Annotated in this window: 49 protein-coding genes, 2 tRNA genes and 3 pseudogenes (2 of these 54 cut by a window edge); 21 read left to right on the forward strand and 33 right to left on the reverse strand. The window is 70.8% G+C overall.

All coding sequences use genetic code 11. The features are described 5' to 3' along the window. The 5 genes from ACF08M_RS01035 to ACF08M_RS01055 form a co-directional block, all read left to right on the forward strand. Positions 1–521, forward strand: the final stretch of a protein-coding gene (locus ACF08M_RS01035) for an FtsX-like permease family protein (protein ID WP_392183127.1). The gene continues 2,797 nt to the left of window position 1, outside the view; only the last 521 of its 3,318 coding nucleotides appear in the window; its start codon lies off the left edge, out of view; its stop codon occupies positions 519–521. Between the two features lies 1 nt (position 522). Beyond that, on the forward strand, positions 523–3,339 hold the full coding sequence (locus ACF08M_RS01040) for an FtsX-like permease family protein (protein WP_392183128.1): 2,817 nt from the start codon (positions 523–525) through the stop codon (positions 3,337–3,339). Then, positions 3,336–4,298 carry an ABC transporter ATP-binding protein gene (locus tag ACF08M_RS01045; protein ID WP_392183129.1) on the forward strand — a complete coding sequence of 321 codons (963 nt, stop codon included), beginning with the start codon at positions 3,336–3,338 and terminating at the stop codon, positions 4,296–4,298. Before ACF08M_RS01040 ends, ACF08M_RS01045 begins: the two co-directional genes overlap by 4 nt. A 113-nt stretch (positions 4,299–4,411) precedes the next feature. Beyond that, complete coding sequence (locus ACF08M_RS01050) at positions 4,412–5,980, forward strand: alpha/beta fold hydrolase (RefSeq protein WP_392183130.1); 1,569 nt, start codon at positions 4,412–4,414, stop codon at positions 5,978–5,980. Further along, positions 5,977–7,173 (forward strand): serine hydrolase domain-containing protein, encoded by a 1,197-nt coding sequence (locus ACF08M_RS01055; RefSeq protein WP_392183131.1) that lies wholly within the window; start codon positions 5,977–5,979, stop codon positions 7,171–7,173. Before ACF08M_RS01050 ends, ACF08M_RS01055 begins: the two co-directional genes overlap by 4 nt. Positions 7,174–7,192: 19 nt before the next feature. Here ACF08M_RS01055 and ACF08M_RS01060 read toward each other — a convergent pair whose 3' ends face one another. From ACF08M_RS01060 to ACF08M_RS01080, 5 genes are all read right to left on the reverse strand, one after another. Continuing rightward, positions 7,193–7,882 (reverse strand): hypothetical protein, encoded by a 690-nt coding sequence (locus ACF08M_RS01060; RefSeq protein WP_392183132.1) that lies wholly within the window; start codon positions 7,880–7,882, stop codon positions 7,193–7,195. Next, positions 7,879–8,301 carry an acyl-CoA thioesterase gene (locus ACF08M_RS01065; protein WP_392183133.1) on the reverse strand — a complete coding sequence of 141 codons (423 nt, stop codon included), beginning with the start codon at positions 8,299–8,301 and terminating at the stop codon, positions 7,879–7,881. The genes ACF08M_RS01060 and ACF08M_RS01065 overlap by 4 nt, the downstream gene beginning before the upstream one ends. A gap of 5 nt (positions 8,302–8,306) precedes the next feature. Then, a complete protein-coding gene (gene ettA / locus ACF08M_RS01070) occupies positions 8,307–9,971 on the reverse strand; it encodes an energy-dependent translational throttle protein EttA (protein ID WP_392183134.1) in 1,665 nt (554 codons plus the stop codon). 1,137 nt (positions 9,972–11,108) lie between these two features. Then, positions 11,109–11,618, reverse strand: coding sequence for a GNAT family N-acetyltransferase (locus tag ACF08M_RS01075; protein ID WP_392183135.1), 510 nt, complete (start codon positions 11,616–11,618; stop codon positions 11,109–11,111). Positions 11,619–11,632: 14 nt separating this feature from the next. After that, on the reverse strand, positions 11,633–12,406 hold the full coding sequence (locus ACF08M_RS01080; protein WP_392183136.1) for a GntR family transcriptional regulator: 774 nt from the start codon (positions 12,404–12,406) through the stop codon (positions 11,633–11,635). 162 nt (positions 12,407–12,568) lie between these two features. Here ACF08M_RS01080 and ACF08M_RS01085 point away from each other — a divergent pair, with 162 nt between their 5' ends. From ACF08M_RS01085 to ACF08M_RS01100, 4 genes are read left to right on the forward strand one after another with little or no spacing between them, the layout of a single operon-like run. After that, positions 12,569–12,958 (forward strand): hypothetical protein, encoded by a 390-nt coding sequence (locus ACF08M_RS01085; protein WP_392183137.1) that lies wholly within the window; start codon positions 12,569–12,571, stop codon positions 12,956–12,958. After that, a complete protein-coding gene (repSA, locus tag ACF08M_RS01090) occupies positions 12,955–14,388 on the forward strand; it encodes a replication initiator protein RepSA (protein WP_392183138.1) in 1,434 nt (477 codons plus the stop codon). The genes ACF08M_RS01085 and repSA overlap by 4 nt, the downstream gene beginning before the upstream one ends. Next, positions 14,385–14,582: a helix-turn-helix transcriptional regulator gene (locus ACF08M_RS01095; protein WP_392183139.1), complete on the forward strand. Its 198-nt coding sequence runs from the start codon at positions 14,385–14,387 to the stop codon at positions 14,580–14,582. The genes repSA and ACF08M_RS01095 overlap by 4 nt, the downstream gene beginning before the upstream one ends. Beyond that, entirely contained in the window at positions 14,582–15,844 is a 1,263-nt protein-coding gene (locus tag ACF08M_RS01100; RefSeq protein ID WP_392183140.1) for a tyrosine-type recombinase/integrase, read from the forward strand. Before ACF08M_RS01095 ends, ACF08M_RS01100 begins: the two co-directional genes overlap by 1 nt. A gap of 273 nt (positions 15,845–16,117) precedes the next feature. Here the strand turns inward: ACF08M_RS01100 and ACF08M_RS01105 are convergent, their stop codons facing one another. The 4 genes and pseudogenes from ACF08M_RS01105 to ACF08M_RS01120 form a co-directional block, all read right to left on the reverse strand. Then, positions 16,118–17,563, reverse strand: a complete 1,446-nt coding sequence (locus ACF08M_RS01105; protein ID WP_392183141.1) for an LAETG motif-containing sortase-dependent surface protein — start codon at positions 17,561–17,563, stop codon at positions 16,118–16,120. Positions 17,564–18,189: 626 nt separating this feature from the next. Continuing rightward, positions 18,190–18,642: pseudogene (locus tag ACF08M_RS01110) on the reverse strand (single-stranded DNA-binding protein); the annotation flags it as partial. 100 nt (positions 18,643–18,742) lie between these two features. After that, the gene (locus ACF08M_RS01115; protein WP_392183142.1) at positions 18,743–20,713 is read right to left on the reverse strand and encodes a GTP-binding protein; all 1,971 of its coding nucleotides are present in this window, start codon (positions 20,711–20,713) and stop codon (positions 18,743–18,745) included. Continuing rightward, positions 20,710–22,353: an ATP-binding protein gene (locus tag ACF08M_RS01120; RefSeq protein ID WP_392183435.1), complete on the reverse strand. Its 1,644-nt coding sequence runs from the start codon at positions 22,351–22,353 to the stop codon at positions 20,710–20,712. The genes ACF08M_RS01115 and ACF08M_RS01120 overlap by 4 nt, the downstream gene beginning before the upstream one ends. Positions 22,354–22,681: 328 nt before the next feature. Here ACF08M_RS01120 and ACF08M_RS01125 point away from each other — a divergent pair. After that, positions 22,682–22,754 (forward strand) — tRNA-Arg (locus ACF08M_RS01125). Here the strand turns inward: ACF08M_RS01125 and ACF08M_RS01130 are convergent. Beyond that, positions 22,716–22,985, reverse strand: a complete 270-nt coding sequence (locus tag ACF08M_RS01130) for a histidine kinase dimerization/phosphoacceptor domain-containing protein (protein ID WP_392183436.1) — start codon at positions 22,983–22,985, stop codon at positions 22,716–22,718. The two genes, ACF08M_RS01125 and ACF08M_RS01130, sit on opposite strands and share 39 nt — an antisense overlap. On the opposite strand from ACF08M_RS01130, the gene ACF08M_RS01135 reads away from it, so the two are divergent. After that, positions 22,866–23,129, forward strand: coding sequence for a hypothetical protein (locus tag ACF08M_RS01135; protein WP_392183143.1), 264 nt, complete (start codon positions 22,866–22,868; stop codon positions 23,127–23,129). The two genes, ACF08M_RS01130 and ACF08M_RS01135, sit on opposite strands and share 120 nt — an antisense overlap. A gap of 9 nt (positions 23,130–23,138) precedes the next feature. Here ACF08M_RS01135 and ACF08M_RS01140 read toward each other — a convergent pair. Both ACF08M_RS01140 and ACF08M_RS01145 read right to left on the reverse strand, forming a co-directional pair. After that, a pseudogene (locus ACF08M_RS01140) lies at positions 23,139–23,684 on the reverse strand (sensor domain-containing protein); the annotation flags it as partial. Positions 23,685–23,794: 110 nt separating this feature from the next. Then, the gene (locus tag ACF08M_RS01145; protein ID WP_392183144.1) at positions 23,795–25,300 is read right to left on the reverse strand and encodes an FG-GAP and VCBS repeat-containing protein; all 1,506 of its coding nucleotides are present in this window, start codon (positions 25,298–25,300) and stop codon (positions 23,795–23,797) included. A gap of 327 nt (positions 25,301–25,627) precedes the next feature. Between ACF08M_RS01145 and ACF08M_RS01150 the strand changes: the two genes are divergently transcribed. After that, the gene (locus ACF08M_RS01150; protein WP_392183145.1) at positions 25,628–26,401 is read left to right on the forward strand and encodes a nucleotidyltransferase domain-containing protein; all 774 of its coding nucleotides are present in this window, start codon (positions 25,628–25,630) and stop codon (positions 26,399–26,401) included. A 187-nt stretch (positions 26,402–26,588) separates the two neighbouring features. On the opposite strand, the gene ACF08M_RS01155 is transcribed toward ACF08M_RS01150, so the two are convergent. The 3 genes and pseudogenes from ACF08M_RS01155 to ACF08M_RS01165 form a co-directional block, all read right to left on the reverse strand. Continuing rightward, positions 26,589–27,047, reverse strand: a complete 459-nt coding sequence (locus ACF08M_RS01155) for an anthrone oxygenase family protein (RefSeq protein ID WP_392183146.1) — start codon at positions 27,045–27,047, stop codon at positions 26,589–26,591. 497 nt (positions 27,048–27,544) lie between these two features. Further along, entirely contained in the window at positions 27,545–28,420 is an 876-nt protein-coding gene (locus ACF08M_RS01160; RefSeq protein ID WP_392183147.1) for an ABC transporter permease, read from the reverse strand. Continuing rightward, positions 28,417–31,079, reverse strand: a pseudogene (locus ACF08M_RS01165) (alpha/beta fold hydrolase). The gene ACF08M_RS01160 and the pseudogene ACF08M_RS01165 overlap by 4 nt, the downstream one beginning before the upstream one ends. A gap of 190 nt (positions 31,080–31,269) precedes the next feature. Between ACF08M_RS01165 and ACF08M_RS01170 the strand changes: the two are divergent. Next, positions 31,270–31,833, forward strand: coding sequence for a hypothetical protein (locus ACF08M_RS01170; protein ID WP_392183148.1), 564 nt, complete (start codon positions 31,270–31,272; stop codon positions 31,831–31,833). A gap of 5 nt (positions 31,834–31,838) precedes the next feature. Here ACF08M_RS01170 and ACF08M_RS01175 read toward each other — a convergent pair whose 3' ends face one another. Both ACF08M_RS01175 and ACF08M_RS01180 read right to left on the reverse strand, forming a co-directional pair. Beyond that, positions 31,839–32,561, reverse strand: a complete 723-nt coding sequence (locus ACF08M_RS01175; RefSeq protein ID WP_392183149.1) for a DUF981 domain-containing protein — start codon at positions 32,559–32,561, stop codon at positions 31,839–31,841. Positions 32,562–32,624: 63 nt separating this feature from the next. Continuing rightward, positions 32,625–33,230, reverse strand: a complete 606-nt coding sequence (locus ACF08M_RS01180; RefSeq protein ID WP_392183150.1) for a DUF4291 domain-containing protein — start codon at positions 33,228–33,230, stop codon at positions 32,625–32,627. Positions 33,231–33,419: 189 nt separating this feature from the next. Between ACF08M_RS01180 and ACF08M_RS01185 the strand changes: the two genes are divergently transcribed. Continuing rightward, entirely contained in the window at positions 33,420–33,836 is a 417-nt protein-coding gene (locus tag ACF08M_RS01185) for an ArsR/SmtB family transcription factor (protein WP_392183151.1), read from the forward strand. Between the two features lie 48 nt (positions 33,837–33,884). Here ACF08M_RS01185 and ACF08M_RS01190 read toward each other — a convergent pair whose 3' ends face one another. After that, complete coding sequence (locus ACF08M_RS01190) at positions 33,885–35,270, reverse strand: nitrate/sulfonate/bicarbonate ABC transporter ATP-binding protein (protein ID WP_392183152.1); 1,386 nt, start codon at positions 35,268–35,270, stop codon at positions 33,885–33,887. Between the two features lie 38 nt (positions 35,271–35,308). After that, entirely contained in the window at positions 35,309–37,063 is a 1,755-nt protein-coding gene (locus tag ACF08M_RS01195) for an ABC transporter permease (protein WP_392183153.1), read from the reverse strand. A 533-nt stretch (positions 37,064–37,596) separates the two neighbouring features. On the opposite strand from ACF08M_RS01195, the gene ACF08M_RS01200 reads away from it, so the two are divergent. The 5 genes from ACF08M_RS01200 to ACF08M_RS01220 all read left to right on the forward strand — a co-directional run bounded on the left by ACF08M_RS01200 (position 37,597) and on the right by ACF08M_RS01220 (position 40,574). Next, a complete protein-coding gene (locus ACF08M_RS01200) occupies positions 37,597–38,505 on the forward strand; it encodes a helix-turn-helix domain-containing protein (protein ID WP_392183154.1) in 909 nt (302 codons plus the stop codon). 32 nt (positions 38,506–38,537) lie between these two features. Further along, positions 38,538–38,960 (forward strand): hypothetical protein, encoded by a 423-nt coding sequence (locus ACF08M_RS01205; protein WP_392183155.1) that lies wholly within the window; start codon positions 38,538–38,540, stop codon positions 38,958–38,960. A gap of 119 nt (positions 38,961–39,079) precedes the next feature. Beyond that, positions 39,080–39,170, forward strand: a tRNA-OTHER gene (locus tag ACF08M_RS01210). Between the two features lie 117 nt (positions 39,171–39,287). Next, on the forward strand, positions 39,288–40,289 hold the full coding sequence (locus ACF08M_RS01215) for a phosphatidylglycerol lysyltransferase domain-containing protein (RefSeq protein ID WP_392183156.1): 1,002 nt from the start codon (positions 39,288–39,290) through the stop codon (positions 40,287–40,289). A gap of 117 nt (positions 40,290–40,406) precedes the next feature. Further along, positions 40,407–40,574 carry an ABC transporter ATP-binding protein gene (locus tag ACF08M_RS01220; protein ID WP_392183157.1) on the forward strand — a complete coding sequence of 56 codons (168 nt, stop codon included), beginning with the start codon at positions 40,407–40,409 and terminating at the stop codon, positions 40,572–40,574. Between the two features lie 93 nt (positions 40,575–40,667). Here ACF08M_RS01220 and ACF08M_RS01225 read toward each other — a convergent pair whose 3' ends face one another. The 13 genes from ACF08M_RS01225 to ACF08M_RS01285 all read right to left on the reverse strand — a co-directional run bounded on the left by ACF08M_RS01225 (position 40,668) and on the right by ACF08M_RS01285 (position 53,313). After that, complete coding sequence (locus ACF08M_RS01225; RefSeq protein ID WP_392183158.1) at positions 40,668–41,789, reverse strand: FkbM family methyltransferase; 1,122 nt, start codon at positions 41,787–41,789, stop codon at positions 40,668–40,670. 74 nt (positions 41,790–41,863) lie between these two features. Then, positions 41,864–42,664: a BTAD domain-containing putative transcriptional regulator gene (locus ACF08M_RS01230; protein ID WP_392183159.1), complete on the reverse strand. Its 801-nt coding sequence runs from the start codon at positions 42,662–42,664 to the stop codon at positions 41,864–41,866. A 336-nt stretch (positions 42,665–43,000) separates the two neighbouring features. Then, the gene (locus tag ACF08M_RS01235; protein ID WP_392183160.1) at positions 43,001–44,050 is read right to left on the reverse strand and encodes a fatty acid desaturase family protein; all 1,050 of its coding nucleotides are present in this window, start codon (positions 44,048–44,050) and stop codon (positions 43,001–43,003) included. A 51-nt stretch (positions 44,051–44,101) separates the two neighbouring features. Continuing rightward, positions 44,102–45,346 carry a beta-ketoacyl-[acyl-carrier-protein] synthase family protein gene (locus ACF08M_RS01240; RefSeq protein WP_392183161.1) on the reverse strand — a complete coding sequence of 415 codons (1,245 nt, stop codon included), beginning with the start codon at positions 45,344–45,346 and terminating at the stop codon, positions 44,102–44,104. Beyond that, complete coding sequence (locus tag ACF08M_RS01245) at positions 45,343–45,582, reverse strand: phosphopantetheine-binding protein (protein ID WP_392183162.1); 240 nt, start codon at positions 45,580–45,582, stop codon at positions 45,343–45,345. Before ACF08M_RS01245 ends, ACF08M_RS01240 begins: the two co-directional genes overlap by 4 nt. Before the next feature lie 79 nt (positions 45,583–45,661). Beyond that, positions 45,662–46,693 (reverse strand): beta-ketoacyl-ACP synthase III, encoded by a 1,032-nt coding sequence (locus ACF08M_RS01250; RefSeq protein ID WP_392183163.1) that lies wholly within the window; start codon positions 46,691–46,693, stop codon positions 45,662–45,664. Then, positions 46,690–47,646, reverse strand: a complete 957-nt coding sequence (locus tag ACF08M_RS01255; RefSeq protein WP_392183164.1) for a VlmB-like protein — start codon at positions 47,644–47,646, stop codon at positions 46,690–46,692. Before ACF08M_RS01255 ends, ACF08M_RS01250 begins: the two co-directional genes overlap by 4 nt. Beyond that, a complete protein-coding gene (locus ACF08M_RS01260) occupies positions 47,643–48,179 on the reverse strand; it encodes a flavin reductase family protein (protein ID WP_392183165.1) in 537 nt (178 codons plus the stop codon). Before ACF08M_RS01260 ends, ACF08M_RS01255 begins: the two co-directional genes overlap by 4 nt. Further along, a complete protein-coding gene (locus tag ACF08M_RS01265; RefSeq protein ID WP_392183166.1) occupies positions 48,176–48,679 on the reverse strand; it encodes a hypothetical protein in 504 nt (167 codons plus the stop codon). The genes ACF08M_RS01260 and ACF08M_RS01265 overlap by 4 nt, the downstream gene beginning before the upstream one ends. Next, entirely contained in the window at positions 48,679–49,191 is a 513-nt protein-coding gene (locus ACF08M_RS01270) for a type II toxin-antitoxin system RatA family toxin (RefSeq protein ID WP_392183167.1), read from the reverse strand. Before ACF08M_RS01270 ends, ACF08M_RS01265 begins: the two co-directional genes overlap by 1 nt. Positions 49,192–49,295: 104 nt before the next feature. After that, complete coding sequence (locus ACF08M_RS01275; protein ID WP_392183168.1) at positions 49,296–50,564, reverse strand: aspartate aminotransferase family protein; 1,269 nt, start codon at positions 50,562–50,564, stop codon at positions 49,296–49,298. A gap of 17 nt (positions 50,565–50,581) precedes the next feature. Beyond that, entirely contained in the window at positions 50,582–51,721 is a 1,140-nt protein-coding gene (locus ACF08M_RS01280) for an acyl-CoA dehydrogenase (protein WP_392183169.1), read from the reverse strand. Next, entirely contained in the window at positions 51,721–53,313 is a 1,593-nt protein-coding gene (locus ACF08M_RS01285) for an aldehyde dehydrogenase family protein (RefSeq protein WP_392183170.1), read from the reverse strand. The genes ACF08M_RS01280 and ACF08M_RS01285 overlap by 1 nt, the downstream gene beginning before the upstream one ends. A 672-nt stretch (positions 53,314–53,985) precedes the next feature. Between ACF08M_RS01285 and ACF08M_RS01290 the strand changes: the two genes are divergently transcribed. Continuing rightward, entirely contained in the window at positions 53,986–54,819 is an 834-nt protein-coding gene (locus tag ACF08M_RS01290) for a helix-turn-helix domain-containing protein (protein WP_392183171.1), read from the forward strand. Positions 54,820–55,070: 251 nt separating this feature from the next. Beyond that, the gene (locus tag ACF08M_RS01295) at positions 55,071–55,853 is read left to right on the forward strand and encodes a thioesterase II family protein (RefSeq protein ID WP_392183172.1); all 783 of its coding nucleotides are present in this window, start codon (positions 55,071–55,073) and stop codon (positions 55,851–55,853) included. 82 nt (positions 55,854–55,935) lie between these two features. On the opposite strand, the gene ACF08M_RS01300 is transcribed toward ACF08M_RS01295, so the two are convergent. Next, a protein-coding gene (locus ACF08M_RS01300) for a long-chain-fatty-acid--CoA ligase (protein ID WP_392183173.1) crosses the window boundary here: on the reverse strand, positions 55,936–56,248 show its 3' end. The gene runs 1,256 nt beyond the window's last position; only the last 313 of its 1,569 coding nucleotides appear in the window; its start codon lies off the right edge, out of view; the stop codon is at positions 55,936–55,938.

The following is a 56,248-nucleotide window of genomic DNA, read 5'->3' on the forward strand; positions in this document are numbered from 1 at the left end:
CCGCCGCCGCGCTGCGGGCACAGCCCGACACCGATCCGACCCAGGTCCGGGTGCGCGACGAGATCGCGCAGGAGCTGGTCAGCGATCCGCTGGGCGCCGGGCCGCAGGCCGCGCTGCCCGCGGTGGCGCTTGTCGCCGCGGCCCTGGCCGCGGTCGGCTTCGCGGTGAGCGCCGTCGGGACGCAGCGGGAACGGAACGCCGAGTTCGCCGTCCTGCGGGCGCTGGGGACGCCGCGCCGACGGCTGACCCGGATGATCGCCGTCGAGCAGGGCCTGCTGATCGCGATCGCCCTGCTGGTCGGGGCGGCGCTCGGGGCCGTACTGAACCGCGCCGTCGTGCCGCTCATCGTGCTGACCGGGCAGGCCACCGCGCCGGTGCCCACGGTGCTGGTGCAGCTGCCGGCCGGGCAGATCGCGGCGCTGCTGGCCGGCGTCGCCGCGCTGCCGCTGGTGATCGTCGCCTGCCTCGCCCTGCGCGGCACCGACCCCGCGACCTCGCTGCGCCACCAAGGGGACAACTGACATGAGCCCGCGTTCGCGTTCCGACCGGGGCCGTCGCGCCCCCGCCTCCTGCGCGCCCTGGGTCCGTACCCGGCTGCGTACCGCTCCCGGCGCGGCCTGGGCGCTCGGGCTGCTGGTCCTGCTGACGGCGTTCCTCGCCGCCGCGTTCCCGCGCGCCGTCGACCGTTACGAGGCCGAGGGGCTGCGGCACGACATCTCCGCCGCGGACCCCCGGCTCAGCGTTCTGGAACTGAGCGCGCCGCAGCCGGAACTGCAGCTGTCCCGGACGGCGCGTGAGGCGGCGGTGCGCGATGCGCCGCTGGCGGCCGTCCACCGCAAGGTGCTGTCCGGGCTGCCCGACGTGGTGCGGCCCGACACCGCCCAGTCCGCGTACGGCTTCCGCACCGGGGAACCGATCGTCGCGACGGAGTCCTGGCTGCCCCGGCCGTACGGCATCGCCGCCACGCTGGCCTACTCGACCCTGCCCGCCCTCCCGGACCACGCCACCCTGCGCGCGGGGACATGGCCCGCCGTCCACGGCGAGGTCACGACGGACGAGCCGGAGATCGAGGGCGCGGTCACCGAGGAGACCGCGAAGACCCTGAAAATCAAGGCCGGTTCGGTCATCTCCGTACCGACCCAGGTCGGGACTCCGCTGACCGTGCGCATCACCGGCATCGTCGCCCCGAAGCGTCCCGAGGCCGCCTACTGGTCGGCCCAGCCGCTGCTCCGGACCCCGTCCCTGGTGCCCGTGCCGCGGGACAGAACGCGTTATTACTGGACCGCCGGCATCCTGCTGCCCCCGGACGCCGCGCCCGCGCTGCTCGCCACCGCCGGTCAGCCGGAAATATTCTGGCGGATCGCACCGGACGCCTCCCGCCTCGCCGCCACCGACCTGCCGGAACTGCGCTCGTCGGTCGCCTCGCTGGAGGGCGGGCCCGGACTGGTGAAACTGCGCGCGGTGGCCGGCAGCAACGCGGCGCTCAGGACCGACCTGGACGAGATCCTCACCGGGTACGACACCCTGCGTACCGCGATCGGCCCGGTCGTCACGGTCGCCGCCGTGGGCATCGGGGCCGTCGCCGCGGTCGTCCTGCTGATGACCATCGGGCTGCTGGCCGGGCGGCGCCGCAGCGAACTGGCCCTGCTGCGCTCGCGCGGCGCATCGCTGCACGGCATCGCCGGCCGGCTGCTCGCGGAGACGGTGGTGACCGCGGTGCCCGCGGCGGCACTGGGTCTGCTGATCGCCGTGCTGACCGTCGGGGAGGCCCGGCTGTGGCCCGCGGTCGCCGCGGCGGCCGCCGTCGCCGTCGCGGTCTGCGTCGTCCTGCCGCTGCGTACGGCGCTGCCGCACCGCAGGCCGCAGTTGCACGAAGCCCGCGACGACCTGATGCACGCCCGCCCGTCACGGCGGCGCACGGTCGCCGAACTCACCCTGCTGGTGCTGGCCGTCGGGGCGGTCGTCGCCCTGCGCCGGCGCGGCACGGGCGGCGAGGGCGGCAGCGATCTGCTGGTCAGCGCGGCCCCCGTACTCGTCGGACTGATCGCCGCCCTGGTCCTCGTGCGGCTCCTGCCGCTGCCGCTGCGTCTCGCCTCGCGCTCCGTCGCCCGGCGGCGCGGGGCGGTCGGCTTCCTGTCGCTGGCCCGCGCCGGGCGCACCTCGGCGGGCGGCATGCTGCCGCTGCTCGCGCTGCTGATCGCGCTCACCACGGCGGCGTTCGGCGGCTCGGTGCTCACCGGGATCGGGGACGCGCGGGACGACGCGGCGGTGCGCGCGACCGGTGCGGATGCCAGGATCGGCGGTCCGGGCAGCTCCGTGGCCCTGTCGGACCGTCTGATCCGGGAGGTGGAGGGAGCGGGCGGCGTGCGGGAAGTGGCACGCGTGCAGATCGAGTACGGCGTTCCGCTGCCGACCGACGGGGCCGCGAACACGCGCACGAAGGGCGCCACCCTGGTGGGCGTCGACCCGGCGACGTATGCGCGGCTGGCTCGCGCGACGGGCCTCGGGCCGTTCCCCGCCGACCGGTTGAGGACCTCCGCGCCGAAGGGGGCGGAGGCGTCGAAGGACCGGGTGCTGCCCGCCATCGCCTCGCGTTCCGTCGCCGAGCGGCTGGGCGACCGGCCGCGCGACCTCTCCACGGCGGCCGGGAACTTCACGGTCCGGGTGGCGGGTACCGTCACGCGCACTCCCGCCGTGTCCGACAGCGACTTCCTGATCGTCGACGCCGCGTCGTTCACCCGTCGCCAGACCACCTCGCTGCTGGTCACCGGTGACTCCCTGGACACGAAGGCGCTCCGCACGGCGGCGCACCACGCGGGCAAGGACGTCTCCGTACAGCTGCGTTCCGAGGCACGCGGGGCATTCGTCGACACCCCCATGCAGCGGGGCGCCGAGGGGATCTACACGGCGGCGCTCGTGGCGGGCGCGGGCTACGCCCTGCTGGCCGTCCTGCTGTCGCTGCTGCAGAGCGCCCCGGAACGCACCGCCCTGCTGGCCCGGCTGCGGACCATGGGCCTCACCTCCCGGCAGGGACGGCGGCTCCTCGGCCTCGAAGCGATGCCTCAGGCGCTGCTGGCCGCCGTCGGCGGGCTGTTCGTCGGATGGGCGACGACCGCCCTGCTGGCGCCGGGCGTCGACCTGCTGAACCTCGCCCTCTCCACCGGGCCCGGCTCTGGGTCCGGCACACTCGACACCGTTCCGCTGCGGGCCGACCCGTGGTCGCTGACGCTCCCGGCGCTCGGCGTGGTCGTCCTCACCGCCGCGGTGGCCGCCGTTCAGGCCTGGTGGGCCGGCCGCCGCGGACCGATCACCGAACTCAGGTCAGGAGACCCCCGATGACGTCGCCGTCGACCGACACCACGCTGGCCGAACTCGAACAGCGGGCCACCGCACACCGCGACCGGCCCTCGTACGGGCACGACGCACTGATCGCCTGCGACCGTGTGGTGCGCATCTTCTCGGCGGACGGGGTGGAGGTGCAGGCCCTCCAGGGCCTCGATCTGCTGGTCACCGAGGGCGAGTTGATGGCCCTGGTCGGGGCTTCCGGCAGCGGCAAGTCGACCCTGATGAACATCCTGGCGGGGCTCGACGTGCCCACGGCCGGGTCGGCGAAGGTCGCGGGGTCCGATCTGCTGGCGATGGGACCGAAGGAACGGCTCCGCTACCGCCGGGACGTCGTCGGGTTCGTCTGGCAGCAGACCGCCCGTAATCTGCTCCCGTACCTCACCGCCGTCCAGAACATCACCCTGCCCATGCAGCTGCGCGGCCGGGGCCTGGGCCGTGAACGCGCCGCGCGCGCCGAGTCGTTGCTCGGCATGCTGGGGCTGGAGGAATGCCGCGACCGGCGCCCGGAGCAGCTCTCCGGCGGCCAGCAGCAGCGGGTGGCGATCGCCGTCGCGCTCGCGAACAACCCGTCGGTGCTGCTCGCCGACGAACCGACCGGCGAACTCGACTCGGCCACCGGCGAGCAGGTCTTCGCCGCGTTCCGCCGCGCCAACGAGGAGCTCGGCACCACGATCGTGATCGTCACGCACGACCAGGCCGTGGCGAGCGAGGTCCGCCGCACCGTCGCCATCCGCGACGGCCGTACGTCCTCCGAGGTGCTGCGCCGCACCGAGGTCGACGCGGCGACCGGCCTGGAGTCCCAGGTGGCCCGCGAGTACGCGATGCTCGACCGCGCGGGCCGGCTGCAACTGCCCGCCGACTACACGGAGGCGCTCGGCATGGAGCACCGTGTGATGCTGGAGCTGGAGCAGGACCACATCGGGGTCTGGCCGGACGATCAGCCGCGCCCCTGACGGGAGCGGGTGGGGCCAGCCCCAGGACGCTTCGACCGGGTGGCCCGATGTTCCCGCGCCACGCACGCCTCTAGCGTCGTGCGGGAATCATCCACCTGATCCCGAGGAGCACGATGCGCGTCGCCTCACTGGCCACCGCCGGTCTGAGCCTGACCTGTTTACTCGCGGGCACGGTGCCCGCGTCGGCCGCCCCCGCAGCCCCCGCAACACCCGCGGCTCCTTCCGCCCCGGCGGGCCGGGGGCTCGTCTGGGGCCCCTGCTCACCGCAGCAGAAGGAGCTGAACGAGGCGGGGGCGCAGTGCACGAAGGTGACCGTCCCCCTCGACTACTCCGATCCCGGCGGGCCGAAGATCCGGATCGCCGTCTCCCGCGTCGAGGCCGGCGCCGGGCACGGGAAGCGGCGGGGCATCCTGCTGTCGAATCCGGGCGGACCGGGCGGCACCGGACTCGACAGCACCCTGCGTCTGCGGCCCGCTTTGAAGGATGTGGCCGACCGCTACGACCTGATCGGCTTCGATCCCCGTTTCCTCGGCGAGTCCACCCCCGTCGTCTGCGACCCCGCCGCCCCGGCACCCGCCCCCGGCCCGACCACCACCCGCCGCGAGGACTTCGAACGGTCCGTGCGGTCCGCCCGCGACACCGCACGCCGCTGCCAGGTGCACGGGGACAACGCACGGCTCCTCCCCCACGCCACGTCCCGGAACGTCGCCCGTGACATGGACGCGATCCGCGCGGCCCTGGGCGAGCGCAGGCTGTCGTACTACGGCGTCTCCTACGGCGCCGATCTGGGCGCCGTCTACACCCAGATGTTCCCGCGCCGCGCCGACCGCATCGTCATCGACTCCTCGACCGACCCGTCGGCCACCCAGTACGAACTCTTCCAGCGGGCGGGCAGGCCGCTCGAAGAGGCGCTGGACGCCTGGGCCGGATGGGCCGCCCGGCACGACGACACCTACCGGCTCGGCAGCACACCCGCCGACGTGAGGTCGCGCGTGGAGCGGTTGCTCGACGGGGCCGAGCGGCGCCCGGTCACCGTCTCCGGCGTCCGGCTCGACGCGCCGCTGCTGCGGCTGGTGCTGAGGCAGCTCATCCAGCACGAGGAGTACGACCCGGCGCTCGCCGGTACGGTGCGGGACCTGGCCGACGCCGCCGCGGGCAAACCGGTCGAGCCAGGCCCGGAGCTCGCCGCCATGCTGGAGCTGCTCGCCTCGCCCGAGCTGGCGGACAGCATGCTGGGCGGGGCCCTCTTCATGTGCGGCGACAACGGCTGGCCGGCCGGTGGCTGGCCGGGGAACCCGGAGACGTACTGGAAGAACATGGAGGCCAGCCGGAACACCCAGCCCGTCTTCGGCCCGCTCGTCAACGGCATGATGGCCCCGTGCGCGTTCTGGACGAGCACGTCCCGCGAACCCGCCACGGTGATCGGCAACGACGTACCCGTCCTGATGCTCCAGGCCCGGCGCGACAACAACGTCCCGTACGAAGGAGCACTGGCACTGCACCACCGCCTGACCGGTTCACGGCTGGTGACGGCGGACATCCGCTCGCACGGGGTGTACGGGCGCGGACTCGACGGCCTCACCCCCGTCCCCTGCGCCGACGGAGCCGTCAACGACTATCTGCGTGACGGCACACTCCCCGCCGACGACCTGACCTGCGCCCACACCGAGGAGGCACGGTGATCAGCAGACGTACGGGCCTGGCGGCCACGGCGGCGGCCCTGCTCGCCGGAGCGGCCGGCCCCGCGGCGGCGGCCGCCGCACCCCACCACGAATCCGGGCTCCGCAACCGCCTCCAGAGCGATGTGGACGCGGTCCTGGCCACCGGGGCCACCGGCGTACTGGCCGAGGTGCAGAGCGCCCGCGGCCGGACGACCGCCCGCGCCGGCTCCGCCGGCCTGCGGGCCCCGCACCACCCGGTTCCGTATGACGCCTACTACCGGATCGGCAGCGACACCAAGACCTTCACGGCCACGCTCGCCCTCCAGCTGGCGGGCGAGGGGCGGCTCGCGCTCACGGACACCGTCGAGCGGTGGCTGCCCGGTGCCGTACGGGGCCACGGCAACGACGGCCGCAGGATCACGGTCGCCGATCTGCTGCGCCAGACCAGCGGGCTGAACGACTATCTCGCCGTCTCACCCGACGCGGCCGATGCGTTCACCCCGGCCGGCTACCGCCGGTCGCGGTTTCGCACCACGGCCCCCGAGGACCAGCTGAAGGCGGCCATGACCCGGCCGCCCCTGTGGGTACCGGACGCCGGACAGCCCACCCGGGAACGGCGCTGGGGCTACTCCAACACCAACTACGTGGCGGCGGGCCTGATCATCGAGCAGGTGACCGGCAACTCCTGGGCGCAGGAGATCCACGACCGGATCATCGAACCCCTGGGCCTGCGCCACACGTTCACGCCGGGGACCTCGCCGTACGTTCCACGCCCCACGGCCACCGCGCACACCTGGTTCCCCGGCTGCGCCCGGCCCGTCGACACGACGCTGGCGTCCGGCGGCGGGGCGGACGGCTCCCTCATCAGCACCACCCGGGACCACGGCGCCTTCCTGCGCGCCCTGATGAGCGGCCGGCTGCTGCGCCCGGCCCAGCTGGCCGCGATGAAGGAGACGGTCGCGGCCGAGGGCTGGAGTGCGGCGCCGGGGGTCCGTTACGGACTGGGCATCGCCTGGCGGCCGGTGACGGGGAGCAGAGGCGGGATCTGGTTCCACGGCGGAACCCATCTGGGGATCGTCTCCGAGAGCGGGGTGACGCCGGACGGCGCGCTGGCCGCAACCAGCGCCACGTTCACCCTGCGGATGGGCGACCCGGCCCAGGACGCCCAGGACGCGGCCACGCTGCGGCTGGTGAACAGGGCCCTGACCGGCTAGACCGTGCTCCGACAGGCTCTCAGCCCGCGCCCACCGACACGGCGAGCGTGCCGAGCCCGCTGCCCGGTCCGCGCAGGGCGATCGAGCCGAACGGGGTACGCAGCCGCAGCCAGGACCCGGCCGCCAGCAGGGCGACCGGGAAGTCGGGCGCCGGACGGAGGAAGCCGAGGGACTGGGCGGCGTGGACGGCCCGCAGCGGAAGTCCGGTGGAATCGACCGTCCGGGACCAGATCTCCCGGCCGATCAGGTCGCGCTCCGCCCGGGTCCGGCGCTCCTCGGGCAGCGCCTCGTCGCGGGCGCGGAACTCCGCCACCGCGGCGGTGACCGCCGTGCGCAGGGAGACCGGACCGGGCAGGCCCGGCAGTTCGCGCCAGCCGCCGCGGGGCGGGAGGACACCCGTCCACGGCGGTCCGGTGACCGGTGCGGGCAGGGAGCCCGAACCGGCTGCCGCGCCCTCGGTGCCGAGGGATTCGAGGAGTTCACCGGCGGACACCGTGACGTCGAAGTCGTGCGATCCGGCCAGCCGCGCCGCCCGGATCGCCAGGACCTCGAACGACGGCGGCCTGCCGAACACGGCCAGCGCGCCGCCGCCCGCCTGCATCCGCACCGCGGCGGCCCGGTCGTAGTGGAGCAGCCGGCCGAGGAAGGCCGCGAGATCCGCGGCCTCCCTCGCGTCGGTGAACTCCAGCGACCGTACGGGCACCGTCATGCTGCGGCGGGCTCCTCGGCCAGGTACTGCTGGAGGAAGAGCTTCTCCTCGGAGGAGATCCGCCGGGGCCGCTCCTCGGCCAGGTCATACGGCACGACCACGGTCGAGGCCCGTACGTACACCTGGTCCGGGTCCTTGATCTCGTACGCGATCGTCAGCGAAGCCGCGCCGATCTTCGTGACCCACGACTCGACGGTCACCGGCTCGTGCCGGTGGACCAGCGGGCGCACGTAGTCGATCTCGTGCCGGGCCACGACGGACCCGCCCGAGAAGGACGGCGAACCGTCCCCCGGCGCCAGCCGGAACATGAAGTCGATGCGCGCCTCCTCCAGATAGCGGAGGAAGACCACGTTGTTCACGTGGCCGAAGGCATCCATGTCCGACCAGCGCAGGGGGCAGTTGTAGATGTGGCGTGCCAAGACGATCAGCCTCGCGTGAGCTTCTTGTACGTGGCACGGTGCGGGCGTGCCGCGTCCGCGCCGAGGCGGTCGACCTTGTTCTTCTCGTACGACTCGAAGTTGCCCTCGAACCAGTACCACTTGGAGTCGCCCTCGTACGCCAGGATGTGCGTGGCGACGCGGTCCAGGAACCAGCGGTCGTGGGAGATGACCACAGCGGCGCCCGGGAACTCCAGCAGGGCGTTCTCCAGCGAGGACAGGGTCTCGACGTCGAGGTCGTTGGTGGGCTCGTCGAGGAGCAGCAGGTTGCCGCCCTCCTTGAGCGTCAGCGCCAGGTTGAGGCGGTTGCGCTCACCACCGGAGAGGACGCCGGCCGGCTTCTGCTGGTCCGGGCCCTTGAAGCCGAACGCGGAGACGTACGCCCGCGAGGGCATCTCGACCTGGCCGACGTTGATGTAGTCCAGCTCGTCCGAGACGACGGCCCAGAGGGTCTTCTTCGGGTCGATGTTGGCGCGGGACTGGTCGACGTAGGAGATCTTGACCGTGTCGCCGACCTTGATGGAGCCGGTGTCCGGGGTCTCCAGGCCCTGGATCATCTTGAACAGCGTGGTCTTGCCCGCGCCGTTCGGACCGATGACGCCGACGATGCCGTTGCGCGGCAGCGTGAACGACAGGTCGTCGATGAGGACCTTGTCGCCGAAGGCCTTCGAGAGGTTCTCGACCTCGACGACGATGGAACCGAGCCGCGGGCCCGGCGGGATCTGGATCTCCTCGAAGTCCAGCTTCCGCATCTTGTCCGCCTCGGCCGCCATCTCCTCGTAACGGGCGAGACGCGCCTTGGACTTGGTCTGCCGGCCCTTGGCGTTGGAGCGGACCCACTCCAGCTCTTCCTTGAGCCGCTTGGCGCGCTTCTCGTCCTTGCGGCCCTCGACCTTGAGCCGGGCGGCCTTCTTGTCGAGGTACGTGGAGTAGTTGCCCTCGTACGGCAGGGCGCGGCCGCGGTCGAGTTCGAGGATCCACTCGGCGACGTTGTTCAGGAAGTAGCGGTCGTGGGTGACGGCGACCACGGCGCCCGCGTACTTCGAGAGGTGCTGCTCCAGCCAGTTCACCGACTCGGCGTCGAGGTGGTTGGTGGGCTCGTCGAGGAGCAGCAGGTCGGGCGCCTCGATCAGCAGCTTGCAGAGCGCGACGCGGCGCTTCTCACCGCCGGAGAGGTTGACGACCGGCCAGTCGCCGGGCGGGCAGCCCAGGGCGTCCATGGCCTGCTCCAGCTGGGCGTCCAGGTCCCACGCGCCCGCGTGGTCCAGGTCCTCCTGGAGCTTGCCCATCTCCTCCATCAGCGCGTCGGAGTAGTCGGTCGCCATGAGCTCGGCGACCTCGTTGAAGCGCTTGAGCTTGCCCATGATCTCGGCGGCGCCGTCCTGGACGTTCTCCAGGACCGTCTTCGCCTCGTCGAGGTGCGGCTCCTGCATGAGGATGCCGACGCTGAAACCGGGCGACAGGAACGCGTCACCGTTGGAGGGCTGCTCCAGGCCCGCCATGATCTTCAGCACCGTGGACTTACCGGCACCGTTGGGCCCCACGACACCGATCTTCGCGCCGGGCAGGAAGTTCAGGTTGACGTCATCGAGGATCACCTTGTCGCCGTGCGCTTTGCGCGTCTTGCGCATGGTGTAGATGTACTCAGCCAAGAGAAACCGTCCGGCTATCGATGTGTGGGCAGATACACCCCATCTTGCCTGACGGCCCCCCTCAGACGAAAACCGCACGCTCACGCCTCGGACACGGCGCCCTGACCTGCATGAACCCGAAATCAGGGGCGTCGCTATCTGTCAACGTTGGTCACCCGCGTTCAGCCTCGCACGGCCCACAGACGGCCCAGGCCAACCTTCACCACCCACCCCAACCCACCACTCACCCCAGCTCCCATCCCGTCCGCCTTCGACCCACACACCGTGGAGCGGGCGTGGTTCAGGGCGTCAAGGTGGAGCGCGCCACTGTACGAACGACCTTGACGCCCTGGGCCGCGACTGCTCGGCTCTGCCTGGGTCGAAGGTGGTCGGGATGGGAGCCCACGACGCTCGCCACGCTCCGGGCGGCACTCGCGAACGGCGCCCCGTCCATCCCGGAGTCTGAGCGCCCCCGCCGGAGGCATGTCTCTGACCGTTCCCTGCTCTCCCACCTCATCCCCCGCCCTTTCCGTCTGCTCGTTTTCCGGGTTCCGGGCTGGGCGGCGGTGTCGGGTTCGTCCTGGGTGGTGTGGCGGTGCCTCTGCTGTCCGTGAGGGGTGCGGTGTTCCGGTGGGGCCGTGGCGCTGGGGGTGGTTTCGGTGGCGGGGTGGTCGTCCTCGGTCCGGCGAGACGGAGGGTGGTGCAAAGCGTGTAGCGGGTAACCCCGTGGCAACTTACTGGTGGCGCGGGGCCGGGGGCCGGGCGGAGCGGGCCGCAGGCAGGAGCGTCGCCCGAGTCCCCGAGCCCGCGCCGGCCCGCGTGGCGGGCCGGTGGGGTGTTATCCGTAGCGGCGGCTGAATGCCGATTGCCCCGCCCGCGCCCGGTGTCCGAAAGGGCAAGAGCTACCAAGCCTGAGGAAGGGGCCCCGGAGCCCTCGGAGGCCGGGCCGGTGCGCACAGGGTTCCCCGCGGGGCGGTGCTGCTGGCTGTCGCGAACTCCCACTGACAGGGGCTCGTGTCTTTCGCCGTGGGTGCCCTCAAGCCCGATGGTTCCGGATGCAGCGGTCTGCCGCACAGCAAGGAGGAACCTCTCCCCCCTTCCCCGCCCGAAGGGTGGGGCTTGATGAGGTAGAGAAACCTGTAACGGCCCCAGGGCGTCTCAGTGCGGGGCTACGTAGCAGGCGGCATTGATCGTCTGGCCATTGCCGTATCGGTGAATCGCTTCGCCGATCTTGACCCAGCCAAGTCGTTCGTAGAGCCGGATTGCAGCCGTGTCCTTGGCCATCACTTCGAGCACAAGACGAAGATCTTGGCTCCGTGCGTAGTCCATGGCGGCCTTCATCAGCTTCTCCCCAACGGCGTTCTTCCTGACTTCTCTGACTACGAAAAGCCGGGCCAGCACGGCAACCTGCTCTTCGCTGTCGCCACTCTGGTCGATCCAAAGGGAAACAGCGTCCTCGCCGTGGGGACGCATCAAGGCGACATGGCCAACGATCTTGCCGCTCGTCGCCGCCACCCATGCAGCAAGCACGTCCGTTGAGCGCAACCAACGATCTGGCTGGTCAACCCCTTCAACGGGGTATCCGTCGGTGGCATGGACTTCGACTAGCGCAGCCCCTGCGCCATGAAGGTCCGTTTCCTCGAAGGGGCGGACGATGGTGCTTGCCACCTAGGACTCCTCTTTCACTCGACAGGCAGTTCGTACAGCAAACCCGTTTGGTCTGCCCGGTGGACGTACCGCGAGACTTCGAACGGGATGTTGTCCTGATCCAAGCTGGTGTGGAGAACCTCAAGAACCGGAACACCAGGCAGGAGGTCAAGAATGGAAGCTTCTTCAGGCGTCGGCATCCGGGCGCTGATCTCGTCCCGAACGCGGGTCATGACATGGCCTAGCTCTTCAAGGCGGCCGTAGATTCCGTCCTTGCCGGTTTTGGGCTGCATGAGCAAGGTGCCTTGAGCCTCGTCCCACCGCAGGTAGGTCGACACGATCTGAACGGGCTCGTCATCAGCGAAGTAGTGGTTCTCTCGATGGATCACGCTTGCTTCGCCAGCAGGGACATTCAAGCGTTCGGCAACATCTCGGGGAGGGACTTCGCGGGCGATGCTCGGAACCTCGATGCGTGCCGTCTTGCCCTGTCGCTGGGCTTCGAGCCGGAAAGGCGTAAGGCCTGTCTCACGGTTCTTGAGCGAGTAGCGGTCACTACCAAACCGGAAGAGTCGTTGAGGCTCCCGTACGAACACTCCGCGTCCATGTCGCGCTGTCACCAAGCCTTGTTCAGCAAGAAGCCTGATCGCTTCACGGGCGGTGTTCCGGGCGGCGCTGTACTGCTCGGCCAGTGCACGCTCCGACGGCAGTTTGTCGCCCGGCGAAAGTTGCCCTGTCTCGATGGACGTACGCAGATCCTCCGCAATACGCCTGCTTGCTGGCTGCTGTGAGGAAGCTCCGGACGCTGTCATACGCACAGCATAGCAACTGGCTTAAGCCAGCGGCTTGACGCGCGACCCCCTTCATGTTCAACTGGCTTAAGCCAGTAACTGGCTCAAGCCAGTTGGATGCGCCGGAGCGGTGCCCACCGCCAAGCAGTCACCACCCCGGCTCCCTCGAAGGGACTCCCCATCATGCCTGCAACGCTCGTCGCCTCGCAGCCCGTGAACGCCTCCGTCGTCCTCTCCGTCCCCGAGCCGGTCCAGCCCGCCCCCGCGCGGGTGGTCAACGTCCGCTCCTGCCCGGCGTGCTGCGAGACGCGGTGCCCGGACCCCGCCGAGTGCCTGCACTTCCTGACCGCGAACCCCTGGGGTGACTGCGACTCGTGCGCCGGTAGGGGCTGGGCCGGAGAAGAGTCCCGCGCCGTCTACTGCGAGGACTGCGGCGGCTCCGGCCTCATGGAGTACACGGCCGCCTCGATCGGCAGCGACGGCGCGAGCGGCCGAGCCAAGGTCCGGCACGCCGCACACGTCGAGCGCCTGACCTCGCTGGTCAGCAACCTCGCGGGCGGGGTCGCTGCATGACCGTCTTCCCCGTGGAGCCTGCGGCCGTGGCGAACACCGCTGCGGTCGTGGGCACCGACCCTCTGACCCTGGCCGACCTCTTACGCGTCGCCAACACCCCCGGCTTCGACCGGTGGCAGGAACAGGTACGCCGTACCGGCGGCTGCTCCGACCCCATCCACCTCGAAGGCATGACCACCACCCGCGACACCCAAACCGGCCAGGTGCTCTACTCCTACAGCACCCAGGGCGAACCCGGCGGACGGTTGCGGGTGGCCTGCGGGAACCGCCGTGCCTCCCGCTGCCCCTCCTGCGCCTGGACCTATGCCGGAGACACCTTCCACCTGATCCGCGCCGGACTGACCGGCGACGAAGCCAAGGGCACCCCTCTCACGGTGCGCACACACCCCAAGGTATTCGCGACCCTGACCGCCCCCTCGTTCGGCCCGGTCCACAACCGCCCCACCAAGGGTGTCTGCCGGTGCGGCACCGACCACCCCGAAACCTCCCCGCTCCTGGGCTCGGCCCTGAACCCGGCCACGTACGACTACGCGGGGGCGGTGCTGTGGAACAACCACGCCGGGGACCTGTGGCGCCGCTTCACGATCTACCTGCGCCGTGAGATCGCCGCCCGCGCCGGCCTTTCCCAGAAAGCGGCGGCCGAGGTGTGCCGGGTCTCGTTCGGGAAGGTCGCGGAGTTCCAGAAGAGGGGCGCGGTCCACTTCCACGCGATCGTGCGTCTCGACGGCCCTGACGGGCCGGACACCGCCCCACCGGCCTGGGCCAGTACTGCCCTGCTGGGGGATGCGATCCAGGCGGCTGCCGCCCGCGTCCGTGTGCCCGTCCCGGCCTCGGGGGACCATGCGGCACGGGAACTGCGCTGGGGTGCCCAGGTGGATGTTCGCCCGATCGGCGCGGACAGCGCGAACGACGACCTGACCGAACAGGCCGTGGCCTCCTACGTCGCCAAGTACGCCACCAAGGCCGCCGAGACCACCGGCACCGTCGACCGGCGCATTGGCGAACTCGCCGAACTCGACAAGCTCACCGACCTGCCCGCTCAGGCCCGGCGCCTGATTGAGGCGTGCTTCGACCTGGACGAGGCGTACCCGGACCGCAAGCTCTGGCAGTGGGCCCACATGCTCGGCTTCCGCGGCCACTTCTCCACCAAATCCCGCGCCTACTCCACCACCCTCGGCGCCCTCCGCCAGATCCGCGCCGACTACCGCGCCCGGCAGGAACGCCATGAACGCGGCCTGCCCGACCCCGACGACGCTCCGGAGGGCTCCACGCTGACCCTCGCCCACTGGACCTACGCCGGACACGGCCACACACCCGGCGAATCCTGGCTCGCCGCCACCATCGCCCGCGACATCCACACCAACCGCGAAACCGCACGCGACGCACGCGCCGAACTCGAAGCCCTCGACGGAACGGAAGCATGGGCATGAAGCGGCCTCTTCCTGAGCGCTACCTGACGCCGATCGACCTGGCCGACCTCCTCGGCGTCCCGATCGAGACGGTTTACCAGTGGCGCCGCAAGGACACCGGCCCCCGAGGCTTCCGCGTCGGCCGACACCTCCGTTTCGACCCCGAAGACGTACGCACCTGGGTCGCCTCCCTCATGGACAAGGAAGCCGCCTGATGGCCGGACACATCCAAGACCGCTGGTACAAGACCGAACCTGGGCCGAACGGCAAGCCGCTCAAGGTCAAGACCGACCGCCACGGTATGGGCCTGCGCTACCGGGCCCGGTACGTCGGCCCTGATGGCACCGAAAAGAGCAAGAGCTTCCCGGACAAGCAGAAGCGGCTGGCTGACCTCTGGCTGACCAACATTGAGGCCGACATGGCGCGCGGCCAGTACATCGACCCCAGGGCCAGTCGGACGACCTTTCGGGAATACGCCGAGCGCTGGATCGCCGCACTCACCACAGACTTGAGCAGCCGCGCGGCTATGGAGGGGCGCCTTCGGCTTCACGCGCTGCCATACCTCGGTGGTCGTCCGATTGGCTCGTTTCAAGCCGAGCACATCCGGGACTGGAGTCGACAGCTAGAAGAGACCGTGGCGTCCGGCTCGTATCGACGGCTGATCTTCGATGCGGTGTCGTCAGTGCTGAACGCTGCCGTGGACGATCGGCTACTCGCCTCCAACCCGTGCCGAGCCCGCTCAGTGAAGGCCCCGCGACCAGCGCCAACTCGGGTACACCCTTGGTCCACCTCGCAGGTCTTCGGGGTGCGTGCGGGGCTGCCTGAGCGGTTCCAGGCCATGGCGGACGTTGGTGCCGGATGCGGTCTCCGCCAGGGGGAGATCTTCGGTCTTGCGGTCGACAACGTCGGGGATCTTGGCTGGCTCTACGTGCGCCAGCAGGTCAAGAAGGTACGCGGCGGCCTCGTCTTCGCTCCTCCCAAACGCGGAAAGCTCCGGGACGTGCCGCTTGATCCTGAGGTTTCGGCGGCCCTTCGGGAGCACATGAGGCGCTTCCCGCCGGTCGAGGTCACCTTGCCTTGGCTGACACCGAGCGGGCCGAAGGTGACGCACCGGCTCATCTTCACTGCTGCTGCTGGCACAGCGCTCTGGAGTAACGCCTTCAACGACCAGACATGGAAGCCTGCGCTCGCGTCCGCTGGGGTCATCCCCGTACCCGAGAAGGGGCACCGCTACACCGCCGCCCGTGAGCACGGGATGCACGCGCTGCGGCACTTCTACGCCTCCGTCCTCCTGGACGCTGGCGAGAACATCAAGGCGCTGAGTCTCTACCTCGGGCATAGCGATCCGGGCTTCACGCTCCGGGTGTACACACACCTGATGCCGAGCAGCGAGACGCGAACCCGGAAGGCCATCAGTGCAATGTACCGGGCCGCCGGTCACGCTCACGACGGCCCAGAGACGGCCCAGGCTGCCTGAGACGGCCCCTCATCGGCGGGAAACCTGCTGGTGAGGGGCTGTTTTGTGCCCTCGGTCGGAGAGAAACACCCCATCTTGCCTGACGTCCGTGCCGGGATGGAAACCAGTCCGGTCCGCGGTACGCCACGTCCCGTCCTCCGGCACCCGCCGGCCTCCGTCCCCGGGCACACGTCGGCCCCGGTACGCGTGCGCGTACCGGGGCCGTCGTCAGGCAGGCGTGACGCTCTGCCCGCCGTTCGTCACTCCGCGGTCAATGGCGTGATCTTGCCGCGCCTACTGGCCGGAGGTCTGCGTCTGACGCTTGCGGAGGAGGAAGACCGCGCCGCCGCCGACGACGACGAGGGCGATCGCGACGCCCGCGATGACCGGGGTGGCGCTGGAGCCACCGGTCTCGGCGAGGTCACCGGAGCCACCGGTCGAGCTGCCGCCGACCGTGGCCGGGGCAGGCTTGCCCCCGCCGGTCTGGGTCTCGGTGCCACCGGCGCCGCTGCCGCTGGTCTTGCAGTCCAGGACGCCCTTGAACGTCTTCGTGAAGCCACCGGGGCCGGTGACCGTGAAGTCGTACGCCTGGTCCTCGGCGACCGGGACGGTCACCGTCTCGGACTTGCCCGCCTCGACGGTGTGCTTCGCCCCGGCCAGCTCGAAGGTGAACGCCTCGTCGCCCGTGTTGCTCGCGGTGACGTCCACGCCGCCCTTGGCGCAGTTCTTCTTCGCCGAGACGGCCGGGATCGCGCCCTGCTTGGCCCAGGTGCCGGTGGCGGTCGCGGAGACCGTGGACTCGCTGGAGCCGGCCAGGATCATGGTCTGGCTCTTGGTCACACCGGCGAAGGCCCGGCCGACCGGCACCGACGTGGTGGCCTGGACGGTCAGCGAGGCGGAACCGTCGGTGGCGCCCGCCGGGACGGCGAAGTAGAGCTCGGCGCCGTTGGCCGCGGCCGTCACGGGCTTGCCGCTCTTGTCGGTGACCTTGACACCGCTGGCGGCGTCGGCGGGCGGGGTCACGGAGACCTGGCCCGCGTTGGTGTGGACGGTGATCGGGCCGAGCCGCTCACCGGACTTGCCGGAGACCGCGGCCGGGTCCAGGGAGAGGGACGCCTTGGGCTCGGCCTGGTCGGTGGCGTTGCGCTCCAGCCAGTCGGCGAGCTTCTCCGCCGGTCCGTCGGCCGCGTCGATATCGACGTTGTCCGAGTAGCGCCAGATGGCGACCTGGGTGCCGGCCGCCGCGGTCTTCTCGGTGAGCGGCCCGGTGCCGGCCTGCTTGGCGAGCTCCGCGAGGTCGTCGACCTGCGGGTAGGAGTGCTCCAGGATCCAGCGGATCTTGCCCGCGTTCTTGTTGCTGCCGAGCGAGGTCTGGTTCCAGGGGGTCTCCAGGTACTTCGCCTGGTCCTGGGTGGGGTTGTGGATGTCGATGCAGTACGTCTTGAGCTTGCCGCCGCCGTCGACGGTCATCTCGAAGAGTCCGGCGGGCAGCTCCTGGTTCCTGCCGCCCGTGTGGAGCACTGCGCGGTCGTAGGTCTTCAACCCGTCCAGGACCGCGGCCGCACCACCTTGATGCTGCGGGGCCTCATCGGCGACCGCGCTGCCCGCGCCGACGAGGGCGCCTGCCATGACAAGACCGGATGCCATCACCGACGCGGTGAGCCGGGCCATGCCCCGCCGCCGTGGAGAATCGGTCGCCCTCGTGGACGACGAAACGGTCGCTGAAGAAGCAGAAAACACAGAATTCCCCTCCGGGCGGGACCTTCCGCGCCTGATGCGCGTGTGGGGACTGCCCCGCCAGTCGACTCAAGTGCCCCGTGAGTACTGGGAATCCTAAGGACGAAGCGATGAATAGTCCCCCGTCATACCGTCGTACAACCATTCCGACTCGGAATCGTTATCGCCGACATCGCATGCCCATGCCTCAGGACGCCTCGGCCCACCTCATCGACCCCATCCGGCCCTATCCCGTCCGGCCCGTTCCTCTCCGGTCACGGCACCGACGCGAGTTCCTGGCCGTCTTTCTGACGCTCCGCCATACGTTTACCCCGCTGTCGCCCGACCCGCTCGCTCCGTTCACCGCGTTCGCTGTGTTCGTTGTGTTCGTTGTGTTTGCCGTGTTCGTTGTGTTTGCCGCGTTCGCTGCGTTCGCCACGATCGCCGTGTTCAATACATTCGCCACCTTCGCCACCTTCGCCTTGTTCGCCACGGTCGCTGCGTTTGCCGTGTTTGCCCTGTTCACCGCGATCGCGCCGCTCGCCCCCTTCCCCCCGTTCACCCCGCGCGGCCTGTTCGGTCCGCTCATCCAGCCCGGCCGGCCACCCCGGCCCACTCGACCGCACCGAACCGCCCGAACCGCCGGACCAGTCCGGCTCATCCGCTCGTGCCGACGCACCGCCCGCATCGCCGGCACCGCCCGCGTCGTCCACGCTCCCCGCACGCGCCACCGCCCCCGGATCGCCCTTCATCACGCGCCGGAACGCGGCCGTCCCCCGTGTCAGATCGTGTCCCACCGCGACCGCCTCGATGTCCACGAACGTCCGCCACCGGCCCTCCCGTTCCTCCTCGCGCACCTTCAACCTGCCGTGCACGACGAGCGGTTCTCCGACGGAAATGGAGCCGGACAGATTCGACGCCAGGGCCCGCCAGGCCCACACGGTGTAGAAACTGGTGTGTCCGTCCGCCCAGGACTGTTTCCCGCGGTCCCAACGGCGCGGCGTCACGGCGAACCGGAAGCGCGCCATTCCACCGGTCGCGGTCTCTCTGAACTCCACGCCCGTCGCCGCGTTGCCCACCAGTGTCACCAAGGTGTCGTTCATGACTCCGCCTCCCCTTCGGCCTTCGGTTCCGGCGACCGCACCCGCGCGGTCACCGAACCCAGGCTGAAGGAGAGGCGGAATTCCCGCTGACGCCTGTGGACTACCCGACAGTTGTGGAAAACTCCGTCACCGCCCCGTACCGCTCACGCACTTCGCGGTACCGCACGAGTTCCGCGGCCACCGGGTCGAGCACCCGCGCCCGCCCACAGGCCGCCGCCGCCTCCCGCAACTGCCGCTCGGCCTCCTGCCCGTACCGTCGCGCCGGTCCCCGCGCCGCGGCCGCGCACGACCACTCCACCAGCGGTCCGCCGATCACCCCGGCCAGCATCACCAGGGCGGGCGTGAGGAATCCCGGTTCGAGTACACCGACGATCTGGCCGACCAGCCAGAGACCGCCGAAGATCTGCAGCAGCGTCATCAACACCTGTACCAGCACGGCGGCCGGCCACCACCGGGGCCGCGGCGGCCTTCCGCCCACCCGACCGCTGTGCGCCACACCGGAGGCCCCGGCCACTCCTGTCGCCATGACCGTCGAACCACCCGGACCGGCCTCCCCCTGTGCCGCGCCGCCACCCGTACCGCCCGGGGAACAGCTCACCATCCACCCGCGCCCGTCCTCGGCGCCGGTCTTCTCCACCAGTTCGTCGAGCGCCTCCGGCAGTCCCTCCGCACCCTTCACCGCGGCCTCCCGGACCGCCTGGGCCCAGGGGCCGGGCAGCCCGCCGGCGGCCTCGCCCGCGACCGTCCGCACCGCCTGTTCGACGCGCTGCCGGGCAGTGAGCTCCTCCTCGGGGGGCGCGGGCCGCGCGGGGCACTCCAGGCTTCCGGGCCGCCGGGTGGACTCGTACCAGCGCCACAGCCGCAGCCATGGCGTGCCGCACGCCCGTCCCGCGTTCCTGCGCCACTCGCGCTCGGCGGCCTGGCCCGCCGCGGCCGCTCCGACGGCTTCCGCGAGCCGGTCGGCGAACTCCTCGCGGGCCCGTTCGCCGAGTCCGGGCCGCCCTTCGGCGACGTAGGCCGGACGGAGCCTGGCGGCGGCGGCGTCCACATCCGCGGAGAGCCGGCGCGCGGCCGCCGTGCGCCCCTGGACGAAACGGCCGAGCACCTCGCGCAGTTCGCCGACGCCTTCGCCGGTGAGCGCGGACAGGGACATGACGGTGGCTCCCGGTTCGCCGTGCTCGCCGAGTGCCATGCCGTCCTCGTCGAGCAGCCGGCGCAGGTCGTCGAGGACCTGTTCGGCGGCGTCACCGGGCAACCGGTCGATCTGGTTGAGGACGACGAAGGTGATCTCGGCGTGCCCGGCGAGCGGCCGCAGGTAGCGCTCGTGCAGAGCCGCGTCCGCGTACTTCTCCGGGTCGACGACCCAGATCACCGCGTCGACCAGCGCGAGCACCCGGTCGACCTGCTCACGGTGTCCGGTCGCCGCGGAGTCGTGGTCCGGCAGGTCGACGAGGACGAGGCCCTGGAGCGCCTCGTCGGCGTCCGTACCGCACTGCTGCGGCCTGCGCCTGAGCCGTCCGGGGATGGCGAGCCGGTCCAGGAGTCCGGCGGCCCCGTCGGTCCAGGAGCAGGCGAGGGGGGCGGCGGTGGTCGGCCTGCGCAGCCCGGTGTCGGAGATCTGCACGCCCGCGAGGGAGTTGAAGAGCGTCGATTTGCCGCTGCCGGTCGCCCCGGCGATGGCGACCACGGTGTGCCGGGAGGAGAGCCGCTGCCGGGCCGCCGCTTCGTCGAGCACGCGTCCCGCTTCGGCGAGGGTGGCCCCGTCGAGCCTGGCCCTGGACAGCCCGACGAGTTCACGCAGCGCGTCGAGCCGCGGCCGGAGCGGACCGCCGGACGGTACGTACGCCTCGACCTGGGGCGGTCGTACGTCGTCGTCCGGGGCGGCTCCCGGTTCGGGGTCCGCCTCCTTGGCGGCCGCGCGCCGGGCGATGAGCCCGTCGTTCCAGCCGCCGCCCGCCTCCGGCACACCGGGGCGCCCGCCGAGCGCCCTGCCCCGGCCCGGGTGAAGACGGTCCTCGTGCGGTGCGGGACTCTCACCCCGGCCGGTCCCCTCGTCGATGACGGCAGTCATCGCTGCCTCCTCTCCTTCTGCAGTACGGACAGCGCGGCAATGAGTTCGGCCTGCGGCTCCGGGGCGACGTCGAGTGCGTCGAGCGGTGCGAGCCGCCGGTCGCGCTCGCCGTCCAGTACCCGGTCGAGGCAGTTGGTGAGCAGCGCGCCGCCCTTGTCGCGCAGCCGCAGCGCGCCCTGGGCGCCGATCCCTTCGGCGAGCTGCTCCCCGGCGCCGCGGGTGCGTCGGCCGCCGAGCAGTGCGGCGGCCAGGAGCGCCGCCACGGTCCCGGCGTCGGGTGCGGCGCCGCGTTCGAGCCGGCGCACCTCTTCCTCCGCCAGCTCCTCCAGCACCCGCCACCAGCGCCGTACGGCCATGGCGATGCGGCCGCGGATGTCCTCGGCCGGTCCCCATCCACCGGCCTCCCGGCCGACGTCCTCGAAGCCGAACGCCCCGGCCCCGGGATCGCGCTGCCAGGTCGTGCGGATCTCTTCGTCAGCGGCGGCCACGGCGCACTGCAGCAGTGCGGCGAGGCTCCCCACCAGCGCTTCGAGGAGTTCCTCGGAGCTGCTGTACAGCGGGTATCCGCGCCACCGGGTGCGGGCATCCCCGGCGAGCACCCCGCCGTTCCGCAGCCGCCGCCGTACCCGGGCGCCTTCCGCCCGGTACGCGTCCTCGACCACACCGGTCAGCCGCACGGCCGCCGCGTACTGTGCCGCGACGGCCCCGGCCAGCGCGGGCATCCGTACGTCCAGCGAGCCGATGACCCCGGCCGCCGTACGCCGGACCGCCTGCTGACGGGCGGCCGGGTCCTGGGCGCGGTGGCTGAGCCAGGCCCGCAACGGGGCGACCGCGGTGGTGGGCAGCAGCCCGCTGCCGCCGCCGGCCGATTCGGGCAGCTCGGGAATGGTGAAGCGCGGCACCTCACCGAGGCCCGCCTTGGTGAGCAGCGCTCCGTACTGCCGCGACACCTCGGCGATCACCTGGTGCGGCACCCGGTCGAGGACGGTGACGAGCGAGGCGTCGTACTCCTTGGCCGTGCGCAGCAGGTGCCACGGCACCGCGTCCGCGTACCGGGAGGCCGTCGTCACCATCACCCACACATCCGCGGCGCAGATCAGCTCGGCGGCCAGGACCCGGTTCCGTACCACGAGCGAGTCGATGTCGGGCGCGTCGAGCAGCGCGAGCCCGCGCGGCAGCCCGGTGGCCGTCTCGACGCGCAGCACGGTGCCGTCCTCGTCCCCGGTCCCGTCGAGGTCGTCGCACCGGCCGGGGTCCCCGGACTCCTCGGGCGGCAGCCAGACCCTGGTCAACTGCGGCAGCACGCGCACACCCGCGAACCAGTGGTGATCGTCCGGGTGGCAGACGAGTACGGGCGTCCGCGTGGTCGGCCGCAGCACCCCGGCCTCGCTGACCAGCCGCCCCACCAGCGAATTGACGAGCGTCGACTTCCCGGCTCCGGTGGATCCGCCGATCACCGCGAGCAGGGGCGCTTCAGGATCCCTGAGCCGGGGAAGCAGATAGTCGTCGAGCTGGGCGAGCAGCTCGCTCTGGGTCCGACGGGCACGCGGGGCCCCCGGCAGCGGAAGTGGGAGACGCACGGCAGCGACACGGTCGCGCAGGGCGGAAAGTGCGTCGATGAGCTGAGGCCGTACGTCCAAGGTCACCACATGCGAAGAATGCCCAATTTTGGAGCCTTTTTGAAGCGTATGGCTACCTCTGCGCGCCGGTTCTCCCCTCAGGACGGAGTCGGGACAGAGGGGACGAGTAGGGCGCAGGCATAACGAGTGCACAACACCCGGGGCGTGAGGCGTCAAAAGCGATGCACAAATCCCACCCACCTGCGATTATCGGTTCGCTTCACCGAACCTCCACATCGTGCCACGCAGGTGAAGCAACCGGGTCGAGGCGATCGGAGCCCTATCCTTGTCCCGGCAGGTCACCGACCGGCCAGGCCCCAGGGCTCCAGGCCGCCGAGGCCACCACCCGGCCCCCGTAGCTCAGTGGATAGAGCAGGCGCCTTCTAAGCGCTTGGCCGCAGGTTCGAGTCCTGCCGGGGGCGCATTGCCCGTACCACCCCAGGCCCTCCCTCCGGGAGGGCCCTTTTGCCGGCCGGGGCAGATCGGCGAACGCGGCGTTCGGGCAGCTCGGAAAGGGCCTTGCCGGCCTCTTCGTGGGCCCTGGCCAGCTGGTTGGCGAGAGGACCGGGCGGGGCGTCCAGGCGGGCCAGGCCGAGCATCATCGTGAGGGCGACGATGCGCTGCTGGGCCCCGTCGTGCAGATCGCGTTCGATGCGGCGGCGTTCCGCCTCGAAGGCGTCGACCAGACGGACGCGGGAGCGGGTGAGTTCCCTCAGGCGGGCGTCCAGGTCTCCCGCTTGGCGAGTGAGCAGGAGGCGGGTCAGTTCCGCCCTCGCTCCGGCCAGCAGGCCCAGTAAGTAGCAGCCGAACGCCAGGAGTACGAGTCCGCCCGCCGCGGTCGCGAAGGCCTCGGGCCACGTCGTGACCGTCCACAGCTTCACCACCCGGGCCTCCTCGCCGTCCCCGTACACCTGCATCACCACGGGGGTGCTCAGCACTCCCAGCGGGACGCCCGTGCAGGCGCCCACCGCGAGGGCGTCGAGCGGCCACAGGACCACGGCGAACAGGAGCGCGTACCCGAGCTCCCGCCAGGTCGCCCGCTCCCCGAGCCGGCACGTCGCCCAGCTCCACAGGCCGGGTTCGGCGGGCCGGCGGTGCGGGTCGGGGACCGGGGTGCGGTCCATCAGGCGGAGTCTGCGCCGCTCCAGGGCCGCGACCGGAATTCCGGCGAGGGCGAGGACGGCGAGCAGCGGCAGTCCGATCAGTACGAGGGAGAGCGCACCGCCCACCACCACACCGGTCACGATCACCACCAGGACGATCGCGCCGGCCACAGCACCGCTGACCAGGTAACCGGCCGACCGCCAGGGCCAGGAGGTCAGCAGATAGCGGGGGCCGGCAGGGCCTGCCACACGGTGCGAGGGCGCATGGCCTCACCGTAGGAGACGGTCCCGGGGCCGTACATCCGTGCTGCCCGAGTCCCGGGGGTGGGGCCGGCCCCACCCCCGGGACCGGGAACCGGTCAGCGGTTGAACGACGAACCCAGCTCCGCGTTCTTTCCCACCGTGCCCAGCGTTCCGTGGCCGAACGTGAACGACCCCTTGGCCGTCAGGCCGGAGGCCGTGGTCGGGAAGACCCACAGGGAGCCCTCGTGCGCGTTCTCGCCGGGGGCGCCGACGATCAGTTCGGTGCGGCCGTCGTGGTCGGCGTCGACCAGCTTGGTGGCGGCGCCGAACGCGTCGTCCGCCTCGGCCGCCCCGGGGACGTCCGCCGTGTCCTGGTTGAAGCCGACCGTGCCCGTGCCGGTGGGGCCGGACGCGGTGCCGGGGAGGACCAGGATCGAGCCCGCGTTCTTCGTCGTGCCGAGGTCCTCGTGGGGGACGCCGACGGCGATGTCGCCGTAGCCGTCGCCGTTCATGTCGCCGATCGACACCGACGCGCCGAATCCGTCGGACTTTTCGGCGGCGCCCGGGACACCGGCGCTGTCCTGGTTGAAGACCTTCGCCCGGTCACCCCGCGGGCCGGTGGCGCTGCCCGGAACGTAGGTGATCATGCCGCCCTTGGCGAGCGGCAGGTCCAGGTCGCTGTCGTAGCCGTCGACCGGGCGGCCCACGGCGAGGTCGGCGTACTTGTCACCGTTCACCTGACCCGCCGTGATGGTCTCGCCGCCCTCCAGGCGGAGGCCGTCGGCCTTTTCGACCACGGTGTAGTTCTCACCGAGGCCGGTGTCGCCGCCGGCGCGGATGAGGATGCGCCGGGCGTCGTACTCGTCGCCGTCGTGGACGACGCCTGCCAGATCGTCACGGCCGTCGCCGTCGAAGTCGCCCGCGGTGATGTCCAGGTAGCGCACATCGTCCATGTCGCGGATCTCCCTGACGGGAGCGGCCGGGCTGCCGTCGCGCTTGAACGGGCCGGACAGGATGTGGATGTCGTTCCTCCCGAGGGTGACGACGTCCGTGGCGCCGTCGCCGTCGAAGTCGCCCACGGCGGTCTTCCCGCCGATCTCCTCATACGGTTCGTCGCCCGTCAGGAGGGTCGCGCCACCTGACAGTCCGTTCGCCCCGCCCCAGATCACGGTGAGCGAACCGGTGGATTCGGACGAGCCCGCCTTCTCCTTCGCCGCGCCCACCACGAGGTCGCTGTACCCGTCCTTGTCCAGGTCGGCGGAGACCACCGAGCTGCCGAACGCGTCACCGGCCTCGGCCGTGTCCGGAATTCCGGGCGAGTCCTGGGTGAAGATCTGCTTGGTGGAGGTCTGCAAACCGTTCCGGGAGCCGTACACCACACCGACGTACCCGGCCCCGGCTTTGCCGCCGACGATGGCGCCGGGAGCGGTGAACGCCACGTCCGGGTAGCCGTCCCCGTTGAAGTCGTCGCGCCCCGGGGCCGGGGCGGGCGCGGTCCCGGTGGAGGGCGCGGAGACGGCCGTGGGGGCGGGCGTCGATGCCTGGGCGGCGGGGCCGGTGAGCGCGGCGGTCGCCACGGTGATGGCGAGCACGACGGTGGTTCCGAGGGCACGGGATGCCACGTGGGCTCCTTCGTTCGGGGAATGGGGGGTTGTGGGGTGGTGCTTTTCCGGGTGTGTGCGGGCCGGCGGCACCGCACCGGTGCTGTGCAGACTCAGACCGGCTGTCGCGCGCGGGGGTTGCGTTCCCGGCCCGGACCGTTACAGCTCCTCCACGCGGATGGACGGCAAGTCCCTTGTTCCCCGGGCCCGTTTATTCCGCGCGCCCGTTTGCTCCCCGGGCCCGTTTGCTCCCCGGGCCCGTTCGCACGCTCAAGCGCCGCGAGGTTCCGGCGGCGGTCTGAGCCGATTGCCCGAACGCGCACGACGGGGCGTGCCATAGTCGGTTCCATGAATGCCGACGAGGCACAGCCCACCCGACTCCTCCTGGACCGCTTCATCGCCGATGCCGGTCGCGCCGTACCGCTGGAGGCAGTCTGGGCGCACGGCTCCCTGGCGCTGGGGGACTACCGTCCCGGGCGCAGCGACCTCGACCTCGTGACCCTCGTGGAGACGCCCGTCAGCGACCACCAGAAGAGGCAACTGTCGCTCGTGCACCGCGCGTTGATCAGGGATGTGCCGATGGCCGCGAAGCTGCACTGCTCGTACGTGGTGCGGTCGCAGCTCCCGGACGCGGGCCGTGATCATGTGACCTGGGCCCATGGCCGGTTGTTCGAGCGGCCGGTCACTCCGGTCAGCAGGCGGGAGTTGAGCACGGGCGGGCTGTCGCTGTTCGGTCCGGAGCCCGCCGGGCTCGTCGCGGAAGTGTCCGACCGGGAGCTGGCGGAGTTCATCCGCGGCGATCTCAGGAGCTACTGGTATCCGGCGAGCGCCAAGCCCGTCCGCTGGCTCCGTGACATCTGGGTGGACCTCGGACTGCTGACTCTCGCACGGGCGTCGGTCACCCTGCGCGACGGGCGTCTCATCACCAAGGGGCAGGCGCTGGAGGTACTGGCAGCCGAGCTGGGTGCGCCCGCCGAGGTCGTCGGCGACATACGCCACCGCCGGTACGGGGCCGACCCGCGCCCGGCCTCCCTGCCGTGGCGCATCAGACGGGGACGCCTCGCGCGCGTCTTCGTCCGGGCGGGCATCGAGCGGACGCTGTCGCAGCAGCCGGGGACCTGACCGGCGGGCCGGATCTCCTCGGCGACGGGCCCGGGTCCCCCGGTCGGCGGACCGGATGCCCTTGCCGGCACCTCGGTTCGTACGCCGCTGCCGCGCCCCCGCACGGGCGGGAACCGGCCGTTGATCGCGGCGGCGATGTTCTCGATCCCGTCCGCGCCCCCGCACGGCCGGGAACCGGCCCGTCCGTCTACCCGGCGGCGACGGCCAGCAGTGCGAACGCGGCGAGGGACAGAGCCGTCCGGATCCGGTGAAGGCTGTTCCAGCGGGCCTCGAACGCCTCGCGGGCGGCTCCGTCGTCGCCCCCCTCGGACTCCGCGAGCGCCTTGTTCAGCGGGATGTTCCCGGCGATCGTGACCAGGTGGCTGCCGATCGCGCAGGCCAGCGCGGCCGCGGCGAGCGCCCGCCCCGCGCCGTCGGCACCGGCGACGGCCGCGGCGGCCGGGAAGGCGATCACGCCGAGAAAGAGCACCAGGAAGGCCGGGCCGGGCACCTTCTCGTTGAACCGCCGCATCGCGGCCGTGAACCGCTCGTCCGGCAGTTCCGCGAGGCCGGGCATGACCGCGATCAGGAACGTCAGCAGGAATCCCGCGTAGAGGCCGGTCGTGAGCACGCCGAGCGCCAGGAGCAGGGTGGGGAGTGAGGACATGGTGCACATCATGGCGTCGGCGGGCGGGCCGCGCAGCCGGCTTCCGCAGGACCGCGCGGCCCGCCGTTGCCTTCCCGGTCAGTCCGTCTCGCCCTCCGGCGCTCCCCCGGGCCCGTTGTCGTCACCGCCCTTGAGCCGGCCCGCCCGAGTCGGCGGCACCGCCCGGCACGGCGGGAGCGGGGGCGGGCGCGGCCCGGCGGTCGGCGGTGGCGGGCTACCTGTCCGGCCGACGTGCCCGAGCACCCGGTGACCAGCACCCCGCCCGCCAGCAGCACTCCGAGTGCCCCGCGCCGTGTCCGAGCGTGCTTCGCCCGGGACCCCGCCCGGTACTCCCCCTGTGCATCCCTGTCCTGCGTGCCATGCCCTTCCCCCCGATGTCGCGCGCGTGTCAGCACGTGTGAATGCGACGTGCGGGACGGCGCCGTGGAGCGGACGAAGACATTGCGGACAGGTCTCGATGCGGCAACGGAAACCTCGGAACCCGCGGGAGGCCGGACTCAGGACACGATGTCCTTACGGCTGAACCCCCGGAAGGCGAAGGCGAACAGGATCAGGGCATACGTCACCGAGACCGCCGCGCCCTTCGCCATGCCGCCCCATTCCAGTTCGGGCTGGAGCGCGTCCGCCCAGGCGAACTGCCAGTGGGCGGGCAGGAATTCCCGCCAGGAGCCGAGGGCGGTGACGGCGTCCAGCACATTGCCGACGATGGTCAGTCCGACCGCCCCGCCGACCGCGCCCAGCGGGGCGTCGGTCTTCGTCGACAGCCAGAACGCCAGCCCGGCGGTGACCAGTTGGGAGACGAAGACGAACGCGACGACGAGCGCCAGCCGGGGCACGGTGTCCGAGGTCGCGAGCGCGCCGCCGGTGGGGAGTTCGAGCGGCCCCCAGCCGTACGCGGCGGCTCCCGCGGCCAGCGCGACGAGCGGCAGCAGCACCATCGCGGCCAGGCTGAAGCCGAGCGCCACGACGAGCTTGCTCCACAGCAGCCTGGCCCGGGGCACCGGCGCCGCCAGCAGATAGCGCAGCGAGGACCAGCTGGCCTCGGAGGCGACGGTGTCCCCGCAGAACAGCGCCACCGGGACGACGAGCAGGAACCCGGCGGACACGAACAGGCACGTCGCGGCGAAGTTCGCCGCGGACGCGGTCGCCGTGTCCATCAGGGTCAGCCGGTTGCCGCCGCCCCGCGAGGACGGCGTGCCGCCGATCGCGAACGCGGCGATCAGGATGAACGGCAGCGCGGCCAGCACCCCGCCCATGAGCAGGGTGCGCCGTCTGCGCAGCTGGCGTACCGCCTCGACGCGCAGCGGCAGGGTGCGTCCGGCCCGGTAGCCGGGGGCCCCGGCCGCGTGCGTGACATCGGCTTCGGCACTCATGCGGAGCCTCCGGAGATCAGGGTGAGGAACGCGTCCTCCAGGCGGTGGTGCGGTCCGACGCCGGTCAACGGCACGTCCAGCCGCACCAGTTCGGTGATCAGCTGCGGCGGGGTGGCGCCGTCGAGCCGTACCAGCAGCCCGCGGCCGTCGTCCGTGCGGACCGCCGAGCCGATCCCCGGCAGCGCGGCGATCTTCTCCACGAGGGGTTCGGCGACATCGCGTGCGCTGGTGACGAGCAGCATGTCGCCGGAGCCGGTGATCTCGGCGACCGGGCCCGCCTGGACGAGCCGGCCGCGGTCCATGACCACAAGGTGGGTGCAGGACTGTTCGACCTCGGAGAGGAGGTGGCTGGAGACGATGACGGTCCGGCCGCCGGCCGCGTACCGGATCATCACGTCGCGCATCTCGCGGATCTGGGGCGGGTCGAGTCCGTTGGTCGGTTCGTCGAGGATCAGCAGGTCCGGCATGCCGAGCATGGCCTGGGCGATGGCGAGCCGCTGCCGCATGCCCTGCGAGTACGTGCGCACGGCGCGGGCCAGGGCGTCGCCGAGCCCGGCGATCTCCAGGGCCTCCTCGATGTGCGCGTCCCCGGCCGGCCGTCCGGTGGCCTGCCAGTACAGCTCCAGGTTGGCGCGCCCGGACAGGTGCGGCAGGAAGCCGGCGCCCTCGACGAACGAGCCGACGCGGGACAGCACGGGCGCACCCGGCCGGATGGCCTGCCCGAAGACGCGGATCTCTCCGTCGTCGGGTGTGATGAGTCCCATCAGCATGCGCAGGGTCGTCGTCTTGCCCGCGCCGTTGGGTCCGAGGAGCCCGAGCACCTGCCCCTTCTCGACCCGGAAGGACAGTTCCTGGACCGCGTACCTGTCCGCGGACCTGGCGTACTTCTTCGACAGGCCGGTGATCTGGAGGGGCACGTCGGCGAGGGCCGGGTCGGGTGCGGGGGGCGCGGTGCGGCGGCGGGCGGTGAGCAGCAGCGCGGCGGCGATCACCGCGGCGGCGGCCGGGAGCCCCCAGGTCCACCGGGGGAGGGCGGCCGCCGCGGTCTTCAGGGCCGGGGCGGTGGGAACGGTGAGCGGGTGCCCGCGGGGGTCACGGTGTACGTCGTCGGCTCGGCGGGCGAGGCGTAGCCGAGGTCGGTGGCGGACAGGACCAGGCGGAGCCGGTGTCCGGCGTCGAACCGGTGGTCGATGGCGGGGAGGGTCAGCCGCACGGCCTCGCCCTGCCGGGACGGCGGGATCCGGATGGGCGCGACCAGCTGGGAGGGCAGCACCTGCTGCTTGCCGTCCGGTGACACGTCGTACACCTTGCCGAACAGCACGGCGTCGCCCCGGTCGGCGTCCACGCTCACCCGCACGGCCGGGGAGCCGGTGACGCGCAGGGACTTGTCCAGCGGTGCCGAGTCGAAGCGGGCGTGCTGCCCGGGGAAGTCGAGCGAGAGGCCGACGCCGAGGGACGACAGCCGGGAGAGCCCGCCGCCGACGCCCGGAATGGCCGAGACGGCGGGCGGAGTGGCCCCGGCGGGATTGCGGAACGTCCGTGTCCGCCGCCCGAGGCCGATCGGCTCCTCTCCGCTGCTCAGCCCCGGGTACGTGTCGCTGCTCGCCCCGCGCGTGAGGGCGGCCCCGTCGGTGGAGTCGATGCCTCCGGTCCGGGTGACGCGGAATCCGGGCCCGGTGTCGGCGCCCTTGTCGTTCTTCAGGTACCGGTCGAACCATCGGCCGATCCGCTGCCTCACCCGGTCGGTCTCCAGGTCGCCGCCGTCGTGCCCGCCGGCGATCCAGTCGACGGCGACGGGCGCGCCGTTGCCGCTGATCGCCCTGGCCATGGCGTCGGCCTGGCCGAGCGGGAAGAGGGAGTCGGACTGCCCCTGCACGATGAGCGCGGGCACCTTGATGCGGTCGGCGACGGTGCTCGGGGAGCGTTCGGTCAGCAGCGCACGCGCGGCGGCGTCCGGCTGCCCGCTGGCGGCGACCCGTTCGTACATCGCGCAGAGCCGCTTCTCGAACTTCTGGCAGCCGCCCCCGGTGGTGACGAAGATCCCCGCCCAGAGCTTCTTGAAGACCCCGCCGGGGAACAGGGCGTCGGCCAGGTTCCAGTAGGTGATCTGCGGTGCGATGGCGTCGACGCGCTTGTCGTACCCGGCGGCGAGGAGCGAGACGGCTCCGCCGTAGGAGGCCCCGGTGATCCCGACCCTGGGGTCGCCCGCGGCGTCGAGCTCCACCTCGGGTTTGCCGGCGAGCCAGTCGATCAGCCGGGACACGTCCTCGACCTCGCGGTCGGGGGCGTTGAGCGAGATCTCCCCGCCCGACTTCCCGAACCCGCGGGCGGACCAGGTCAGTACGGCGTACCCGTCGGCGGCCAACTGCTCGGCCTGTGCCCGCACATCGTCCTTGCTGCCGCCGAAACCGTGCCCGATCAGCACGGCCGGCCTGCGTTGTGTGCCGCCGGTGGTGAAGTACGAGGTGTCGAGGGGCACCCCGCCGACCCGCATCATCCGGTCCTGGCGGCGCACGGCGGGCCCGTCGTCGGCCGCGGCGGCGGTCCAGGTACCCGCACCGGCCAGCACGGCGAGCGCCGCGAGGCCCGCGGCCCACCGGCCGCGGTTGCGGGTCAGTGGCCACCACCGACGGGACGTACGCGCATCAGGGGTCTCCATGGTTCCCGACCCTAAGCGGACCGCCGCCGTGCGCGGGCAGCCGACAGGGGGAACTCTGCGGCCTCCTCGGGGTGTACGGCACCCACGCGCCGTACTCCGGACGCGGTATGCGGCGCCGTTCGGGCGGGCGCGTCCGGCGCGGCCGTGCAATCGAATCGCGGGAACCCTCGCGGGCTGGCACCCTGCCGACATGAATCACGCAGAGGTACTGCTCATCGGCGGGCGCGCGGGCGTAGGCAAGACGACCGTGGCCTGGGAGGTCTCGGCGCGGCTACGGGCCGTCGAGGCGGCGCACGCGGTCGTGGAGGGCGACCTGATGGGCCAGGTCCACCCGGCGCCGGAGGGCGACCCGCACCGTGCGGGCATCACCGAGCGCAATCTGGCGGCGGTCTGGGCCAACTTCGCGGAACTGGGCTGCCGGCGCCTGATCTACACGAACACGGTGAGTGTGCTGCCGGAGTCGGCGGTGATGTTCGAGCGCGCGATGGGTGCGGACGTACGGATCGTGCGCGTCCTGCTCACCGCCTCCGACACCACGACGTACGGCCGGCTGTCGGGGCGCGAGATCGGTTCGGAGCTGGACCGTGAGGTGGCGAACAGCGTCCGCAAGGCCCGTCTCCTGGACGAGCGCGCACCGGCGGACACGGTCCGGGTGGCGACGGACGGGCGGAAGGTGACGGACATCGCGCGGGAGGTGGTGGCCGTCACGGGGTGGGGAGATCCCGTGGGGCCGGGCGTCCCGCCGGGGTTCTGAACGGCTCACATGGTGTTGACGATGAGGCCGATGTGGGTGAAGTAGTTGAGCCCGCCGAAGAACAGGAACGCCAGTCCGGCCAGGCCCCAGACGACTCCGACGACCGTGCTCATCCAGCTCCTGGGCCGGCGCAGCACGAACGGGAACAGGAGCGCGCCGATGCCCACCAGGACGTAGAGCCCGGACATGAAGCTCGCCTCCAGCATCGGCCACTGCGCGAACTCCCCGGAAATGGGTTCCTCGGGCGGCGCGGCGAAAAGGGTGTACTTCCAGCCCGCGGCGGCGATCCCGAAGCAGGCGAGCCCGAGGCCGAACACGAAGACGGAGATGGGCGAGGCGACGCGGGCCGTACGGACGATGCGCTCGGCGCTGTTGAGTTCGGGGCCGCGTCTCCAGAGGTAGAAGGAGGCGGCCAGGAGGAAGACGCCGAAGGCGAGCGCCGGTTCGCCGAAGATGATGTTGTCGAACGGGAAGCCCTGCCCGGCGAGCGGCCAGGTCAGGGTCATGTGGAGGCCGGTGGTGACCAGGGTGAAGCCGATGGCTCCGAACGCCAGCGCCCAGCCTTCGGGGGTGATGGTGCGCTCGGGCGTGAGCAGTTGACGGCCCAGCGCCACCACGAGCAGCAGCCCGGCACCGGCGGCCACCGACATGATCGTGTTGTACGTCGGCATCCTGGTCCAGTCGATCTTCAGGCCGGTTGCCGCCAGGGGAATGGCATGGTGGATCATGCGCGGAGCGTATCGCCAGATATGCCCCTTATCGGGCATTGGTTCTTCCGCCCGGCTCACGGATCAGATCGCGGCCCCCGTGGGGAGCGGGGCGTCGGCCGACGGATACGGCGACTCCGGCGGCAGGAGTCCCGCCGCGTCGTCGAGCCGTCCGGCCGACACCCGTTCATGGACCTGCCGGGCGAGCGGGGTGACGTCAGTGATGGACACCGTCCACTCGTCCGCGTAACGCCGCACCGCCTCGCCGGAGAGCCCGAGCTGGAGGGAGCGGTACGGGAGCCGGTCCAGGCGGAGGTCGCGCTCGGGGTCCCACTGGACCCGGGCCGGGCTCCGGCGCAGGCTGTGCTGCCAGGCGGCACGGTCGGGGTGGACTCCCCTCACATAGTGGGACAGTTCGGAGTTGGCCAGGGCCCAGTCGAAGCCCTCGCGAGCGATCTCGACCGCCAGAACGGTTTCCTGACCCTCCTTCATGGCCCAGCCGCAGCGGTACATCATCCACAGGAAGCTCGGCTTGATCCATGTCATGCGGTCGCGCTTCCAGACGTCCGGGAAGCGCCCGTCGCGCACGGCGGGACGACCGATGCGTGGGGCGTACGCCTGGTAGACGGTGATGGTCGTGTCCGTGTACTGAGCGCGGATCTCGTGCTGCGGCCTGGTCGGGGCGGTCATGACCCCATCACAGCATCGGCCGGCCGGGTACGGCGAACGAGTTACCGCGCCGCGCCCGGCAGCCGGGCCCCCAGCCGCCGGGGCCTCCGGGCTCTCGTGGCCCGGTGCGCCCCGCGCGGGCCCGGCCGGGGACCCGTGGGCCGTCACCGTGATCCGGCACTCGGCGGAACCAGCGGTTACGCTATTTGCATGGGAACGCAAGTTACGCCGTGGGACGCGGCCGGTGCCGACCGGGTGGTGGCGGTACTGAAGGCGGTGGCCGATCCGACGCGCTACCGGCTGTTGTGGACGTTGAGCCAGCGGGAGCTCCCGGTGAGCACGCTCGCGAACATGCTGGGAGCGCACGTCGCGGCGACCTCCCAGCATCTGGCGAGGCTGCGGTCGGCCGGTCTGGTCACGTCCCGGCGCGAGGGCACCCGCATCTTCTACCGGGCGGCCGGGACACACGTCCGGGCACTGCTGGAGGAGGCGTCGCTGGTGGTGGACGAGGCCGAGCGTGCGGAAGGTTCCGCGGGCCCGCGGGAGGCGCCGGACGCGACCGCGCAGGAGCAGCCGGCCCGGGTTCGTCCCGTACCGGCCCGGCTCCGGCCGGCGACCGGGAGGTAGACGCACCGTCCGGGCGCCCCGCACCGGTGAACCTTTGCGCTCACGGCATCAAGGGCTGTCCTCGTCGAGGTGGTACTCCTGCGGTTCGGCGTCGTAGGAGTACAGCTCGGCGTAACGGCCCCAGTCGGTGGCCACCTCCAGCTGCCGGGTGACCTGCTCGCTGGTGAAGTGGTGGGCCAGGACATCGCGGAAGAATCCGGCGCGCAGGGTGCCGTCGGGGTTCTGCCGCAGGCTGGTGGTGATCAGCCTCACCAGGGGGGCGCCGAGGGCGGCCTCGGCGAAGATGCTCTTGGACTGCTGGACATCGGCTCCCGCGTAGGCGGTGCCGATGTCGGTGAGGAGCAGGTCGTCGCCGCTGATCTTCGCGAAGCCGAGCAGATCGAGGGCGTCGACCAGCGGCAGGATGTCGTCGATCTCCAGGCCGAGGCGGTCGGCGAGGTCGGCGAGATCGCAGCTGCCGCCCCGGTGCAGCACCATTTCGGCGAGACCGGACAGACTGTCGACACCGGCTGTGGGCAGGGGGGTGTTGGCGGCCGTACGCCTGTCCGGCCCGACGCCTTCGGGGCGGCCGGGCAGCCGGGTCTCCTTGGGGCGTCCGGTCATCGTGCGGTAGACGCGGTCGATGAGCTCGTCGAAGGCGGCGGAGTTGCGATCGCGCGGGCGGTCCAGGCCGACCTCAAAGGTTTCCCGGATGGTGCCGTAGGGGCGGGAGCCGAGTACCACGATCCGGTCGGCCATCAGGACCGCCTCCTCGATGTTGTGGGTGACGAGCACGATGGCTCGGGTGGGGAACTGGCCCGACTCCCACAGTTCCATCAGCTCGCCGCGCAGGTTCTCCGCGGTCAGCACGTCCAAGGCGGAGAACGGCTCGTCCATCATCAGGACATCGGGCTCGACGACCAGGGCGCGGGCGAAGCCGACCCGCTGGCGCATGCCGCCGGACAGTTCCTTCGGGTAGGCGGACTCGAAGCCGTCCAGGCCGATCAGGTCGATGGCCTGGAGGGCGGCATCGGCGCGCCGGTCGGCGGGTACATTCCGGGCTTCCAGGCCGAGTTCGACGTTCTGCTGCACGGTGAGCCAGGGCAGCAGGGCGAATGTCTGGAAGACCATCGCGGTACCGGGATTGGCGCCGGTCAGCGGCTCGCCGCGGTAGGTGGCCGTGCCGGAGCTGGGCGGAACGAGACCGGCCAGGCACCGCAGCAGGGTGGACTTGCCGGAGCCCGACTTGCCGAGCAGGGCGACGATCTCCCCCGCACGGACCTTCAGATCGATGCCGCCCAGGACCGGGAGCTCGCCGTCGGCACCCGCGTAGGTCTTGGTGAGGCCGATGGTCTCCAGCAGGATGTCGCCGTCGGCGGGCCGCGAGGTCTCGGCGATGCGGGAGGCGGCGGCGGAGCGGTGGGCGCGCAGGTTGCGCAGCGTGTTGAGAACCATGAAGGGCTCCAGGGAATTCGTGGAGGGTACGGGAGAGGTCAGAGGGCGTAGCGGGTCTCCGCCAGCCGGTACAGGCGACGCCACACCAGGCGGTTGAGCGCGACGACGTACAGGCTCATCACCGCGACGCCGGCCAGCAGGTGCGGGAAGTCGCCGCTCTCGGTGGCCTGGGCGATGTACGCGCCCAGACCGGTGGCGGTGAGCGTGGTGGTGCCGAAGGTGACGACCTCGGCGACGATGGAGGCGTTCCAGGCGCCGCCGGAGGCGGTGATGCCGCCGGTCACGTACGACGGGAAGATTCCGGGGATGATCAGCCGCTTCCAGCGCTGCCGGCCTCGTACTCCCAGGTCGTCCATGGCTTCGCGCAGATCGCTGGGGATCGACATGGCACCGGCGATGGCGTTGAACAGGATGTACCACTGGGCACCGAGCGCCATCAGCAGGATGCCGCCGACATCGATGGACAGTCCCGTCCTGAGGAAGAACCAGACCGCGAGCGGGAAGAGGAAGTTGGCGGGGAAGCTGGCCAGGATCTGGACGAGAGGCTGAGCGATGCGCGTCAGCTTCGGCGAGAAGCCGATCCACACCCCGATCGGCACCCAGATCACCGTCGCGACCACCACGAGGACGACGACCCGGGCAAGGGTGACAAGGCCAAGCAGCAGCGGTTCACCGAAGACCCCGAGCCCCGTACGGTCGTGGAGATAGCGGCCGAGGTCGAACAGGCCCCACGCGATCAGCCCGCCCGCCAACAGCGCGAAGACGAGGTCGGCGGTGCGTCGCCGTGCCGTGTCGATGACCAGCGGCCGGTCGTCGGTCCCGAAGATCCGGCCCGCGCGATTGATGATCTGCCCGGCCGGGCGCAGCGCCCGGCCCAGCAGATGCGGCCAGTTGGAGCGACGCAGGAAGTCCAGCACGACGGAGCGCTGCACCTCGGTGGCTTCGGACTGCTCGTTCTTGAACCGCTCGGCCCACGCGGTCAGCGGGCGCCAGAACAGGAAGTTCACGCCGATGACCATGACGGCCATGGTGGCGATCGCCCAGCCGACCCTGCCCAGGTCGCCGTCGACGATCGCGGCACCGGCGTAGGACCCGACGCCGGGCAGCGCGTAGTTCTTGTTGTTGACGCTGATCGCCTCGGAGGCCACGAGGAAGAACCAGCCGCCGCCGAAACTCATCATGCCGTTCCACACCAGGCCGATCGCCCCGGACGGAAGTTCCACCTTCCAGAACCGCATCCACCGAGTGAAGCGGAACGAGCGGGAGAGCTCATCGAGTTCACGGGGCAGTGAGATCAGCGAGTGGTAGAAGCCGAACGTCATGTTCCACGCCTGCGAGGTGAAGATCGCGAAGATCGACGCGCACTCCAGGCCCAGCATCGAACCGGGGAACAGCGCGATGAACCCGGTCACCGCCACGGTCAGAAAGCCCAGCACCGGCACCGACTGCAGGATGTCCAGCGCCGGGATCAGGATCCGCTCGAGCCGCCGGCTCCTGGCCGCCGCGTAGGCGTAGACGAAGGTGAAGACGGTGGCGACGGCGAGCGCGATGAACATGCGCAGCAGGCTGCGCGCCGCGTCGTAGGGCAGCCGCGAGGGGTCGGTGTCCACCTTCACCGACTGGTTGGGGTGGAAGGAGACCGTGGTTCCCTGCCCGACGCGCAGCGTCACGTACAGCAGGACCAGCACAGCGGCGGCGATCGCCAGGTCCACCCAGGACAGGCGCGGCCTGCGCCCGGGAAGAGGGGACGGCAGAGCCGTGCGCGAGGGGGCATTGTCCGTACGGAACAACATCACAAATGACCTCCGCCCACACTGTGCGCATGCCGCCGCACCTCGCCCCGCGAACGGCACGCCGCGGGAACGAGGCAGGACGGGCCCGCCAGTGTGGAGCAACAGAAAGATGGAACACGCTCGGGGCAACGGCCACCGCGGCATCACGGAAGCGTGTGCTGGGAGCGTGTGGGGACGGAGAGCGTCAGTGGCTGCCCAGAGGGCAGCGCGGACTGGGAGGGTCTGCACCCATGGCTGCCTCCGTTCGTGATGTGGTTCCGCCTCGGCGCGCGGCGCACGGAGGTCCGACGTGAGAAGTGTGCCGCTTATTGCGTTGATACGCAAATAAGGAAGCTGATGGTGACGGCCGGCGAACAGGCCCGCTCCCGCATGTTCCGGCTCCTGCCATGGCCGTACGAGGCAGCGCGATCCGGCGAGGGAGCGGCGAACCGGAGCCGGTGCAGCCGAGCCGGTCCGAACTCCCTCGACCGAGCGGTCGACGATTACCTGGGAGGTAATTGAGGCAGCCGCGCGCCGGTCATTACCGTCCGCGTATGGGCATGCGTTCCTCCGAAGACGACGGCGTCCTGGGGCTGCTCCTGCGTGATCTGCGGCGCCAGAAATCGCTCAGCAAGCAGGTGCTTGCCGAGCGGGCTGGCTTTTCCCTGAACCATCTGAGGAGAATCGAGGCCTGCGAGCAGACGCCTGACGCCGAGACGGTTCTCCATATCGCCCAGGCACTCGGGCTGCCGCCCGCGCACCGGCAGCAGCTCGTCGACCGCGCGACCGCGGCGGGGAGGCTGCGCTGGTACGAGAGTGTTCCCCCATTGCCGGATGACGCCCGCCCGGTTCTGGAGAAGGTGCTGACCGGTCATGAACCCTATCCGGCCATGGTCACCGACAGCTGCTGGAACATCGTGGCTCTCAATCACACGATGGAAATGCTGATGAGTGATGTCGCCGGTCATCTCCTGGCACCCGCCAATTTTCTCCGCATCATTCTGCACCCGGACGGACTGGCGCCGCATCTGACCAATCTCGCCCAGGTGAGATACCACGTCACACGTATGTTGCGGCGCTGGAGCGCAATCACGGGGGACGAGCGGCTACGGGAATTGGAAGCTTCCATAGCCGGACTCCCCCGGGGACGGGACACGGAATTATCCGGATCAGAGGATGCCGAATTCGCCGAATCCGGGGAGGCGGACCGGCTGCTCCTGCCCATCGAGCTGTACCGGGAGGGACACCTTCTGACCTTCTTCCACATCGTCACCTCGTTCGGCGAGCGCCCCGGCACCCTGTTCTCCGATCTCCCCTCCGGCCCACTGAGCGGCATCGCGCTCGAATCCTTCCTGCCGGCGAACACCGAGACCCGGGTCCTTCTCGGTTCGCCCGCCCCGGTGTTCCCCGATGCCGGGGGAGCCTCCGGGCCCACTCAGCACACCCCTCCAGGCCAGCAGTAACAGCAACACAACAACAACGAAAGGAAGACCTCATGACGTCGTCCCAGAACGCGGGTACGGTCACGGCGACGGGCGCCGCCCGCTCCGACAGCCTTCTCCGCTTCGCCCTCGTGGCGGACGTGGTCCTCACCGGTGCGAACGGCATCGGTTATCTCGCACTGGCCACGGTCCTCGACTCGTTCCTCGGCGTGAACCTCTCCGTGCAGTACCCGGTGGGCGTGTTCCTCACCGTCTACGCCCTGTGGGTGCTGGTCGTCTCCCGCCAGGAGAACATCAGCCGCGGCGCGGTCTCCGTCATCATCACCATGAACGTGGCCTGGGCCGTGCTCAGCGTCGCGACGGTCGCCATGGACTCGCTGACCGCGACGGGCATCGGCAACGGGTGGATCGTGCTCCAGGGCCTGGTGGTGGCGGCCATGGGTGCGCTCCAGTACGTGGGCCTGCGGCGCATGTGACAGTGCGCCGGGCCGGGACGGGCCGGACCGGCGCACCATCAGCGGGACGTCAGGGTCATGTCAGGTCGCTCTGGCAGACTCTTCACTGTGAACGGGACGGGAAACCGGACCGGGAACACGGAGAGGTGCCCGGAGTGGCTTATCGGGGACCGTGCGCAAGCAAGGTCGGGCCCGCAAAGGTCCACGCAGGTTCGAATCCTGCCCTCTCCGCAGCACGCAGCAACAGATCCGGCCCTGCACTCCATCAGGAGCAGGGCCGGATCTGTCTGAGTTCCCGCTGCGCGGCGGCAGACCGCATTACCCGTCTATTCTCGTGGGGCGTGCAGGATGACATCCAATGTCACGGCAGACAGCATCGATTTCGACAACACGCTCCGCGCGGTTGCGGAGTTCAGTGACAATCCCAGCGGATTCCTGGCTCTCAGCAGCGGCAATTCCCGTTTCTCACTGCCGGGGCTGCCCGGAGTGATCGTGTACCGGACCTCCGGGCCGTATCTGGTCCAGTTCGGGGGCCCCCTCTCTCCCCCGGACGCCGCGGGCCGGTTGCTGAAGGGCTTCCTGGAGTTCGCCGCCGCCCAGGAGCGCCAGGTCGTGTCGGTCCAGCTCCAGCGGGCGGAGACCGGCCTGTACGCCGAGCATGGCTTCACCGTGAACCAGATCGGTGCCTCGTACGCCATCGACCTGGCCGAATTCAGCCTGCGCGGCACCCGCTTCATGCAACTGCGGAACAAGATCGCCCGCTCGTTCCGGGCCGGGCTCACCGTGACGGAGAGTCCGCTGGCCCAGTGCGCTCAGGCGGTGGCGGAGGTCGACCGCGCCTGGCTGGGCAGCAAGGGCGACCACACCAAGCCGCTGGAGTTCCTGGTGGGTGAACTGGGCGGCGAGGCACAGCCGTTGCGCCGGCTCTTCGTGGGCCGGATCGACGACAAGCCCGTCGGATACATCTCCTACTCCCCCGCCCATGGCAGTCGCAGCGGCTGGCTGCACGATCTCAGCCGCCGTCTTCCGGACAAGGTGCCGGGCATCATGGAGGCCATCAACAGGACGGCCATCGACACCTTCACGGCCGAGGGCGCGGACTGGCTGCATTTCGGCTTCACGCCGTTCACCGGTCTGGACACGGAGTACGAAGTGCCGGGCGCCAGCCGGGGGTTCGCCTGGTTCATGCGATGGCTGCTCGCCAACGGCGCCGCCGTGTACCCGGCTCAGACACAGCTGGCGTACAAGCAGAAGTGGGCGCCGCTGGTGCTGCCGGAGTACGTGGCCTTCCAGGGCGAGGCCCGGCTGAGCGGGCTCCTCCACATCTTCAGGGCCGCCAACGCCATTTGAGGCAGTGGTCCGGCCGTACGGCCTCGACCGGATCGGCCTGAAACGACCTGAACCGACCTGAACCGATCTGAACCGATCCGACCTGACCCGACCCGATCCGAGACCCGGGAGCTTGTCATGGGACCGACACCGGAGCAGTTGGAGGCCGCCGAGGGCCAGCTGCTGAACACATTCTTCGGCCTGGCCGGCGACCCGGACAGCGATTTTGCCGCCGCGGCCGCCGACCAGGCGCTGGCAGAACTGGACGCGTTGCTGGCCACCACGCCCGAGGAGGCGTCCGCCTGACGGCCGCCCCCGCCGTGCGGAAGACCCCCGGGCCCGACGGCCCGGGGGTCTTCCGCCTGGTGCGGTCGTCGGCCCGGTCGCCCGGCCGGTCGCTCAGTCCCGCGGGGGCAGGCTGTCGACCAGCACGATCTCGTCCGGAAGGCGTCCGGCGGGCCAGTGTTCGGCCAGCCAGCCGGCGATGGCCCGGGGGTCGAGGCGCGGCCTGCCGGACTCGGCGGAGGCCACCACCGGCCGGGGGTCGTCCACGTACTCGGGGCGCACCGCCTGCACGGCGTACCGGCCGGTGCCGCGCAGCAGGTCCTCCTCGGCCACGGTGGCCCGGAAGCCGTTCGCGGTCAGCAGGTCCTTCACGAGCTGCACCCGGCCCTCGGTCGGGGTGCCCTTCTCGTCGTGGACCTCCATGCTGATCTGCTGGATCAAGGGCCAGTGACGCTTCTCGACGCCCCGCAGGACGTCCAGCTCGGCCCGCTGCACATCGATCTTCAGCAGATCGATGCGTGCCACCGCGGTCTCCTCGATCACCTCGGACAGCGACCGCAGCCGGCAGTGCCGCTCGGTGAGTTCGAAGTCCTTGGCGACCAGGGCCTCCACCTGGGCCAGATGGTCGTCCCGGCCCGCGGCGCCGGTCTCCCGGGTGTTCGCGACGTACTGCTTGATCAGGTCGACCTCGTTGTCCAGGTCCGCGTAGTCGCTGCGGCAGGACATGATCGAGATGCCCGGATAGAAGTTGAAGACGATGTCCTGGTCCCGGTCGGACAGCCCGAAGGGAAGCAGCCGCGCGGACACGCCGTGCCGCTCGACATTGCTGCGCAGTACATCGAAGACATCGGGCACCGGCTCGAACGCGAATACATCGGCGGAGGGGCAGCGGGCACCGACGAAGAGGCTGAACATTCCGATATTCGCACCCACGTCGAAGACGACGGCGTCCTCGCGCAGAGTGATGCCGCCCTGCAAGTAGGATTCGGCGGAGAATATCTCGTCGTAGAGAAAACGCGTCTCGTGCGGATTGATCTCGGCGAGTTCACTCAGCGGCCCGGTGGGCGAGAGATCATTTGCATGGTCCCAGCCCTGGACGCGCGCGGTGAGCCGGCCCCCGGCCGTGCGCTCCAGCTGTGCGCGGGCAACGCCCGGGTACCGCAGAATCAGGTCGCGCACCTCGTCGAGTTCCGTCTTCGGCGCATCCGGTGCAGGGGACCGGTCGGGCTTCGTCACGAGAAATTCCTCCGTCATCGGCAATCGGTTTCCGGGATACGTGGAAGAGGTATCGGCGCGCCGGGACCGCGGGGTCAGGAAGCGACCGCGGAGACCGGGGGACCGAGCGGGTTGCGTGCCACCACGAGCCGTTCGGCGCCGCCGAGCGCCGGGTCCTGGTTGAGGATCGCCATCATGCAGTTCTTGACGCTCGGCGAGGGCTCCATTCCGAACTCCTCGACCAGGCGGCTGCGCAACTGGTTGTAGGTCTGTATGGCCTCGGCCTGACGACCGAGGCGGTAGAGGCACACCATGAGCAGCTCGAACAGCCGCTCCCGCCAGGGCGCCAGGTAGGCGAGCATCTTCAACTCGCTGACGGCCTGGGCATATCCGTCGATCGCGATGTCGAGCTGTATCCGCGTCTCGACGGCCGAGAGCCGGTTCTCCTCGAACTGCGCGGCGGCGCTCTGGCAGATCGGGCCACCGGTGACGCCCTCCAGCGGCGCACCGCGCCAGAGCGACAGGGCCCGGTCGAACAGTTCCCTCGCGGCCGCCGGATCGCTCCGCGTCAACGCGCGGGCCTGTTTCGTCAGGGATCCAAAGAGATGCACGTCCACTTCGAGCGGATCGATGTCCAGGACGTAGCTGGAGGGCCGGGTGATCAGCCTGCGGCAGACGAACTCGTCACCGAACTCCGCGCGGAGCACCTTTCGCAGCCTGGCCACCTGGGCCTGTAACGCGTTTCCGGGCTGGCTGGGTATTCCCTCCTCCCACAGCTCCTCGAAGAACTGTTCCTTGGTGACCGGTTCCCCCGCCTTCAGGAGCAGCAGCGCGAGCAGTGTGCACTGCCGCGCCCCGCGTAAGGCGGTCAGGCCGTTCCCGTTCGTTATTCCCACTGAGCCAAGAACCCTGAATGTCACGAATCCCCCCGCGTCCAATCGTCCGTTGACCGTCGGGAAGGGCCGCCACTCGTCGGATGTTTATCGAGTACGCCCCCCACTCAGCCAACTGTGCAGTAGGGCATTTGGCAAAGTCCATTACCCACCCAGTAATTGACGACTCAACCGGCGCGTGATAAACCCATTCTCAGTGGGTGTGCAAAAAAATTGCCAAGGATGTCCGGGCCCGGCCGGTGCGGCTGAGGGCCCACGTACCATCCGGCACGCGGGCCCGGCTCTCCCCGAAGCCGCGCGACGCCGCCGGGTCCGGCGGCGGCGGACCGGCCGTGACACTCACGCAGCCTGCGGTTCCGTGCCGTTGCGGGCCTCTTCGCTGACCTTGCCGAGGAAGCGGGCCACCTCGCGGTACGAGGCCCAGGCGGACACCTCCCAGTACGGGATGGAGTGCTCCGCACAGTAGTCCATGACCATCGGCCGTACATACCGCAGATTGACCCGGGGCATGGCGGGGAAGAGATGATGCTCGATCTGGTAGTTCAGCCCCCCGTACAGGAAATCGGTCAGCCGGCTGGACCGGATGTTGCGTGACGTCAGTACCTGACGGTGGAGCCAGTCGAGCTGGACATCGCTGCGGTAGACCACCATGCCCTTGTGGTTCGGGGCGAAAACAGCACCCAGGTACAGACCGAACACCGCCTGGTTGACGAGGACGAACACCACGCCGGTCAGCGGTGACAGCACGGTGAACACGGCCGCCAGACAGACCACGGCGTGCACCCCGATCAGCCCGAGCTCCAGGACGGGGCGGCGCAGCCCGCCCGCCCGCGCCGCCTTGAAGCCGGACGCGTGCAGCCGCCATGCCTCCTGCCCCAGCAGCACGAAGAACATCACCGACTGGAAGCGGATGACGAACCGCCGGAAGCCGCTCGTCGCCTTCGCCGGCACCTCGTCCACGTCGAAGATGACCTGCCTGCGCATCGTGTCGGGGTCGCGGTCGAGGTTGTTGGGGTTGCTGTGGTGCCTGTTGTGGTGGTTGATCCACCAGCCGTACGCGGTGCCCATCAGCAGGTTCATGTGGAAGGCACCCAGGATCTCGGAGGGCACCTTGGCCTTGCTGATCTGCTTGTGACCCGTGTCGTGCGCGATGAAGCCGGTCTGGACGAAGGCCAGTCCCAGCACGACCGCGGTGACCAGCTGCCACCAGGTGTCCCCGAACCAGAACAGGGCCGCCCAGCAGGCCCCGAACAGCACGAGGTTGGAGATTATCTTGAAGGTGAAGTAGTCCTTCCGGGGATCCATCAGCCCGGCCTGCTTGACCAGTTCGGACAGCTCCTCGAAGGAGCCTGTCGGCGAGATGGTCAGAGAGTCCTGTCGGGCGGGCATGAGCGTTTCTCCTTCATGTCGAGCCGAATGGCCGGGCCGGTGGCGCGGTGGTCAGGCCGCGGTGAACACGAGTACGGCGTTCTGCCCCCCGAATCCGAAGGAGTTGCTCAGGGCGACTCCGATCGGCAGGGCCCGGGGCGCCTTCGCCACGATGTCGACCTCGATGGCGGGATCGACGCTGTCGAGGTTCGCGGTGGGCGGCACGGTCCCCTGTTCCAGCGCGAGGACGGTGAGCGCCGCTTCGATGGCTCCGGCGGCGCCGAGCGAGTGCCCGGTCACACCCTTGGACGAGGTCACCGCGGGGCGTGTGCCGAGGACCCGTTTCAGCACCCGGGACTCGGTGAGGTCGTTGAGCGGGGTCGAGGTGCCGTGCGCGTTCACGTGGTCGACCTCGTCCGGGGCCACCCCCGCGTCGCGCAGTGCCGTACGGATCGCGCGTTCGGCGCCGCGCCCCTCGGGGTCCGGGGCGGTGGCGTGATGGGCGTCGGCCGACGCCCCGTACCCGCTCAGCCGGGCCCGTACCCGGGCGCCGCGGGCGCGGGCGTCGGCCTCCCGCTCCAGCACCAGCACCCCCGCACCCTCCGCCGCGACGAATCCGTCCCGGTCGGTGTCGAACGGGCGGGAGGCCGCGGCCGGATCGTCGCGCCGCTTGGAGAGCGCTCCCATCCGGGCGAAGCCGGTCAGCACCGTCGGGGTCAGGCTCGCCTCGGTGCCTCCCGTGATCACCACATCGCACGTACCGGAACGCAGCAGGTCCCGGGCCGTGCCGATGGCGGTGGCGCCCGAGGCGCATGCCGTGGCGGTGACGAGGTTGGGTCCGAGGGCGCCGAACTCCATGGCCACGTATCCGGACACCATGTTGACCGCCGACATCGGCACCAGCATCGGGGAGACGGCCGCCGCTCCCTGCCGGTCGAGGGTGCGGACCTGCTGCTCGAAGGTGGCGGTGCCGCCGAGGGCGTTGCCGAGGACGACGCCGACCCGGGCTCCGTCCCAGCCGGCGGGGTCGAGCCCGCTCTCATGGACGGCCTCCGCCGCGGCGATCAGGGCCAGTTGTACGTAGCGGTCGAGCCGCCAGGCCCGTCGCCGGCCGAAGTGGGCCACCGGGTCGAAGTCCGCGGCGCGGCAGTTGAAGTCGACCGGCAGGCCCGCCAGTCCGGGATCGGGGGCCGCGGTCGGTCCGGCGTCCAGGACGCGTGTCCAGTTCTCCGCCACGCCGATGCCCGCGGGGGTCGCCAGGCCGAGACCGGTGACCGCGATGTCACGGGCCCCGGCGCTGTCGCGGCCGGAGTTCACAGCACCGCGCTCTTGCTGTCGATCAGGGCGATCAGGTCCTTGACCGACGACTCCGCGCCGATCTCCTCGTCGCCGATCTGGATGTTGAACTCACCACCGGCGACCAGGGCGAATTCGACCAGGGCCAGGGAGTCCAGGTCGAGATCGTGCATCGTGGTGTCCTCGGTGACCTCCTCCGGCTCGACTCCGAACCGGCTGACGAGGACCTCGGTGATCCGGTCGAGAACGCTGGGCATCTCTGTCTCCTTAACGGTGTACGCACACGGGTGGGACGGAATGGAGGGGAACGGAGGGGAACGGATGTGGTCGTGCGGGTCAGACGACGTCCAGCCGCGGCCAGCGCAGCGTGGTGGAGCCCCAGGCGAGGCCGCCGCCGAAGGAGGTGAGCACCACCGAGTGGCCTTCGCGCAGGGTCCCGTCGGCCGCCGAGTCGGCCAGCAGCAGCGGAACCGACGCCGCGGCGGTGTTGCCGACCCGGTCGATGTTGGACAGGGCCCGGTCCCGGGGCAGCCCGATCTGTTCGGTCAGGGCGTCCAGGATGCGGGAGTTGGCCTGGTGGGCGGCGAGCCGGTCGATGTCCCCGACGGTCCAGCCGGCCCGGCCGGCGGCCTTGTGGACGGAGCCGGTCATCCGCAGCACGGCGTGCCGGAACACCTGCTTGCCCTGCATGGCGAAGTAGTGGTCCCGGGGCCCGGCCGGTATGCCGCTGCCCCGCTGGCGCGAGCCCCCGGCCGGCACCTCGATCAGGTCGGAGAGGTGCCCGTCGGTGCCCAGGTCGAATCCGCCGAGCGCCCCGGGCTCCCCCGGTTCGCCACGGCGCAGCACGACGGCTCCGGCACCGTCCCCGAAGATCGGGCCGGTGGCGCGGTCCTCGGGGTCGAGCAGCGTCGAGTAGGCGTCCGCGCCGATCACCAGGACGTCGTCCGTCGTGCCGGAGGCGATCAGACCGGCACCGGTCGCCAGCGCGTAGACGAACCCGGCGCAGACGGCCCCGATGTCGAAGGCCGGTACGCCGTCCAGGCCGAGCCCGGCGGCCACCTCGGGAGCGGTCGCCGGGCAGGGGCGGTCCGGGGTGGTGGTGGCGAGGACCACCGCGCCGACGGAGTCCTGCTGCGCCGACTTCAGAGCCCTGGCCCCGGCCTCGACGGCGAGCGAACCGGTGGACATGCCGGGCTCGATCACATGACGCTGCCGGATGCCGGTACGGGTGCGGATCCACTCGTCCGAGGTGTCGAGCCGGGCGACGAGATCCTCGTTGGTCACCACCTTCGGCGGCAGCCAGGCGCCGAGCCCGCACAGCACCGCGGCCGGTCCGGCCGGCCGGCCGGCCGTGGCCGGGCCCGTCATGCGAGGGCCTCTTCCAGCCCCATGTACTTCAGGCGCTTGGCCTTCATGTCGTCGGACCACTTGTCGGCGGTGTCCTGGCGCTCCTGCGGGGTGGTGTCGATCAGCCGGCGGCCCGGCCAGATCTCGTAGTCGCCCACCACGTCGCCGTGGCGGCGCAGCCCCTCCTGGAACCGCTCCTCGCGCCAGTGCACCATGTCGTGGGTGGGAAGCTCCTCCCACATGTCCATGCCGCGGCGGATCAGCTCCACGACCCGGCCCCGGTCCTGCGGGTGGTCGATCAGATGGCGGCGCGCGATGTCCGCCCCGACCGTCAGATGGCGGATCTCGTCGATGCCCGCGCCCTTGTCGATCTCCGCGGCCGCCGGGTCGAGCGGCCGCCACTTGCGCTCGCTCAGTTCGGCCGCGGGGGCGAGGGCGCCCTCCAGGATGATGGTCATCATCACCACGCCGCCGATGAAGTCCCGGTCGTCGCGCATGATTTCCAGGCTGCGCTGCTCCAGCGGCCCCAGCACGCTCTCCTTGTACGGGGAGGCGAAGGTGTCCACCGCCTCGACCAGCCGCTCGGGGGCGACGCCGAGCGCCAGCAGGTGGTTGCGGAAGACCATGGCGTGCCGGCACTCGTCCAGCACCTGGGTGGCGTAGAACTCCATGGTGTCGTTGTCCGGCGCGATCGGGACCAGGTACGACAGCACCCGGGTGGCCTTCTCCTCGGCCAGGGCCCGGAAGGCGTACTCCTGGGCGATGGCCTCGAAGAACGGTCCCTCCATCATGTACGGGGCCACCGTGAGGGCGGGGTCGTGTCCGTCGGGGCGGCCGCGCAGGGTGCCCTGCGGTACGGCCTGCAGCCAGTAGCGGAGGTTGCAGTCCGCCGCGGTGAGCTCCAGGTCCATGGCTCCTTCGAGGAGCCCGGGGGCCTGGTCCCAGTCGGCCTCGGCGGGAATCGGCGTGGTCATGTGGTTTCCTCCTCGATCCGGATGTGACCGGGGTGAAGATGCCCGGCGAAGTACAGCAGTGGGGCCCGGTCGCTCTCGGCCGCGCAGGCTGTCACGGTGGCCAGCACCACCATGTGGTCCCCGGCCGGGACGCGTTCGTGGACCCGGCAGTGCAGCCAGCTGAGGGCGGACCGCAGCCGGGGCACACCGTCCTCGCCCGGTGTCCACTGCACCCCCTGGAACTGGGCGCGCCCCGGGCTCCGGGAGCGGCTGGCGAAGTGCCGGGCCAGCGCGGACTGGTGGGCGGCGAGCACATTGACGGTGAAGACGCCCTGCTGCGTGATGCGCGGGAGCAGTGAGCTGTCGTTCTGCAGACAGACGGAGATCAGCGGCGGTTCGTGGGAGACGAAGGAGAACGCGCTGACGGTGCTGCCGTGCACCGCGTCCCCGCTGCCCACGGTCACCACCGAGACCCCGGTGGGGAACTTCCGGGCGGCGCTCCACACCGTGGTCTCGACGACCGGCCGCCGCGCCGTGCCGATCGGCGAGGTCATGAGGTGGCGGACTGACGGGCGGCGGCCGGGGCGGGAGCGGCGGCCGGGTTCCGGCCGGGCCCCTGCTCCACGGCCGCTTCCAGCGCGGCGAACTGCGGGTGGACGACCGGCTCGAAGCTGACGCCGAACGGCTTCAGGAAGTTGCCGAACAGGGCCCGGTCCCCGCACAGGTGGATGGGCAGGGCGAGCAGGGCCCACTCGTTGCCGATCAGCAGGATCCACAGCAGCGCGACGACGCCCTGGGTCGCCATGCTGTGCATGGTGTTGTACAGCACGTAGTACGCCTTCGGGATCCGCTTGGTCCTGCTGCGGTGGAAGGCGATGGCGCCGGGGATGTAGCCGATCAGGTCGATGTAGACGAAGAGCAGGGCGAAGGGCCACCAGCGGATGTCGCCCAGGTGACGGAAGAAGAAGTAGAAGGCGACGCCGAGGGCGAAGAGGTATTCGAGCCGGATCAGCCGGTAGGTGGCCTTGGTGTCGAAGCGGTTGAGCGCGTCCATCAGGCGCCTCCCCGGGCGGAGAGCGAGGAGGCCGGCTCCGGGAGATCGGTGAGCGCCTCACCGCCCTCCAGCACCGTGATGGAGCCGAAGAGCCCTTCGAGTACGGAGCAGATGGCCCGTTTGATCACGCGCTCGGCGATGGGGTCCATGATTCCCACCAGGCTCTCGATGCCGAAGTCGTAGGTGACCTCGAAGCGGACCTCGGTGCCGGGGCCGGCCGGGGTCAGCTGCCAGCTGCCCCGGAACTCCTCGAAGTCGCCGTCGGTCTGGTCGAATTCGATCCGCAGCCGCTCCGGATCGAGGGTCTCCGCCTCGTTCCAGCGCATGATGCCGCGCCGGAAGTTCACCTCCCAGTCGCTGTCGCGCGGCGCGTCCGGGGTGGCGGGCGGGTGGGTCTCCACGCCGTGGATGTCCTCCGCGATGTCCGCGAAGCGGGTGAAGTCCGCGATGGTCCCGAAGGCCGCCGAGGGGTTCTCGGCGGCCAGGGCCACCAGGAGATGAATGCTTCTCACGGTGATACCGCTCCAGTTGTCGGGGGGTCGGTCTGAGAGCCTGTCGGGTGCCAATCCGTGGCTGCCCGGTCGGAGGTCGCCCGACAGGCTCGGCGGTCCGGGGGTCAGGCGAGGACGGCGAGGGCGGCCTTCTCGAACGCGTCGAGAAGGAACTGCACGTCGTCCTGGCTCAGCACCGCCGGTGGCGTCAGCCGCATGACGGTGGAGGAGTTCAGCGAGTGGTTGGCGAGGACACCGGCGCCGATCAGTTCCAGGAGCAGGTCGCCCGCCAGTCCCGGCACGGTGAACTCCAGGCCGATGAGCAGGCCCGCTCCGCGCACCTCCAGCAGCCGGTGGCCCAGCACCTTGCGGGCGATCCGCTCCAGCTCGGTCAGCAGCAGCCGCCCCAGCTCGCCGGACCGCTCCACCAGGGAGTCCTCCTTGATGGCGGCGAGCGCGCCGCGGGCCGCGGCCATCGCCAGCGGGTTGCCGGAGAAGGTCGAGGTGTGGATGAACGGGTCCTTGTCGAAGGGCCGGAACACCTGGGGGGTCGCCACCAGCGCCGAGACCGGCACCACACCGCCGGCCAGCCCCTTGCCCACCAGGAGGATGTCCGGCACCACGCCCTCCCGGTCGGCGCCCCACCAGGTACCGAGGCGGCCGAGGCCGGTCTGGATCTCGTCGAGCACGAAGAGCGCGCCGTACTCGCCGCAGAGCCGTGCGACGTCCCGCAGATAGCCCTCGGGCGGCACGATCACACCGGCCTCGCCCTGCACCGGCTCGACGATGACGCAGCCCTCTCCGGGGTGGCGCGCCAGTTCGGCCTCCAGGGCGGCCGCGTCGCCGTACGGGACGTGCGAGACCTGGGGCAGCAGCGGCCGGAACGGCTCCTGGAAGACGTCCTTCGCGGTCAGGCTGAGGGCGCCCATGGTCTTGCCGTGGTAGCCGAGGTCCATGGAGATCAGATGGGTGCGGCCCTGGGCGCGCGCCAGTTTGATGGCGCCTTCCACGGCCTCCGCGCCGGAGCCCGCGAAGTGCACCTTCTGCAGTCCGGCGGGGACGACGTCGATCAGCGCCTCGGCCGCGTCGACGACGGCGGGTTCGAGGAGCAGCCGGGTGGCGACCGGGTTGGTGTTGAGCTGCCGGGTCACCTCGGCGACGACCCGGGGGTGCCGGGCGCCCATCAGGAAGACCCCGTAGCCGCCGCAGTTGAGGATGCGGCTCCCGGAAGCGGTGTGGATCCAGGGGCCCTCCGCGGCGACCTCCACATCGCCGCCGAACATCTCGCCGAGCGAGGCACGGCCCTTGCTCAGACAGCGGCGGTAGCGGGTGACGAGGTCGGTGTACGGGTCCGTGGCGGGCGCCGGTGCGGTGCCGGTGTGCGTGGTGGTCATCGTGGTCGCTCCCGTTGTCATGCCACAACCAGCGGCTGGCCCGCGTAGTAGTCGAGGAGGCCGTCGACGGTGCTGGTGCGCGACGGCGGGTGGAAGGCGATCGCGTGGGTCGCCGCGGAGAGGTACGCGATGTCGGAGGAGGAGATGAAGGCCATGCCGCCGAGCATCTCCACGGCCTGTGCGGTGGTCTCGGCGATCAGCTTCTGCACGGCGAACCGGGTGACCAGGGCGGCCGCGAGCCCGTCGTTGCCGGTGTCGCCGTCCATGACGCGCCGGGCCAGTCCCTCGGTGAGCGCGGCCGCGGTCTCAATGCCGACGGCGAGCGCGCCGCGGTCGGAGCCGGAGCCGCGTCCGCGCTTCAGCACCCGCTCGACCAGGGAGCTGGCCATACCGGTGTACGCCGCGCACACGATCATCTGGAACCAGATGAGCCCGACCTCCTGGAGCTCGCTGAGCTCCTCGGCCAGTTCGGCGGGCGGCTGAAGAATCTGCCGGTCCGTCACGAACACGTCTTCCAGACGCACTTCGTTGCTCTCGGTGCCCAGCAGCGCGCTGGTCTTCCAGAAGGGGTGCACGCTGATACCGGGGGTGTCGGCGGGCAGGATCAGGAAGCCCATGTCGACCGAGCCGTCCGGCCGGCGCATTCCGACGCTCGCGGTGATCAGGTCCATGGACTTCGACAGGCTGCACGGCTTCTTGGAACCGGTCAGCAGATACCCGCCGTCCACCGGCCGGGCCTCCATGGTGGGGCTGAGGATGCCCTGCTCGGTGCGGCCCTCGGCGAAGGCCGAGGCCACCAGCAGACGTTCCTGGGAGACCCGCTTCAGCAGCATGTCGTCGAGGTCGGTGCCGTCCGCGAAGGTGTCGGCGACGCCGAAGAGCGTGCCGATCGAGAAGTGGTGCATGGCGGTCGCCACGGCGAGCGAGGGAGCCGCGGCGCCCAGGGCGCGCACCACCCGGGCCGCCTGCAGCGCCGTGGCGTCCGCGCCGCCGAACGCGGCGGGCACCAGCAGATTGGATCCTCCGTGGTCGCGGAAGATTCCCACGGCGGGGCTGTTGCCGGACTCCAGCTCGGCGAAGGGGACTTCGGCCAGCCGGTCCAGCAGGCCGGGCAGCAGCGCCTCACAGGATTCGCGGTCTGCTTGCATGAACTGCATTACTGCTCCTCAGAGTTGTGATCCGGCGTGACGTCCGCCGACGGCTCCGGGCGCGCGCCGGCGAACTCGGCGTATGCCCCGAACACCGCCTCGCGCGGCCGTACCCCCGTGGCGCGCGAGACGCCCTGCAGATGAGTGGTGCGCAGCATCGGGTAGTTGGCCTCACCGAAGGCGCCGCCGGTGCGTCCGGTGCCGCCGTGCGTCGGCAGATAGGGCAGGAAGCCGATGTGCGAGTCGTTGACCTTGAGCAGGCCGCCGTTGTACACCTCGTCCACGAAGCGGTCGGCGACCGCTTCGTCCCTGGTCCACAGCGAGTTGCGGAGCCCGTAGGGGTTGCTGTTGACGTAGGCGAGCATCCGGTCGAGAAGTTCGTCGTCGGGGGCGGCTTCGGGCACGATGACCGGCAGCAGCGGGAAGAAGGTCTCCTCGGCGACCGCCTCGATGTCCCGGCAGTGGTCGAGGCCGTCCACCCGCAGGATGGTCGGTTCGAGGAAGAGGCCGGTGTCGGAGGGCGTTCCGTCGGTCTCCATCCGCCGGGCGCCATGGACCAGGGTGGCGCCCTTGTCCAGCGCGTCCTGGACGTAGGCGTAGAAGCGCTCGCTGCGCAGTACGGGGGAGAGCAGCGCTCCGGGGTCCTCGGGCAGTCCCGGGCGGATCAGCGACGCGGTCAGCCGCAGCCGTTCCAGCAGCCGTTCGGCCACGGCGGGGTGCACGATCACCTGGTTGGGGACCATGCAGATCTGCCCCGAGCCGAAGAAGCACTCGACGAGGGCTTCGCAGGCGGCCTCGATGTCGGCGTCGTGCCAGATCAGCACCGCGTCGTTGCCGGCGAGTTCGAGGACGGGCTTCTTGCCGTGCGCGACGCAGTTGCGCTCCAGCTCCAGGCCGGTGGTCACGCCCCCGGTGTAGAAGATGTCGTTGATGTGCGGGCTTTCCAGCCAGCTCTTGATGGCGGGCCCGGGGCGGGAGCAGAAGACGTTCAGCGTGCCGGGGGGCGCTCCGATGTCGTCGAGTGCCGGGGCCACCAGTTCGCGCATCGCGTACATGACGCCGAGCGGCGCGCTGCGGGGGGCCCGCACGACGACGGCGTTGCCGGCGATCAGCGGGGTGATCCCGAACAGGGCGCTGCTGGCGGGCGCGTTCTGCGGCGGGTTGACGGCGACCACACCGTCCGCCACGCGCCGTACGGTCATCCGCCGGTTGCCGTGCTCGATGCCCTGTTCCATCTGCCGGGCGCACCAGCCGAGGGTCTCGTCGCTGAAGATCTCCAGCAGTCCGGCCACTTGCCATTCGGCCAGCGCCCGCGGGTTGCCCTCGGCGATGAGCAGATCGACGAACTCCAGGTGGCGGTGGAGCAGCCGTTCGCGGATTCCCCGGCCCAGCCTCAGGCGCTGCTCCAGCGGGAACCGTGCCCATATCCGGGCCGCCTCGGCCGCCTTTCGGGAGGCCTCCTCGACCGTTTCGTCGTCGGCCAGCGCGCAGCGTCCCACGACAAAGTCCGCCGCGTCCGCGGGATCGGCTTTACCACGTTCCAGTTTCCGTTTGAGTGTCAGGCTCTTGAAGACATCATCAAGAATGGATGACGTCTTCACCGTGTAGACGTGTCTTGCTGCCGGCACCTCACGTCCGGCGATATACGAGTCGTAGCTGAGGAACACGGGTCGGGTCGGTCGCGAACCACTCGTAGCGACTTGTCCGAAGGTCCCGGGGGGAGATTCCACGATTCGAGGTCTTCCTTCCGAGGTGCTGGGCGCTCGACACTGCGGAGACAAAAGCTGCGGATACACGGAAGTGGCCGGAAGTTGCACGACTCGGCACGTCGGCGATTCTGGCAGGGGGCACTGATACGGCCCTGACGGTCTACTGACCCGCCCGGATGCCGGACGGGCGCGCGGCACCGCGGGCCCGGTACCGGGAAGCCCAGGACCAGGAACAGGAAGCCCAGGACCGGAAAGCCGGTTACCGGCAGCGCCGCGGCCGGCAGATCCGCGACAGGAAGACCCGCGACAGGAAGATCCGCGACAGGGGAAGCCCGGAATCAAGGAGTCCGGATTCTTTTCGCCGGCTTCCGTTTATTTACGAGGAAGTCAGCAACATGACGGGCGGGGATAAACAGCCGTCACGGCCGCAGGCGAATCTTTCCGGCCAAAGTTTATTACAGCTCACAGCCGGGCCGGGAACGGCGTAGTCGACCTGCTTACGATGGGTTAATGCGCGGACACACGATGCCCAGCGGTCACACGAAGCCCCATCGAATCGGCCCCATGCTCCGGGAGTGGCGCCACCGACGCAATCTGAGCCAATTGGCGCTCGCCCTGCTGGCCGAGACGTCCAGCCGCCATCTGAGCTTCATAGAGACCGGACGTGCCAGGCCCAGCCGCGAACTGCTCCTGAGGCTCTGTGACCAGCTGGACGTGCCCGTACGCCAGCGCAACCGCCTGATGATGGCCGCTGGTTACGCACCGGCCTATGAGGAGACACCGATCGGCGAGTCACAGACGGGCCGGGCCAATGAGGCCGTCGAACGGCTCCTCACCGGCCATGAGCCGTACCCCGCCCTGGTCTTCGACTCCGTCTCGGTCCTGTTCCGGGCCAACCGGTCGGCGATGGCGCTGCTGGACGGTGTGGCCGAGGAACTGCTGCTCCCGCCGGTCAACGTCGTGCGGCTCGGGCTGCATCCGCAGGGCATGGCGCGGCGGATCACCAACTTCTCCGAGTGGCGCGGGCATCTGCTCTCCCGGCTGCGGCGCGATGCCGTGTTCACCGATGACGAGCGGCTCAACTGCCTGTACGAGGAGGTCCGCGCCTACCGGTACCCGCCGGGTCTGCTGGAGACGGAACCGATCTGCCCGGACCCCTCGGAGATCCACCAGGTCGCGATGCCGCTGCACATCCGGGCACTCGGGACCGAGCTGAGCTTCTTCAGCGCCGTGACCACCTTCGTGGCGCCCGTCGACATCACACTGGCCGAGCTGACCATCGAGACGTTCTACCCGGCCGACACGCACACCGCGGGCACGCTCCACTCCCACCACTGGAACAACCACCTGCGCACCGCGGTGCCGGAGGGCTCTCCCCTGCTGCCGACCGGCCGTTGAGCGCGCGCACCAGACCGCGTCCGCTACCCGATCGAAGGTCACCCGGCAGGCTCTCAGGCGGTTTCCCCGGCGGCCTTCTTCGGCAGCGCGTCGATTCCTCGGCCCTCCGCGCGCCGTGTCGGCAGTGTCGATTACCCGCCAGGTAATTGTCCGGGCCCCCGCCCGTCGCCTAGCGTCGAGCGGTACGGACGCGGGGCGGGACCGGGGGCAAGAGGTCCTCGCCCGTCGCGGCACAAGCGCGGGAGGGGCAGATGGTCCAGGAGAACGCGGGGCTCGGCGCCGCTTGGTTCCACACCGGCCGGGCACGGCCCGACGCGGCATGCAGACTCTACGTCTTCCACCACGCGGGCGGATCGGCCGCGACGTACACGCGCTGGGCGCAGATGCTGCCCGACGACGTGGAGGTCGCGGCGGTCCAGCTGCCGGGCCGGCACAACCGCCGTTCCACACCCGCGTTCACCGATCTGGACACACTCGTCGAGGCCGTGTACGAGGCCCTGGAGGACGACCTCGACGGGCGCCGCTTCGCGTTCTTCGGGCACAGCATGGGTGCGCTGATCGCGTACCGGCTGACCCTCGCCCTCCAGAAGGACGGCGCCCCCGCTCCGGCCCTGCTCGCGGTGTCGGGATGGGAGGGGAGCGCGCACCGGCCGAACCTGGTGCCCGTCGCCCAGCTGTCCGACGAGGAGTTCCTCGCCCGTGTCGAGGAGTTCGGAGGTCTGCCGCCGGAGGTCACCGGCCACCGCGAGCTGCTCGATCTCGTACTCCCGGTGCTGCGCGCCGACTTCACCGTGGTCAACGGCTATACGGACGACGGGGCGCGGGTCGACTGCCCGGTCGTGGCCTACGGCGGGGCCTTAGACCCGTTCCTGGGCGGGGGCGCCATGGGCGCCTGGGCCGATCGGGCGGACACGTTCCTGGGGTTCAGCGAACTTCCGGGCGGTCACTTCTACCTCTACGAGCAGGCCATGGCACTGGCCGCGGATCTGTCGCGCCGGCTGCGCCGGAGCGCGGCGGGCCCACAGCGGGGCTGACAACGGAATCCGGGGCCGGCACCGGCCCTGGATTCCAGTGGCGGTGCCGGCCCCGGTTTCCGGTGACGGGCCGGCCCCGCCGTCAGTGGATCTTGCTGGTCCGCCCTGCCCAGAACCGGTCCCGCAGTTCGCGGCGGAGCACCTTGCCGGTCGAATTGCGGGGCAGGCCGTCCAGGAAGTCGTACCGGACCGGGATCTTGAAGTCGGCGATCCGCCCCTTCAGGGACAGCATCAGTTCTCTCGGGGTCGCGCGCATGCCCTCGCGCAGCACCACACAGGCGTGCACCGCCTCGCCCCAGCGGGGGTGCGGCGCCCCGATGACCGCCACCTCGGCGACCGCGGGATGCCTGCCGAGTGCCTCCTCCACCTCGCCGGGGTAGACGTTCTCCCCCGCA

It is taken from the genome of Streptomyces sp. NPDC015032, from assembly GCF_043080425.1.
Taxonomy (GTDB): Bacteria; Actinomycetota; Actinomycetes; order Streptomycetales; family Streptomycetaceae; genus Streptomyces.

What these genes read in the sequence shown, in the direction of transcription:
- ACF08M_RS01040 (WP_392183128.1), top strand. Translation starts at nt 523, where the DNA reads ATGAGCCCGCGTTCGCGTTCCGACCGGGGCCGTCGCGCCCCCGCCTCC.
- ACF08M_RS01045 (WP_392183129.1), top strand. Translation starts at nt 3,336, where the DNA reads ATGACGTCGCCGTCGACCGACACCACGCTGGCCGAACTCGAACAGCGG.
- ACF08M_RS01050 (WP_392183130.1), top strand. Translation starts at nt 4,412, where the DNA reads ATGCGCGTCGCCTCACTGGCCACCGCCGGTCTGAGCCTGACCTGTTTA.
- ACF08M_RS01060 (WP_392183132.1), bottom strand. Translation starts at nt 7,882, where the DNA reads ATGACGGTGCCCGTACGGTCGCTGGAGTTCACCGACGCGAGGGAGGCC.
- ACF08M_RS01080 (WP_392183136.1), bottom strand. Translation starts at nt 12,406, where the DNA reads ATGACAGCGTCCGGAGCTTCCTCACAGCAGCCAGCAAGCAGGCGTATT.
- ACF08M_RS01085 (WP_392183137.1), top strand. Translation starts at nt 12,569, where the DNA reads ATGCCTGCAACGCTCGTCGCCTCGCAGCCCGTGAACGCCTCCGTCGTC.
- repSA (WP_392183138.1), top strand. Translation starts at nt 12,955, where the DNA reads ATGACCGTCTTCCCCGTGGAGCCTGCGGCCGTGGCGAACACCGCTGCG.
- ACF08M_RS01095 (WP_392183139.1), top strand. Translation starts at nt 14,385, where the DNA reads ATGAAGCGGCCTCTTCCTGAGCGCTACCTGACGCCGATCGACCTGGCC.
- ACF08M_RS01100 (WP_392183140.1), top strand. Translation starts at nt 14,582, where the DNA reads ATGGCCGGACACATCCAAGACCGCTGGTACAAGACCGAACCTGGGCCG.
- ACF08M_RS01115 (WP_392183142.1), bottom strand. Translation starts at nt 20,713, where the DNA reads ATGACTGCCGTCATCGACGAGGGGACCGGCCGGGGTGAGAGTCCCGCA.
- ACF08M_RS01150 (WP_392183145.1), top strand. Translation starts at nt 25,628, where the DNA reads ATGAATGCCGACGAGGCACAGCCCACCCGACTCCTCCTGGACCGCTTC.
- ACF08M_RS01155 (WP_392183146.1), bottom strand. Translation starts at nt 27,047, where the DNA reads ATGTCCTCACTCCCCACCCTGCTCCTGGCGCTCGGCGTGCTCACGACC.
- ACF08M_RS01160 (WP_392183147.1), bottom strand. Translation starts at nt 28,420, where the DNA reads ATGAGTGCCGAAGCCGATGTCACGCACGCGGCCGGGGCCCCCGGCTAC.
- ACF08M_RS01170 (WP_392183148.1), top strand. Translation starts at nt 31,270, where the DNA reads ATGAATCACGCAGAGGTACTGCTCATCGGCGGGCGCGCGGGCGTAGGC.
- ACF08M_RS01175 (WP_392183149.1), bottom strand. Translation starts at nt 32,561, where the DNA reads ATGATCCACCATGCCATTCCCCTGGCGGCAACCGGCCTGAAGATCGAC.
- ACF08M_RS01180 (WP_392183150.1), bottom strand. Translation starts at nt 33,230, where the DNA reads ATGACCGCCCCGACCAGGCCGCAGCACGAGATCCGCGCTCAGTACACG.
- ACF08M_RS01185 (WP_392183151.1), top strand. Translation starts at nt 33,420, where the DNA reads ATGGGAACGCAAGTTACGCCGTGGGACGCGGCCGGTGCCGACCGGGTG.
- ACF08M_RS01190 (WP_392183152.1), bottom strand. Translation starts at nt 35,270, where the DNA reads ATGGTTCTCAACACGCTGCGCAACCTGCGCGCCCACCGCTCCGCCGCC.
- ACF08M_RS01195 (WP_392183153.1), bottom strand. Translation starts at nt 37,063, where the DNA reads ATGTTGTTCCGTACGGACAATGCCCCCTCGCGCACGGCTCTGCCGTCC.
- ACF08M_RS01200 (WP_392183154.1), top strand. Translation starts at nt 37,597, where the DNA reads ATGGGCATGCGTTCCTCCGAAGACGACGGCGTCCTGGGGCTGCTCCTG.
- ACF08M_RS01205 (WP_392183155.1), top strand. Translation starts at nt 38,538, where the DNA reads ATGACGTCGTCCCAGAACGCGGGTACGGTCACGGCGACGGGCGCCGCC.
- ACF08M_RS01215 (WP_392183156.1), top strand. Translation starts at nt 39,288, where the DNA reads ATGACATCCAATGTCACGGCAGACAGCATCGATTTCGACAACACGCTC.
- ACF08M_RS01220 (WP_392183157.1), top strand. Translation starts at nt 40,407, where the DNA reads ATGGGACCGACACCGGAGCAGTTGGAGGCCGCCGAGGGCCAGCTGCTG.
- ACF08M_RS01235 (WP_392183160.1), bottom strand. Translation starts at nt 44,050, where the DNA reads ATGCCCGCCCGACAGGACTCTCTGACCATCTCGCCGACAGGCTCCTTC.
- ACF08M_RS01245 (WP_392183162.1), bottom strand. Translation starts at nt 45,582, where the DNA reads ATGCCCAGCGTTCTCGACCGGATCACCGAGGTCCTCGTCAGCCGGTTC.
- ACF08M_RS01250 (WP_392183163.1), bottom strand. Translation starts at nt 46,693, where the DNA reads ATGACGGGCCCGGCCACGGCCGGCCGGCCGGCCGGACCGGCCGCGGTG.
- ACF08M_RS01255 (WP_392183164.1), bottom strand. Translation starts at nt 47,646, where the DNA reads ATGACCACGCCGATTCCCGCCGAGGCCGACTGGGACCAGGCCCCCGGG.
- ACF08M_RS01260 (WP_392183165.1), bottom strand. Translation starts at nt 48,179, where the DNA reads ATGACCTCGCCGATCGGCACGGCGCGGCGGCCGGTCGTCGAGACCACG.
- ACF08M_RS01265 (WP_392183166.1), bottom strand. Translation starts at nt 48,679, where the DNA reads ATGGACGCGCTCAACCGCTTCGACACCAAGGCCACCTACCGGCTGATC.
- ACF08M_RS01275 (WP_392183168.1), bottom strand. Translation starts at nt 50,564, where the DNA reads ATGACCACCACGCACACCGGCACCGCACCGGCGCCCGCCACGGACCCG.
- ACF08M_RS01280 (WP_392183169.1), bottom strand. Translation starts at nt 51,721, where the DNA reads ATGCAGTTCATGCAAGCAGACCGCGAATCCTGTGAGGCGCTGCTGCCC.
- ACF08M_RS01290 (WP_392183171.1), top strand. Translation starts at nt 53,986, where the DNA reads ATGCTCCGGGAGTGGCGCCACCGACGCAATCTGAGCCAATTGGCGCTC.
- ACF08M_RS01295 (WP_392183172.1), top strand. Translation starts at nt 55,071, where the DNA reads ATGGTCCAGGAGAACGCGGGGCTCGGCGCCGCTTGGTTCCACACCGGC.